At 28.0% G+C, this 57,671-nt stretch carries 50 protein-coding genes, 1 riboswitch and 2 other annotated features (1 of these 53 running past the window's edge); of the genes, 45 read left to right on the top strand and 5 right to left on the bottom strand.

The window, feature by feature from the left end; all coding sequences use genetic code 11:
- The 8 genes from ABCP60_RS09850 to ABCP60_RS09815 form a co-directional block, all read left to right on the top strand.
- A protein-coding gene (locus tag ABCP60_RS09850; RefSeq protein ID WP_092923418.1) for a hypothetical protein crosses the window boundary here: on the top strand, nucleotides 1-286 show its 3' portion. Its footprint begins 515 nt before the window's first position; the window shows 286 of its 801 coding nt (coding positions 516-801); its start codon lies off the left edge, out of view; it ends in the stop codon at nucleotides 284-286.
- Between the two features lie 31 nt (nucleotides 287-317).
- Entirely contained in the window at nucleotides 318-851 is a 534-nt protein-coding gene (gene lepB / locus ABCP60_RS09845) for a signal peptidase I (protein ID WP_092923421.1), read from the top strand.
- 9 nt (nucleotides 852-860) lie between these two features.
- Nucleotides 861-1,622, top strand: coding sequence for a TIM barrel protein (locus ABCP60_RS09840; protein ID WP_092923424.1), 762 nt, complete (start codon nucleotides 861-863; stop codon nucleotides 1,620-1,622).
- Between the two features lie 36 nt (nucleotides 1,623-1,658).
- Nucleotides 1,659-3,326, top strand: a complete 1,668-nt coding sequence (locus ABCP60_RS09835) for a nucleoside kinase (RefSeq protein WP_092923426.1) — start codon at nucleotides 1,659-1,661, stop codon at nucleotides 3,324-3,326.
- A 95-nt stretch (nucleotides 3,327-3,421) separates the two neighbouring features.
- Nucleotides 3,422-4,339, top strand: a complete 918-nt coding sequence (glsA, locus tag ABCP60_RS09830) for a glutaminase A (RefSeq protein WP_092923429.1) — start codon at nucleotides 3,422-3,424, stop codon at nucleotides 4,337-4,339.
- A gap of 82 nt (nucleotides 4,340-4,421) precedes the next feature.
- Nucleotides 4,422-4,973, top strand: coding sequence for a transcriptional regulator (locus tag ABCP60_RS09825; RefSeq protein WP_092923432.1), 552 nt, complete (start codon nucleotides 4,422-4,424; stop codon nucleotides 4,971-4,973).
- 92 nt (nucleotides 4,974-5,065) lie between these two features.
- Entirely contained in the window at nucleotides 5,066-5,902 is an 837-nt protein-coding gene (locus tag ABCP60_RS09820; protein ID WP_343101678.1) for a deoxyribonuclease IV, read from the top strand.
- A gap of 25 nt (nucleotides 5,903-5,927) precedes the next feature.
- Nucleotides 5,928-6,923 (top strand): aldo/keto reductase, encoded by a 996-nt coding sequence (locus ABCP60_RS09815; protein WP_343101677.1) that lies wholly within the window; start codon nucleotides 5,928-5,930, stop codon nucleotides 6,921-6,923.
- A gap of 113 nt (nucleotides 6,924-7,036) precedes the next feature.
- Here the strand turns inward: ABCP60_RS09815 and ABCP60_RS09810 are convergent, their stop codons facing one another.
- On the bottom strand, nucleotides 7,037-7,441 hold the full coding sequence (locus tag ABCP60_RS09810; RefSeq protein WP_092923441.1) for a RusA family crossover junction endodeoxyribonuclease: 405 nt from the start codon (nucleotides 7,439-7,441) through the stop codon (nucleotides 7,037-7,039).
- 64 nt (nucleotides 7,442-7,505) lie between these two features.
- Here ABCP60_RS09810 and queG point away from each other — a divergent pair, with 64 nt between their 5' ends.
- From queG to thrS, 12 genes are all read left to right on the top strand, one after another.
- Nucleotides 7,506-8,405, top strand: a complete 900-nt coding sequence (queG, locus tag ABCP60_RS09805) for a tRNA epoxyqueuosine(34) reductase QueG (protein ID WP_166506028.1) — start codon at nucleotides 7,506-7,508, stop codon at nucleotides 8,403-8,405.
- Between the two features lie 94 nt (nucleotides 8,406-8,499).
- Nucleotides 8,500-10,734: an ATP-binding protein gene (locus ABCP60_RS09800; protein ID WP_166506027.1), complete on the top strand. Its 2,235-nt coding sequence runs from the start codon at nucleotides 8,500-8,502 to the stop codon at nucleotides 10,732-10,734.
- Between the two features lie 208 nt (nucleotides 10,735-10,942).
- Entirely contained in the window at nucleotides 10,943-11,569 is a 627-nt protein-coding gene (nth, locus tag ABCP60_RS09795; RefSeq protein ID WP_092923450.1) for an endonuclease III, read from the top strand.
- Nucleotides 11,570-11,768: 199 nt separating this feature from the next.
- Nucleotides 11,769-12,239 carry a tRNA (uridine(34)/cytosine(34)/5-carboxymethylaminomethyluridine(34)-2'-O)-methyltransferase TrmL gene (gene trmL / locus ABCP60_RS09790; RefSeq protein ID WP_092923453.1) on the top strand — a complete coding sequence of 157 codons (471 nt, stop codon included), beginning with the start codon at nucleotides 11,769-11,771 and terminating at the stop codon, nucleotides 12,237-12,239.
- A 38-nt stretch (nucleotides 12,240-12,277) separates the two neighbouring features.
- Nucleotides 12,278-13,126 (top strand): DegV family protein, encoded by an 849-nt coding sequence (locus tag ABCP60_RS09785; protein ID WP_343101676.1) that lies wholly within the window; start codon nucleotides 12,278-12,280, stop codon nucleotides 13,124-13,126.
- A gap of 319 nt (nucleotides 13,127-13,445) precedes the next feature.
- Nucleotides 13,446-14,495, top strand: a complete 1,050-nt coding sequence (locus ABCP60_RS09780; RefSeq protein ID WP_092923459.1) for a BMP family ABC transporter substrate-binding protein — start codon at nucleotides 13,446-13,448, stop codon at nucleotides 14,493-14,495.
- Between the two features lie 276 nt (nucleotides 14,496-14,771).
- A complete protein-coding gene (locus tag ABCP60_RS09775) occupies nucleotides 14,772-16,340 on the top strand; it encodes an ABC transporter ATP-binding protein (RefSeq protein WP_092923462.1) in 1,569 nt (522 codons plus the stop codon).
- Nucleotides 16,333-17,424 carry an ABC transporter permease gene (locus ABCP60_RS09770; protein ID WP_092923465.1) on the top strand — a complete coding sequence of 364 codons (1,092 nt, stop codon included), beginning with the start codon at nucleotides 16,333-16,335 and terminating at the stop codon, nucleotides 17,422-17,424. Before ABCP60_RS09775 ends, ABCP60_RS09770 begins: the two co-directional genes overlap by 8 nt.
- Nucleotides 17,424-18,359 (top strand): ABC transporter permease, encoded by a 936-nt coding sequence (locus tag ABCP60_RS09765; RefSeq protein ID WP_092923468.1) that lies wholly within the window; start codon nucleotides 17,424-17,426, stop codon nucleotides 18,357-18,359. The genes ABCP60_RS09770 and ABCP60_RS09765 overlap by 1 nt, the downstream gene beginning before the upstream one ends.
- A 169-nt stretch (nucleotides 18,360-18,528) precedes the next feature.
- Nucleotides 18,529-19,302 (top strand): putative sporulation protein YtxC, encoded by a 774-nt coding sequence (locus ABCP60_RS09760; protein ID WP_092923471.1) that lies wholly within the window; start codon nucleotides 18,529-18,531, stop codon nucleotides 19,300-19,302.
- Nucleotides 19,303-19,440: 138 nt separating this feature from the next.
- Entirely contained in the window at nucleotides 19,441-20,043 is a 603-nt protein-coding gene (locus ABCP60_RS09755) for a DUF445 family protein (RefSeq protein ID WP_092923474.1), read from the top strand.
- Between the two features lie 52 nt (nucleotides 20,044-20,095).
- Nucleotides 20,096-20,314, top strand: a binding site (T-box leader).
- A gap of 129 nt (nucleotides 20,315-20,443) precedes the next feature.
- The gene (gene thrS / locus ABCP60_RS09750; protein WP_092923477.1) at nucleotides 20,444-22,363 is read left to right on the top strand and encodes a threonine--tRNA ligase; all 1,920 of its coding nucleotides are present in this window, start codon (nucleotides 20,444-20,446) and stop codon (nucleotides 22,361-22,363) included.
- A 45-nt stretch (nucleotides 22,364-22,408) separates the two neighbouring features.
- Here the strand turns inward: thrS and ABCP60_RS09745 are convergent, their stop codons facing one another.
- Nucleotides 22,409-23,812 carry an AAA family ATPase gene (locus tag ABCP60_RS09745; protein WP_343101675.1) on the bottom strand — a complete coding sequence of 468 codons (1,404 nt, stop codon included), beginning with the start codon at nucleotides 23,810-23,812 and terminating at the stop codon, nucleotides 22,409-22,411.
- A gap of 416 nt (nucleotides 23,813-24,228) precedes the next feature.
- Here ABCP60_RS09745 and infC point away from each other — a divergent pair, with 416 nt between their 5' ends.
- The 12 genes from infC to ABCP60_RS09685 all read left to right on the top strand — a co-directional run bounded on the left by infC (nucleotide 24,229) and on the right by ABCP60_RS09685 (nucleotide 37,541).
- Nucleotides 24,229-24,738, top strand: a complete 510-nt coding sequence (gene infC / locus ABCP60_RS09740) for a translation initiation factor IF-3 (protein WP_092923484.1) — start codon at nucleotides 24,229-24,231, stop codon at nucleotides 24,736-24,738.
- A 27-nt stretch (nucleotides 24,739-24,765) separates the two neighbouring features.
- Nucleotides 24,766-24,960 carry a 50S ribosomal protein L35 gene (rpmI, locus tag ABCP60_RS09735; RefSeq protein WP_092923487.1) on the top strand — a complete coding sequence of 65 codons (195 nt, stop codon included), beginning with the start codon at nucleotides 24,766-24,768 and terminating at the stop codon, nucleotides 24,958-24,960.
- Nucleotides 24,961-25,018: 58 nt separating this feature from the next.
- On the top strand, nucleotides 25,019-25,375 hold the full coding sequence (gene rplT / locus ABCP60_RS09730) for a 50S ribosomal protein L20 (RefSeq protein ID WP_092923489.1): 357 nt from the start codon (nucleotides 25,019-25,021) through the stop codon (nucleotides 25,373-25,375).
- A gap of 297 nt (nucleotides 25,376-25,672) precedes the next feature.
- A complete protein-coding gene (locus tag ABCP60_RS09725; protein WP_242871291.1) occupies nucleotides 25,673-27,049 on the top strand; it encodes a TrkH family potassium uptake protein in 1,377 nt (458 codons plus the stop codon).
- A 53-nt stretch (nucleotides 27,050-27,102) separates the two neighbouring features.
- The gene (locus tag ABCP60_RS09720) at nucleotides 27,103-27,774 is read left to right on the top strand and encodes a TrkA family potassium uptake protein (protein WP_092923492.1); all 672 of its coding nucleotides are present in this window, start codon (nucleotides 27,103-27,105) and stop codon (nucleotides 27,772-27,774) included.
- Nucleotides 27,775-27,776: 2 nt separating this feature from the next.
- The gene (locus ABCP60_RS09715) at nucleotides 27,777-28,574 is read left to right on the top strand and encodes an RNA methyltransferase (protein WP_092923495.1); all 798 of its coding nucleotides are present in this window, start codon (nucleotides 27,777-27,779) and stop codon (nucleotides 28,572-28,574) included.
- Nucleotides 28,575-28,628: 54 nt separating this feature from the next.
- Nucleotides 28,629-28,860 (top strand) — a binding site (T-box leader).
- 54 nt (nucleotides 28,861-28,914) lie between these two features.
- Nucleotides 28,915-29,934: a phenylalanine--tRNA ligase subunit alpha gene (pheS, locus tag ABCP60_RS09710; RefSeq protein WP_092923498.1), complete on the top strand. Its 1,020-nt coding sequence runs from the start codon at nucleotides 28,915-28,917 to the stop codon at nucleotides 29,932-29,934.
- A gap of 15 nt (nucleotides 29,935-29,949) precedes the next feature.
- Nucleotides 29,950-32,340: a phenylalanine--tRNA ligase subunit beta gene (pheT, locus tag ABCP60_RS09705; protein ID WP_195238324.1), complete on the top strand. Its 2,391-nt coding sequence runs from the start codon at nucleotides 29,950-29,952 to the stop codon at nucleotides 32,338-32,340.
- An 18-nt stretch (nucleotides 32,341-32,358) separates the two neighbouring features.
- Complete coding sequence (gene zapA, locus ABCP60_RS09700) at nucleotides 32,359-32,958, top strand: cell division protein ZapA (protein ID WP_343101674.1); 600 nt, start codon at nucleotides 32,359-32,361, stop codon at nucleotides 32,956-32,958.
- A 107-nt stretch (nucleotides 32,959-33,065) separates the two neighbouring features.
- A complete protein-coding gene (locus tag ABCP60_RS09695; RefSeq protein WP_343101673.1) occupies nucleotides 33,066-35,477 on the top strand; it encodes a U32 family peptidase in 2,412 nt (803 codons plus the stop codon).
- A 100-nt stretch (nucleotides 35,478-35,577) separates the two neighbouring features.
- Nucleotides 35,578-36,147 (top strand): HD domain-containing protein, encoded by a 570-nt coding sequence (locus tag ABCP60_RS09690; RefSeq protein WP_092923509.1) that lies wholly within the window; start codon nucleotides 35,578-35,580, stop codon nucleotides 36,145-36,147.
- Nucleotides 36,148-36,413: 266 nt separating this feature from the next.
- On the top strand, nucleotides 36,414-37,541 hold the full coding sequence (locus tag ABCP60_RS09685) for an XRE family transcriptional regulator (protein ID WP_195238320.1): 1,128 nt from the start codon (nucleotides 36,414-36,416) through the stop codon (nucleotides 37,539-37,541).
- 112 nt (nucleotides 37,542-37,653) lie between these two features.
- Here the strand turns inward: ABCP60_RS09685 and ABCP60_RS09680 are convergent, their stop codons facing one another.
- Entirely contained in the window at nucleotides 37,654-38,469 is an 816-nt protein-coding gene (locus ABCP60_RS09680) for a MerR family transcriptional regulator (protein WP_343101672.1), read from the bottom strand.
- Nucleotides 38,470-38,587: 118 nt separating this feature from the next.
- Between ABCP60_RS09680 and ABCP60_RS09675 the strand changes: the two genes are divergently transcribed.
- From ABCP60_RS09675 to ABCP60_RS09645, 7 genes are all read left to right on the top strand, one after another.
- Nucleotides 38,588-39,907 (top strand): MATE family efflux transporter, encoded by a 1,320-nt coding sequence (locus ABCP60_RS09675; RefSeq protein WP_343101671.1) that lies wholly within the window; start codon nucleotides 38,588-38,590, stop codon nucleotides 39,905-39,907.
- A 378-nt stretch (nucleotides 39,908-40,285) separates the two neighbouring features.
- A complete protein-coding gene (locus tag ABCP60_RS09670) occupies nucleotides 40,286-41,719 on the top strand; it encodes a potassium/proton antiporter (protein ID WP_092923521.1) in 1,434 nt (477 codons plus the stop codon).
- A 330-nt stretch (nucleotides 41,720-42,049) separates the two neighbouring features.
- Complete coding sequence (locus tag ABCP60_RS09665) at nucleotides 42,050-42,442, top strand: DUF3887 domain-containing protein (protein ID WP_195238317.1); 393 nt, start codon at nucleotides 42,050-42,052, stop codon at nucleotides 42,440-42,442.
- Between the two features lie 73 nt (nucleotides 42,443-42,515).
- Entirely contained in the window at nucleotides 42,516-43,295 is a 780-nt protein-coding gene (locus tag ABCP60_RS09660) for a hypothetical protein (RefSeq protein WP_343101670.1), read from the top strand.
- Nucleotides 43,296-43,338: 43 nt separating this feature from the next.
- Nucleotides 43,339-44,217, top strand: coding sequence for a GNAT family N-acetyltransferase (locus ABCP60_RS09655; protein ID WP_176698641.1), 879 nt, complete (start codon nucleotides 43,339-43,341; stop codon nucleotides 44,215-44,217).
- Between the two features lie 177 nt (nucleotides 44,218-44,394).
- A complete protein-coding gene (locus tag ABCP60_RS09650; RefSeq protein ID WP_092923530.1) occupies nucleotides 44,395-44,916 on the top strand; it encodes a sigma-70 family RNA polymerase sigma factor in 522 nt (173 codons plus the stop codon).
- Nucleotides 44,917-44,927: 11 nt separating this feature from the next.
- Nucleotides 44,928-46,130 carry a DUF4179 domain-containing protein gene (locus tag ABCP60_RS09645; RefSeq protein WP_092923533.1) on the top strand — a complete coding sequence of 401 codons (1,203 nt, stop codon included), beginning with the start codon at nucleotides 44,928-44,930 and terminating at the stop codon, nucleotides 46,128-46,130.
- 57 nt (nucleotides 46,131-46,187) lie between these two features.
- Here the strand turns inward: ABCP60_RS09645 and ABCP60_RS09640 are convergent, their stop codons facing one another.
- Nucleotides 46,188-47,642: an aminoacyl-histidine dipeptidase gene (locus tag ABCP60_RS09640; RefSeq protein WP_092923536.1), complete on the bottom strand. Its 1,455-nt coding sequence runs from the start codon at nucleotides 47,640-47,642 to the stop codon at nucleotides 46,188-46,190.
- A 282-nt stretch (nucleotides 47,643-47,924) separates the two neighbouring features.
- Here ABCP60_RS09640 and ABCP60_RS09635 point away from each other — a divergent pair, with 282 nt between their 5' ends.
- The 4 genes from ABCP60_RS09635 to ABCP60_RS09620 all read left to right on the top strand — a co-directional run bounded on the left by ABCP60_RS09635 (nucleotide 47,925) and on the right by ABCP60_RS09620 (nucleotide 53,936).
- Nucleotides 47,925-50,303, top strand: a complete 2,379-nt coding sequence (locus ABCP60_RS09635) for an endonuclease MutS2 (protein WP_343101669.1) — start codon at nucleotides 47,925-47,927, stop codon at nucleotides 50,301-50,303.
- A 97-nt stretch (nucleotides 50,304-50,400) separates the two neighbouring features.
- Nucleotides 50,401-50,844 carry a DUF523 domain-containing protein gene (locus ABCP60_RS09630; protein WP_092923543.1) on the top strand — a complete coding sequence of 148 codons (444 nt, stop codon included), beginning with the start codon at nucleotides 50,401-50,403 and terminating at the stop codon, nucleotides 50,842-50,844.
- Between the two features lie 167 nt (nucleotides 50,845-51,011).
- Complete coding sequence (gene argS / locus ABCP60_RS09625) at nucleotides 51,012-52,712, top strand: arginine--tRNA ligase (RefSeq protein WP_092923546.1); 1,701 nt, start codon at nucleotides 51,012-51,014, stop codon at nucleotides 52,710-52,712.
- A gap of 267 nt (nucleotides 52,713-52,979) precedes the next feature.
- Nucleotides 52,980-53,936, top strand: coding sequence for a hypothetical protein (locus tag ABCP60_RS09620; RefSeq protein ID WP_240294285.1), 957 nt, complete (start codon nucleotides 52,980-52,982; stop codon nucleotides 53,934-53,936).
- On the opposite strand, the gene ABCP60_RS09615 is transcribed toward ABCP60_RS09620, so the two are convergent.
- The gene (locus ABCP60_RS09615; protein WP_092923549.1) at nucleotides 53,933-54,133 is read right to left on the bottom strand and encodes a hypothetical protein; all 201 of its coding nucleotides are present in this window, start codon (nucleotides 54,131-54,133) and stop codon (nucleotides 53,933-53,935) included. The two genes, ABCP60_RS09620 and ABCP60_RS09615, sit on opposite strands and share 4 nt — an antisense overlap.
- Nucleotides 54,134-54,296: 163 nt before the next feature.
- Here ABCP60_RS09615 and ABCP60_RS09610 point away from each other — a divergent pair, with 163 nt between their 5' ends.
- A complete protein-coding gene (locus ABCP60_RS09610) occupies nucleotides 54,297-56,054 on the top strand; it encodes a B12-binding domain-containing radical SAM protein (RefSeq protein WP_343101668.1) in 1,758 nt (585 codons plus the stop codon).
- A gap of 129 nt (nucleotides 56,055-56,183) precedes the next feature.
- On the top strand, nucleotides 56,184-57,326 hold the full coding sequence (locus ABCP60_RS09605; protein ID WP_092923555.1) for a tetratricopeptide repeat protein: 1,143 nt from the start codon (nucleotides 56,184-56,186) through the stop codon (nucleotides 57,324-57,326).
- Between the two features lie 97 nt (nucleotides 57,327-57,423).
- Nucleotides 57,424-57,506: riboswitch (cyclic di-GMP riboswitch) on the top strand.
- The last annotated feature ends 165 nt before the right edge of the window (nucleotides 57,507-57,671 follow it).

Genomic DNA, 57,671 nt, shown 5'->3' with positions numbered 1-57,671 from the left:
TATAAATAGGTATATTAAAAAAACAAAAAGAATGGAAAAGGTTGTTGATATATTAAATGGAGAAAGACTAGAAAATTTAATTAAGATTAGACATGAAAGCCCAGTTGGACATGGATTTAAAGGGGTTAGCAAAGAAGATATTGAAGAGTTATATGGCAATCCCATGGAAGTAGTTCAGGACTTAGTTAAAGCATGTGAATTACTAGACTTAGGTATAAAAATGGATAAATATGATAATATAAATGAGATGGCTATACAAATGATAGGAAGTTACACCAATTATTAACTAAATTAAAATTTAGGAGGAGATTATTAGGATGAGTGAAAAATTAAAAAAAGAAGCAATAGAGTGGATTAAGGTAATAGCTACTGCTCTTATTTTTGCATTTATAATAACTCAATTTATAAGACCTACTTTAGTTAAGGGAGAATCTATGTATCCTACTTTAAAGGAAAATGATTATTTAATAATTAATAGAATGGCTTATAAAATAGGAGAGCCAAAAAAGGGAGACATAATAGTATTCCATACGAATTTACTTCAAGACAATGGAAAACCTAAAGACTTAGTAAAGAGAGTTATAGCAACCGGAGGAGATCATATTAAGATAGAAAATTCCAAAGTATATGTAAATGGAAAGTTATTAGATGAACCATATATACATGATAATTATACAGATGGATATATAGATATGACAGTTCCAAAGGGTGAAGTATTTGCAATGGGAGATAATAGAGAGAAGAGTTTAGATAGTAGATATGAAGATGTCGGGTTAGTAAATGAAAAAAATATAATGGGTAAGGTAATGATAAGGTTATATCCATTTAATAAAATAGGAACTGTAAAATAGGTGAATTACATGAAAATTGGTATATCAGCATTATTATATAATCTTGATGAAGCAATAAATTTGTGCAAAGAGATAGATGAAATAAAACATATAGAACTTGGTATAGATAACTTATATGAGTGTGATGAGATATACAAATATATAGACAAGCTTAAAGAATTAAATGTATCTTTAAGTATTCATTTACCTATGGAGTTAAACTTGTGTGAGAATATAGAATTTATTAGACAATCTTGGGTAAGATTTGTAGAAGAAATGAACTATAAATTAAAACATTTAAATATTTGTTACTACAATCTTCACCTAGGGTATGTTATATCTGATAGATTAGATAAAAATAGAGAAAAATATTTAGATATATCATGTAGTATGTTAAATGATATTATAAATAAGACGAAAGCTAATATATCAATAGAAAATACTTATTCTAATAATGGTGATTTATCAAATGTAGGTAACAAACTATATGATTTTGAATATATATTTAATAAAGTAGAAAATGAAAAATTATGGTTTTGTTATGATACAGGCCATAATCTAATCAATAGGGATAATTATATAGACAAATTACATAACAAGATTAGAATAGTTCATTTAAGTGACAATGATGGAAAGAAAGATATACATATAGGGATAAATAAAGGTATATTAGATAAAAAAGAAGTTAAAACTATCATTGACTTAGAACCAGAGTTCTTAATATTAGAGATAAAATATCATGATATAAAGGAAAGTATAGAATATATAAAAGAGATTAAAAAAGAGGTTTAAATACCTCTTTTTAAGTATAAAAGAAAGGAGATTACTATGAAAAATATAACTATCAATGTAGAAGGAAATGAAAAAGTTTATAAAATAGAAAAAGATTCTCCAGGAGTAAAACTAGAAAGTATAGTAAAAGAAATAGATAAAGACTATAAAGGATACATAACATTAGGAGTTATAGACAACAAACTAAGAGAATTAAATTATAGTATAAACAAAGACTGTAAATTAAGTTTTTTAGATACAACTAGCGAAGATGGATTAAGAGTATACTTTAGAACTGTGTCATTTATATTTATAATGGCTTGTAACGAAGTATTTAAAGATTGTCGAGTAGTAATAGAACATTCTCTATCAAAGGGATTATATTGTGAAGTTCATAAAGATGGAGAATTGATAGAGAAAGATGTAGAAGCTATAAACAAAAAAATGAAAGATATAATAGAGTCTAATTATAAAATAGAAAGAATAGACACTAATAAAGAAGAAGCAATAAAAATATTTAAAGATAATAAAATGTATGAGAAAGCAGAGCTTCTTAAATACAAGGAACATGATGATGTAAAGATATATAAGTGTAACAATCATATAAATCATTTCTATGGATATATGTTACCATCTACGGGATATATAAAGACATTTGATTTAAAACCATATAAAAATGGAATAATAGTATTAGGTCCAAGTGAAGAAAATAAAAATATACCAACTAAATTTAAAGAACAGCCTAAGTTATCGAGTGTATATCATGAAGCGGAGAATTGGTCAAAGCTTATGGGAGTAAGTAAAGTAACTACACTTAATGAGGTAATAGAAAGAAAAGAGTATGGAGAAATTATAAGAACAGTAGAAGCTCTACATGAGAAAAAATTATCTCAAATAGCAGATATTATAAAAGAAAAAAATAAGAGAGTTATATTAATAGCAGCTCCTTCATCATCAGGTAAAACAAGTTTTGCTCATAGATTATCAATACATCTTAGAGTCAATAATCTAAATCCTGTATCAATATCTTTAGATGATTACTTTGTTAATAGAGAGCATACTCCACTAGATGAATTTGGAAATTATGATTTTGAGTCTATATATGCAATAGATTTAGAGAGATTTAATAAAGATTTAAAAGATTTACTAGAAGGTAAGGAAATAAGTTTACCTAAGTTTAATTTTAAATTAGGAATAAGAGAAGAAAAAGGAAAGAAGTTAAAAATAAAAGAAAATCAGCCAATAATATTAGAAGGAATACATGGATTAAATCCTATGCTAACATCATCAATACCAGATGAAGATAAATTTAAAATTTATATAAGTGCCCTAACTCAAATTAATTTAGATGACCATAATAGAATACCTACAACGGATTTAAGGTTAATAAGAAGAATGGTTAGAGATTATAATTTTAGAGGTTATAGCGCAGAAAAGACAATAATGCAGTGGGAATCAGTAAGACGTGGAGAGAAGAAAAATATATTCCCATATCAAGAGGAAGCGGATATAATATTTAACTCTGCATGTATTTATGAATTAGCAGTATTGAAAAAGTACGCAAAACCATTACTAGAGGAAATTGATAAGGAAAATAGTTCATATATAGAAGCTAATAGACTTTTAAAGTTTCTTCAATATTTTGTTGAGTTATCAGACATATCAGATATACCACCAACATCAATATTGAGAGAGTTTGTAGGTGGAAGTAAAATAGTTGATTAATACTATAAAACCCCTGATGTTGACAGAATATCAGGGGTTTCTGTATTATATATTTATTAGACATTTGGAAACGTAATTAAATTAGGAGGAGAAGTATGGAAAAGATTCTTGAAGAAGTATTAAATTCAAATAGGAAATATACAAATTATGGACAGGTAGCAGGATACATACCAGAATTAAAGAAAGCCAAAAGAGATGATCTAGGTATATGTGTAATAGATAAAGATAACAACATATATAAAGCTGGTAATTGGGATACTAAATTTACGATTCAAAGTGTATCTAAAATAGTTGTTCTTGCGATGGCGTTGATGGATAATGACTGGCAATATGTTTTTTCTAAAGTAGGTAAAGAACCTAGTGGTGATCCATTTAACTCAATAATGAAATTAGAAACAAATGATACTAAAAAGCCAAGTAATCCAATGATAAATGCAGGTGCTATAGTAACTACATCTTTAATAAAAGGTGCTAGTTTAGAAGAAAAAGAAGAAAGAATGTTAAAGTTCTTTAGAAAATTAGCTAAAAATGATAACTTGGGAATAAATTATGATGTGTATAAGTCAGAGAAAATGACCGGAGATAGAAATAGAGCTATGGCTTATCTTTTAAGAAATGACGGGTTTATACAAGGAGATGTAGAAGAATTATTAGATTTATACTTTAAACAATGTTCGATAGAAGTTGACACATTAGATTTAGCACGAATAGGAGTTAATCTTGCATCTTATGGTGTAGACATAGAAACTGGTGAAAGAATAATAGATGAAAAAGTATCAAGGATAGTTAAGACATTTATGGTTACATGTGGAATGTATGACGCATCAGGAGAGTTTGCTATAAAAGTTGGAATACCTGCAAAATCAGGAGTTGGTGGAGGAATACTAGCATCTGTTCCAAATACTATGGGTATTGGAGTATACGGACCAGCTCTAGATAAAAAGGGAAATAGTATAGCTGGTATAAAGATACTAGAAGAATTATCTCAAAGGTTAGAACTTAACATATTTTAAATTATAGAATTTTTTGACAACTACAAGTCCTTAATATATAATTATCTTATAAATAAAACAATTTTTTTATAGGGGTGGGGGAATGAAGGAAGTACTAGTGCTTAGGGACTTAGAATGTATAAAAGCAATTGCACATCCTAGAAGAATAGACATTTTAAAAACATTTGATAAATCACCACTATCAGCAAAGCAATTATCACAATTATTAGATGAGCCTCATGCAAAAATTAACTATCATATAAAAACTCTTTATAAGGTAGGAATTTTGGAGTTAGTAGAAGAAAAGATAAAATCTGGAATAGTAGAGAAGTACTATTACCCGAGTGCAAAAAATATAGTTATTGGGCAAAAAATTCTTAACTTCTCACTAACAGATGAAGAACAACTTAGTATATCTAAGTTTGAAAACATGAGCGAATTATTTTATAGTGCAGCAGAGGGAAATAGGTTGCTTGATGAAAGTATAGTTGAATATCAAAATATATCACTGACGGAAAGTGAACTTATAGAGTTAAATAATGCAATTAAGATAAAAATACAAGAAATCGTAGATTCTAGAAATACTGATGAAAATGAAATAGGATATAACATATCAGTATTGGCAATACCAGTAGAAGAAGCGATTAGCATATAATAAGTATCGACCTTTGTTGATACTTATTTTTTTGGGTATAATTAAAATATAAAATAAATCAAAATATGATAAAAGACATAAGGAGAGTAAATATGATTATAATAGGACCACATATATCGATAGCAAAAGGATATGCAAAAGCTGCAAAAACAGCAGTCGAAATAGGAGCTAACACATTTCAATTCTTTAGTAGAAATCCAAGAGGAGGAAATGCCAGAGAATTTGATACAAAAGATATAGCAAACTTTCAAGAAATAAGAAAAGAAAATAACTTTGGCCCATTATTGGCACATGCACCATATACTATGAACTTGGCAGCTGCTAAAGATGATGTATATGAATTTGGAAGAAAAGTCATAAAAGAAGATATAGAAAGAATGGATTCTTTAGGAATAGAGTATATATGTTTCCATCCAGGCAGCCATGTTGGTGTAGGGATTGATGCTGGAATAAATAAGATAATAGCAGCACTAAATGAAGCCTTAACAGGAAATGAAAATATAACAGTTCTTTTAGAAACTATGTCTGGAAAAGGTACTGAAATAGGATTTGAGTTTGAACAAATAAAAAGAATTATAGATGGTGTAGAACATAATGAAAAACTAGGGGTATGTTTAGACACTTGCCATATATTCTCAGCAGGATATGATATAGTAAATAACTTAGATGAAGTTTTAAATCAATTTGATGAAATCATAGGATTAGATAGATTGAAAACAATACATTTAAATGATAGTATGATGGGATTTGGTGAAAAGAAAGATAGACATTCAGTAATAGGAGAAGGTAAAATAGGATTAGATGCTATTATTAATTTTATGACACATCCAAAGATAAAGGATTTACCATTTTTCTTAGAAACACCTCTTGAAGATGAAGGTCATAAAAAAGAAATAAAAATGCTAAGGGATATAATAGAAACTAAATAGTAAAGTTTAAGTGGAGGGAAGTAGATTGAGAGAATTAGGTAAAACTAATATGAAGGTTAAAAGAGTAGGATTTGGGGGAATACCTATACAAAGAATTACCCAAGAAGAGACTAATAAAGTAATAAATGAACTTGAAGAACAAGGAATAAACTTTATAGATACAGCTAGAGGATATACAGTTAGTGAAGAGTATATAGGAAATGCAATTGAAGAAAAAAGAGAAAAATTTTTTATAGCCACAAAGAGTATGTCTAGAGACTATGAGGCTATGAAAAATGATATAGAAATAAGTCTTAAGAACTTAAAAACAGATTATATAGATTTATATCAACTACACAATGTAAAAAGTGAAGAATATGATGAAATATTTGCAGATAATAAAGCATATAAAGCTTTGTTAGAAGCTAAAAAAGAAGGAAAAATAAAACATATAGGAATAACTAGCCATAGTTTAGAAACTATAGAAAAGGTAGTTGAAAATGATAAATTTGAAACTATACAGTTTCCTTATAATATAGTTGAGAATCAAGCAGATGAAGTATTTAAAAAAGCTAATGAGAAGGGTATAGGAATAATAGTAATGAAACCTTTAGCAGGAGGAGCACTAGATGATGCAACTTTAGCTATTAAGTATATATTATCAAAAGATTATATTGATGTTGCTATACCAGGTATGGAAAGTATAGAGCAGGTAAAGCAAAATAGTGCGGTACTTAATAATCTAGAATTAAATGAAGATGACAATAAAAAAATAGAAGAAATAAAAAGTACATTAGGCAAAAGATTTTGTAGAAGATGTGAATATTGCTTACCATGTCCAGTAGGAGTAAATATCCCAGCCAATTTTTTACTAGAAGGATATTATACTAGATATAACCTTAAAAAATGGGCAAAAGAAAGATATGCATCTACAGTTGGTAAAGCTAATGAATGTGTAAATTGTGGGTTATGTGAAACTAAATGTCCATATAATTTACCAATAAGAGAAATGTTAAAAGAAGTATGCGCTAAACTTGGTTAATAAAAAGAGAACTTAATTTAGATTAAGTTCTCTTTTTAGATATAAAATCTTATAGCTTATATAGTTTTTAGAAAAAATAATCAAAGTAAAAATCAAAAAGTTTATGTTACTATTTATTTTTTAAGAATGCTATAAGAAACATCATATTCAGAAGCAGGATAAAGTTCTATTTCAACACGAGGATTTTCTTTATCTATAAAATCAAATAATAATACAGGTTTTAACTGTTTATCATTTTTTATTATTCCACTTTTTTCTATTCCATCACATATACTTTTAGGATAGTTATGTAAATCGCCCATACGTTTATTAGGGAAATATAATTTTAAAATAGTTATTAAATCTTCTTCTATAGTTTCTCCATCATATTGTTGGTTTATATAACCTGCTATCATGTTTTCATAGGCTAAATATTTAGAGTGTTTACCTTTTGATGGCATCCATGCTTGACCATGGACGTTGTGAAGTTTAAAATTAGACTTACTTATTGGTCTACCTGGGATTGTTAATTTAATCAATTTATCACCATCCTTACATCTTAAATATTATAAAGCTAATAAAAAATTAATGGAAGGGAATTTTATGAATAAAGAAAAATTAAAAGAGTACTTTAAATCATTGGGCTTAGATACAGTAGGCATAACAGGAGTTAATGTAAACTATGAATTAGAAAAAAAATTAAAAGAAAGAATAGAAAAAGAACATATTACTGGAATGGAAGAACCTATTTTAGAAAACAGAATTAATCCTAAAAATATAATGAAAGATGCTAAATCTATAATAGTATGTGCCTTTCCATACCATATAGATAATGAAAAAGAGTCAAATTTATCTAGATACTGTAGAGGTTTAGATTATCATATAGTAGCGAAAGAATTATTACAGAAAGTATGCGATTATTTAGATGAGAATATCGAAGGATTTGAATATAAAATATTTGTAGATAATGGTCCATTAGTAGATAGAGAATTAGCTTATTTGTCTGGAATAGGGTATTTTGGAATAAATAATAATATAATAACAGATAAATATGGTTCTTATGTATTTATTGGTTATATTATAAATAATTATGAATTTTCTTTAGATAAGCCATTGGATAAAGAATGTATGAAATGTGGAAAATGTGTAAAATATTGTCCGGGAAATGCTCTTTTAGGAAATTATGATATGAACCCTAGAAAGTGTTTATCATATATAACTCAGAAGAAAGAAGAATTATCTTTAGAAGAAGTTAAAGCAATTAAAAATAGTGGGAAAATTTTTGGATGTGATATATGCCAAGAAGTATGTCCTCACAATAAAAATATAAAAGAAACTCATATAGAAGAATTTATGAAAGATTTAATATTAAATTTAGATTTTGAAGAAATTGATGAAATATCAAACAAAGAGTTTAAAAGGAGATATGGAAATAGAGCTTTTAGTTGGAGAGGCAAAAAAATAATAAAAAGAAATATAGAAATAATATTAGAAAAGTCTTAGTCTTTTAGATTAAGACTTTTTTTATAGATATATCTACGAAACTTTTACAAGCTATACAACATAAAATGTATAAAAGAGTTGAGGAGGTATACATATGTTAGTGTATAAAAACACATCAGAAATAGAACCTCTAGAAAGTATATTGGGGCAAGAAAGAGCTATTGAAGCTATGGAGATAGGTCTTAAAATAAACAACCCTGCGTATAATATATATTTAGCTGGAGAACCAGGAACAGGAAAAACTACTTATGCAATGAAAGCTCTTAAAAAATATTCATTAGAAAAAGATACACATAAGGATTGGTGTTATGTGTATAATTTTGAGCATCCAAGAGAGCCAATAGCTATAGGATTAAGAAAGGGATCTGGGAAAATATTTAAAAAAGATATAGAGAAATTAATTGAGACTTTATTAGATGAATTGATAGAAGCTTTTGAAAGTGAAGATTTTGAATTAAGCAAAAATCAACTTGTAGAAGAGTATGAAATAGAAAAAGATGCTTTGCTTAAGCAGATAAAGAAATATGGAGAAGAAAAAGGATTTAAGCTAAAAACTAGTAAAGTTGGAATGGTATTTATGCCAATAGAGGAAAATGGAGAAGAAGTAGATGATGATGAATTCTATAAATTAAAAAGAGAGTTAGAAAATATGGCAATACAAGTTGCATATAAAATAAGGGATTTAGAAGATGCAGCAAAAGATGCATTGCTTGACCTAGAAGAGGAAACTGCAAAGTATATTATTGATCCACATATAGATAACCTTAAAGAAAAGTATAAAGAGTATGAAAAGGTAAATTTATATCTAGATAATATGAGGAAAGATATATTAGAGTATGTTTATTTATTTTATATGAGTGAAGAAGAATTAAAAGATAAATATGATAAAGAACATTTTATAAAATATAAAGTAAATTTATTTGTAGACAATGGTGGAGATAAAGAAAACGAATCAGCACCAATAATCACAGAAATAAATCCTAGTGTATCTAATTTATTTGGAAAAGCAGAATATGATTATAATAATGGAAGTATAAAAACTGATTTTACAAAACTTATACCAGGGGCCATACATAAAGCTAATGGAGGATATCTAGTATTATACACAGATCAACTGCTTAGATATGGGTTATCTTGGGATATTCTAAAGAAAACGATTCAAACTAGAAAAATAAGTATAGATACGCAAACATCTATAACTCCAGAAAGCATACCTATAGATGTAAAGGTAATTCTTATAGGTGATAATTATATGTATAATCTTTTATATCATTATGATAAAGATTTTAGTAAGTATTTTAAGATATTAGTGGATTTTGATAATGAAATGGATGAAAGTGAAATTAATAGAGATGGAATAGCTAGATTTATAGCATTACAATGTGAAAAAAATAAATTAAAACATTTTACCTATGAAGCAGTAGAAGAAGTTATAAAGTTTTCTATAAGACTATCAGGTGATAGTTTTAAAATATCTACTCAGTTTAACAAAATACTAGAGATTATAATTGAAGGTGATGCTTATGCCACAATTAGAAATGCAGAGTTTGTAGATAAAGATGATGTAAAAAAAGCAATAAATGAAAGAAGGAAAAGACTTAGCAGGATAGAAAGTAAAATGGATGAATCCTTAGAAAATGGATTTACTTTAATAGAAACAGAGGGGTGTAGAGTAGGAGTTATAAATGGGCTCTCTGTACTAAATATGGGTGAATATTCATTTGGTAGACCATCTAGAATAACAGTAACTACTAGCCCTGGAAATAAAGGCATAGTAAATATAGAGAGAGAAGTAAACATGAGTGGTCCAATTCATAATAAAGGCGTATTAATATTAGGTGGATATCTATCTGAAAACTTTGCAACGGACTTTTTATTATCTCTAAATGCATATATATGCTTTGAACAAAACTATGGTGGAATAGATGGTGACAGTGCTACAGGAGCAGAATTATATGCACTTATATCTTCTATAAGTAAAATTCCTTTAAAGCAAAATATTGCAGTTACTGGTTCTATGAACCAAAAAGGGGAAATACAAGTTGTAGGAGGAATAACTGAAAAAGTAGAGGGATTTTATTATACTTGTAAGAAAAAAGGATTAAGTGGAGAACAAGGAGTTATAATACCTAAGAATAATAGAAGAAATTTAGTTTTATGTGATGAAGTTAGTGATGCTATAAGAGACAATAAATTTAAAATATATGAAGTAGAAAATGTAAAAGAAGCTATAGAGATTTTAACGGATATGAGTTTTGAAGATGTTAAGAAAAAAACAATAGAAAGGCTTAAAGAATTTAGCAATATAAATAAGAAGTTAAAAGACTAGTTTTATTATAAATTTCATGGGTAAGATATAAAAGGAAGTAAAATTATTTAAAATTTTACTTCCTTTTATAGAATATCAAAATACTACAGTATATAAAATTAACATATAGATTTAAATTTTATATAGAGATTAATAATTAAAATTTTACACATATATATAAAAATAATATAAATAATAAATAATATACAAGATAATGAGGGAGTCTAAGATGAAAAATATAAATAAGATATTAGATATATTAGAAGAAACTTATCCTGATGCTAAATGTGAATTAAATTATACTACGCCATTTGAACTTTTGATTGCTACAATACTATCAGCTCAATGTACAGATGTTAGAGTAAATAAGGTAACAGAAGAGATGTTTAAAAAATATAATACTCCAGAAGCTTTTGCTAAATTAAGCATAGAAGAAATTAGTGAAGAAATAAAAAGTTGTGGATTATACAAAAGCAAAGCTCAAAAAATAAAAGAAACATCAATTAAAATTTGTGAACTTTATAATGGACAAGTTCCAGATAGCCTAGATGAATTAATTAAGTTGCCTGGAGTGGGAAGAAAAACAGCTAATGTTGTACTTAGTAATGCTTTTGGACAAGATGCTTTAGCTATAGATACTCATGTATTTAGAGTTGCTAATAGAATAGGTATGGTAAATACGACAACTCCAGAAAAAACAGAATTTCCATTAATGAAAGTTATACCTAAGAAAAGATGGTCTCATTCTCATCATTTATTAATTTTTCATGGAAGAAGAATATGCAAGGCAAGAAAGCCAGAGTGTGAAATATGTCCTATACAAAAGTATTGTAAGTACTATAAAGAAAATAAATAGGACCTCTTGTTTTAAATACAAGAGGTTTTTATGTTTTTATGAAGAATTAAATTAGAAGACTGCATTATTGTTATAAACGTAATTTCTGTTATAATATAATTTAGAATATTAGAGTTTTAAGTGATAAGGCATAATAAAATTGAACGTACTTTAATATAGGTAAGTATAGTTGTTATTTAAATAAGTAAGGAGGGAAAATATGTCATTAAATATAGTTTTAGTAGAGCCAGAGATACCTCAAAATACTGGAAACATAATAAGAACATGTGCAGCAACAGGCACAAACTTACACTTAGTTAAACCTTTAGGATTTTCTCTAGAAGATAAGTATTTAAAAAGAAGCGGACTTGACTATTGGGATATAGCCAATATAAAGTATTATGATAGCTTTGAAGAAGTTGTAGAAAAAAACCCTGAAGGTAAGTTTTTCTTCGCAACTACTAAAGTCAATCAAGCTCACTCAGATGTTGATTATGTAGATAATTCATTTATAGTTTTTGGAAAAGAAACAAAAGGATTACCAAAAGAATTAATAGAAGCTAACTTAGAAACATGTATAAGAATACCAATGTTAGACATTGAGAAAGCAAGGTCGTTAAATTTATCTAACTCAGTTGCTATAGTTGTTTATGAAGCATTAAGACAATTAGATTATCCAAAAATGAGATAATAAACTAACCTTACTATAAAGTAATAAGGGGGAAGTACATGAAAGATATAAAAATAATATGTGATAGTTTATCAGATATACCTAATGAATTAATAGAAAAATATGATATAGAAGTAGTACCATTAACTGTAATCTTAAATGAAAAAGAATATAAAGATGGTGTAGATATATCAAATGATGAATTTTATAAAACTCTTAGGGAAGAGAATGTATATCCAAAAACATCTCAAGCTACATATGCTCAATTTAAAGAAGTATTTGAAAAATACGTTAATCAAGGAAAAAGAGTACTATATATAGCAGGTTCATCAGTTGCAACAGGAACTTATCAAAGTGCTGTTATGGCTAAAAATGATACAGATGGAGAAATATATACATATGATTCTCAAGCATTTTCTTATGTTATAGGAATATTAGTAGTTGAAGCTGCAAGAATGGCATCAGAAGGATATGATATAGATGAGATAATGAAAGCCATAGAAGAGTTAAGAGATAAGACTTATGTTTTATTCTCAGTAGATACGTTAGAATATCTACAAAAAGGTGGAAGAATATCTTCAACTAAAGCGGCTATAGGAAGTATATTAAATATTAAGCCGATATTAGATATAAAAAATGGTTTAGTTGCTCCAGTTTGCCAAGTTAGAGGCAAAAAGAATGTCATATCTAAGATGATAGAATTAGTAAAAGATAATTGTGGAGAAAATCTACAAGAACAAACAATATGTATTGGATACAGTGATGATTTTAAAGAAAGAGAAAGATTAACTGAAGCTGTTAAAGCTGAATTTAATCCAAAAGATATACTATATTTCCAAATAGGATCTTGTGTTGGTTCTCATGCAGGTCCAGGATTAACTGGAATAGTATGCATTAAAAATAAATAGTGTAACATAAAAAAGAGTCTTAAGCTTAAGACTCTTTTTTTATTTTTCTACTTATAATGACTTAATAAAATAAAATGGCTTAAAACTAATAGTTTGAAATTAAATAATAATATTTTCTGTAAAGTGATATATAAATTATATTTTACATATATATTTAATTAATAAATGAATTATTATGTTTAAAATAAGTCTTAAACACAAATTTTTAAGAAAAATAATATAATTTGCCATAAAAATAAATTTTTATGTAGAAAAAGTTTTTAAAATAGTGTACAATATAAATAAATAGTACACTATATTTAAAATTGGGAGGAAATACATGAAACTTAAAAAGTTATTAACTTTAGGGTTAACTGTAGTTATGAGCGCTAGTATGTTAGTTGGATGCTCATCTAGCGAGAATGCAGACTCTTCAGAGGCTGCTGAGGGGAATGAAAAAGTAATTAGAGTAGGTATGGTTACTGATGTTGGTGGAGTAAATGATGAATCATTCAACCAATCTGCATGGGCAGGTCTTGAGAAAGCTAAGAAAGAGTACGGGGACAAAATAGAAGTTAAGTACTTAGAATCTAAACAAGATGCTGACTATGTTCCAAATATAGAAACATTTGTAGATCAAGATATGGATTTAATAATAGGAGTAGGATTTAAATTAGCAGATGCTATAGAAGAAGCAGCTAAAAATTATCCAGAAAATCAATTTGCTCTTATAGATGCTGCTTATGAAAAGCAACCAAAAAACGTTACATCTTTATTATTTGAAGATAACGTATCAGCTTATTTAACAGGATTAATAGCTGGTAAAATGACTGAAACTAATAAAGTTGGTTTCATAGGTGGTGTAGAAGGAGAAGTTATAGATAGATTTGATTACGGATATAGAGCAGGTGTTAAAGCTGCTAATCCAGATGCGAAGGTAGTGGTTCAATATGCAAACAGCTTTACTGATTCAGCATTAGGAAAGTCTATAGCTAATCAAATGCACAAAGATAATGTAGATATCATATTCTCTGCTGCAGGTGCTGCAGGTATAGGAGCTATAGAAGCAGCTAAAGAAAATAATAAAAAAGCTATAGGTGTTGACCAAGACCAAAACAAGTTAGCTCCAAACAATGTAATAACTTCAGCTATGAAGAATATAGATGTTGCAGTATTTAACTTAGTTAAGTCTATGATGGATGGAACTTATAAAGGTGGACAAGTTATAGTAAACACACTAGACATGGATGGAGTTGGAATAGCTCCAACTAGTGATAAGAATGTTCCACCAGATGTTTTAGAATATGTTCAAAAAGAAGCAGAAAAAATAAAATCTGGTGAAATAAAAGTTCCACAAAATGAAAAAGAATATAAAGAATTAAATAAATAACATCAAAGGCTATCCTGTAAGAATAGGATAGCCTTTAATATTTAAAAATAAATTATATATAAATTGGAAAGAATAAAACTATGTAATAAATCGTATTTTCCATACAATTAGATAAATATGATGTATAAATAAGTTTTAATTTATATATAATGTACAACAAAAAGCGATAAAAAATGACTTTTTTATCAAAAATGGTTAAAATAGTTTGTTATATATACGATATTTTAGTATAATAAAAATACTAGAAATTTAAATTAAGGAGGGTAAGAAAGAGCGATGAATAATAGTAATGTTAACTACAGTCAAAAAGTTGTAGAAATGAAAAATGTAACAAAAAAATTCGGAAACTTTGTCGCAAATGATAATATAAATTTGACTGTACATAAAGGGGAAGTACATGCTCTTTTAGGTGAAAATGGAGCGGGTAAATCTACTTTAATGAACATATTATATGGATTATACCAACCAACATCAGGAGAAATATACATAAATGGTAAATTAGTTGAAATGGATAATCCAAATGTTGCTATCGCAAATGGTATAGGGATGGTTCATCAACATTTCATGTTAGTACAACCATTTACAGTAGCTCAGAACATAATATTAGGTACTGAGCCTACAAAAGGACTTGGAGCTGTAGATATAAACAAGGCTATTGATGATGTAAAAGCTATATCTGAAAAATATGGCCTATATGTTGATCCAAATGCAAAGATAGAAGATATATCAGTTGGTATGCAACAAAGAGTAGAAATACTAAAAGCATTATATAGAGGTGCAGAAATATTAATACTAGATGAACCAACAGCAGTTTTAACGCCACAAGAAATACAAGAACTTATACAAATAATAAGAAACTTAACAAAAGAAGGTAAGTCAGTAATAATAATAACTCATAAATTAAAAGAGATAAAAGCAGCTGCAGACCACTGTACAATAATTAGAAGAGGTAAATATATAGATACAGTAAAAGTATCAGATGTTACAGAAGATGATTTAGCAGCTATGATGGTTGGTAGAGAAGTTAACTTTAAAGTAGATAAAAAGGAAGCTAAGCCAAGTAATGTTGTTTTAGAGATAAATAACTTAACTGTTAAAGACAATAGAAAAATATCAGTAGTAGATGAATTATCGTTAGAAGTAAAAGCTGGTGAAATATTAGGGATAGCTGGTATAGATGGAAATGGGCAATCAGAATTAGTTGAGGCTTTAACAGGCCTTAGAAAAGCTGAATCTGGAAGTATAAAAATAAATGGAAAAGAATTATTAAATAAAAATCCAAAAGAAATGTTTAACAATGGTATTAAAAATATACCAGAAGATAGACATAAGAGAGGATTAATACTAGACTTCACAGTAGCAGAAAATACAGTTTTACAAAACTATAAAGATAAGAGATTCTCTAAAAATGGAATATTAAATAAAGCTGCAATAGAAAAATATGCAGATGAAATAATAGAAAGATTTGACGTAAGACCTACAGATCATACTGTTAAATCAAGAGCTTTATCTGGAGGTAACCAACAAAAGGTTATAATAGGTAGAGAGGTTGACAATATAGAGGTAGCAAGAGCCACTACTAAAGAGGCACAATTATTAATAGCAACTCAACCAACAAGAGGATTAGATGTTGGAGCTATAGAGTTCGTTCATCAAGCATTAGTTAAACAAAGAGATGAAGGAAATGCAGTACTATTAGTATCATTAGAACTAGATGAAGTTATGAATGTATCAGACAGAATAGCTGTAATATATGAAGGAAAAATAGTTGGAATCGTCGATGCAAAAGATGCAGATGAAAATACATTAGGATTAATGATGGCTGGAGGTGAAGATAATGAGTAGTAAGGTAAATAAGAAAAAACTATCTTTAGCTGATAATACTATTTTATTTTCTATTATCTCGATAGTTCTAGGACTATTAGTAGGAGCAATAGCATTAATAATAGCAGGGTTTAATCCAATAGAAGCTTATTCAGCTATGATAGATGGTGTATTTGGAAAACCAAAGTTTATAGCTTGGGCTATAATAAGATCAACGCCACTTATATTAACAGGTCTATCTATTGCATTTGCATTTAGAACAGGACTATTCAACATAGGAGCTGAAGGGCAATTTATAGTAGGTTCTTTAGTAGCAACTATCGTAGGAGCTGGGGTACAATTACCAGCAATAATACACGTACCACTTACTCTTTTAGCAGCAGCATTGGCTGGAGCTGTTTGGGGGGGATTTGCTGGTTGGTTAAAATCTAAGTTTGGAATAAATGAAGTTATATCAACTATAATGCTTAACTGGATAGCATTTTACTTAAGTAACTATATGATAAAAAATACTTGGTTAGCTAGACCAAACAGTGAAGCATCAATTAGTATACATGACTCGGCTAGCATAGGTATAAGTTGGTTAAATGGATTAGTAGGACCAGCTACTAAAGTTAACTGGGGTATAGTTATATCAATAATACTTGTTTTAATAATAGCATTCATATTATTTAAAACTACTTTAGGTTTTGAATTAAGAGGAGTTGGATACAACAAATTTGGTGCTGAATATGCAGGTATAAATGTTAACTCAGCAATATTAAAATCAATGGCAATAGCAGGTTTACTTGCTGGTATAGCTGGAGCTATACAAGTTATGGGTGTATCAAATAACATAACAATATTAGCAGCTCAAGAAGGTTATGGATTTGATGGTATAGCAGTTGCTTTAATTGCAAATAGTAATCCAATTGGAGTTATATTCTCAGGATTATTATTCGGAGGGCTTAAGTATGGATCAACTAAGATGCAAGCTATAGGGGCTCCTTCAGAAGTAGTAAATATAGTTATAGGATCTATAGTATTCTTTATAGCATTAAGTAGTGTATTAAGAAACTTATATATAAAAATGAGAGATAAAAAAAATAAAGGGGGAATTGCATAATGGAAGATTTAGCTTTAATCATTAGTACCACTTTAATGTACTCTACGCCCCTTATATTTGCAGCATTAGGTGGAGTATTTTCAGAGAATTCAGGTATAGTTAATATAGGACTAGAAGGAATGATGACAATAGGAGCATTCTCAGCAGCAGCAGCAGGTGTTCTTATAGGAAATCCTTGGATAGCATTTTTAATTGGTGGATTAGCAGGTGGACTATTTGCTTTAATACATGCATTTGCAACAATAACTTGTAATGCAGACCACACAATATCAGGGGTTGCAATAAACTTATTAGCTCCTGGGGTAGCATTATTTACATCTAAGATAATGTTTGATGGTGCAACAATGACACCAACAATACCAATGGAAAATAAAATACCAAGACCTTTACATGGTTTATTTGAAACAGGAAGTATATTAGATACAATATTTAATTCATATGCAACAGTATTTTTAGCATTTATATTAGTTGCAGTAGTTTATTATGTACTATATAAAACTAAATTTGGTTTAAGAGTTAGAGCAGTTGGAGAACATCCAGGTGCAGCAGATACATTAGGTATAAGTGTTGCTAAAACAAGATATGCAGCAGTTATAATATCTGGTATATTAGCAGGTTTAGGGGGAGCATCAATGAGTTTAGCTGTTGTTTCTTCATTCAGACCTACATTAATATCAGGTCAAGGATATATAGCATTAGCAGCAGTTATATTTGGTAAGTGGAGACCTCAATGGGCAATGGTAGCTTGTCTATTATTTGGATTCTCTACAGCATTATCAGTATTCTTTGGTAATCCGTCATTACCATTTAGCATAAATGAAAACTTATTATCTATGATACCATATGTTGTAACATTAATAGTTTTAGTTATCTTCGTTAAGAGTTCTAAAGCACCAGCTGCACTTGGTAACCCTTATAAAAAAGGTGAAAGATAATCAAAAAAATGATAGCTTAAAGCTATCATTTTTTTTTAAAATTAATATAATATGAATTAAAAATATAAAAACACATATAATAAAATCTATAAGATATATTGATATAAACAACTATCTTGAAATAATTATCTAGGTTCCTCTTAAATCAAGAAAGGATCACAAGTTAGGTATGAAGACAATAAAAGTGAGTTTATTATCAGAAGAAAAACTTTATGCTAAAAATATTTTTTCTAAAAGCAAGAATATATCAGAGGATAATGAAATTGTAGAAATTGAACTTGATATTAATGAGAATAACAAATCTACTATAAATGGGATATCTAGTATAGTAATGAAAATTATAAGAGATAAAATATTAAAAGACCATATAGATAAGGAATATAGTAATATTTATCCAGATGAAAAAGATGAAATATATATATATTCTTTAGAAATATTAAAAAATAAGGAACCATTTATAGAAGAATCCATACGGCAAAAGCTGCTAGATTATATAAGGACAAATGACTACATAAATTTAGATGGATTTGTTAATTTTAGGATGAAAAATTTTAAAAAATACATATTAGCTGTAACAGATAGGGCAGTAGAAGAATACATAATTAAAAAGGACCAAGATGAATTTATAAAGGTTCTTAAATATTTTATAGAAATTCAAGATGATAAAATTGACTTAGTGAAAGTGCATATAAAAGACGAAGATACTTTTCTTATATATGATAAAAATGGCAATAGAATAAATGAAATGAATAATGAAGATATTGTAAATATGGTTATAGAAGAAAACTTAAATTCAGAAGATTTTTTAATAAGCACTTTACTAAGTTTATGCCCTAAGAAAATAGAAATACTAGATACATTAAAAAATAATATATCTAAAGAAATGATAAATACCATAAAATCTATATTTGGAGATAAGGTTAGTATAGTATATCAAAATTAAAGAATATAGATAATTCTTCTTAACTAATGTAAGTTATGTTAATATTATACAATAATTAAATAGCTTTATTTATTAAATAAAAAAGCTTATAATTATGTAAGATATGGACAGAATTAATATTAGTAAGGAGATTGCAAAATGGATAATTTATTAAAAGTTTTAATACTTGCGATTATAGGGGGCGTAATAGGATATATTACTAATATAATAGCAATAAAGTTAATATTTAGGCCTATTAATCCAATAAAAATACCTATAATTAATACAGAAATAATCGGTATAATACCAAAAAGAAGAAGTGAAATAGCAACTAATATAGGTGAGATTATACAAGATGAATTTCTATCTATTGATGAAATACTTAATCAAGTTATTACAGATGAAGATAAGGATAAAATAGCAGAGTATATACAAATTAAAATAAAAAGTATATTAAATGAAAAAATGTCATTTGCACCAAGTTCAATAAAAAATCTTATACAATCTTATGTATCAGATATGATAGAAGAAGAAATAAAAAATAGTATAGATGATTTAAGTAGTGAAATGATAAATAAGGCTAGTAAAAGAATAAATATCCAGCAAATGATAGAAGATAAGATTAATGAACTTGACTTATATGAATTAGAAGAAATAATTCTTAAAGTTGCTAAAAATGAATTAAAGCATATAGAGATCTTAGGATTTGTATTAGGTTTTGCAATAGGAATAGTGCAAGGAATAATAATAGTAATTCTATAATATTATGGTTGATAGAACTATTACTATCTGATATAATGATACTAACTTAATAGAAATTGCGATGAAAAGGACAAGTAAAATAGAAACAATTTCCAGAGAAGATGAGTCACCGGCTGAAAGCTCGTCTAAATATGTCTATTTGAAAACTACCTTGGAGCAGAATTTAGTAGCATATGTGAAAGTATTCGGTTGACTACCTTATAGTCGTCTTAAGAGGGTGTATTATATACATCAACTTGGGTGGAACCGCGAATTTATACTCGTCCCAAATATATATATTTGGGTCGAGTTTTTTTAATTTCATGAAATAATAAAAATGATTTAGGTAATTATATTTAGATATCAGTATATCTAAATAAATAGGAAATAAATTAAAAAAATAATAGAGGAGGTAACAAAAATGGTTAAAGTAACTTTAAAAGATGGTTCAGTAAAAGAATTTGAACAAGGTATCTCTATCATGGATGTAGCAAAATCTATAAGTGAAGGCTTAGCTAGAGCTATAGTAGCAGCATCTGTAAATGGAGAAGTAGTAGGTTTAGACTATAAAATAAATGAAGATTGTGAATTAAACTTATTTAAATTTGATGATGTAGAAGGAAAAGATGTATTTAGACATACATCAGCTCATATGTTAGCTCAAGCTATAAAGAGATTATATCCAGAAGCTAAGCTTGCAATAGGACCAAGTATAGAAAATGGATTCTACTATGATATAGACTTAGAGCACAGATTATCAGCCGAAGATTTAGAAAAAATAGAGAAAGAAATGAAGAAGATAGCTAAAGAAGATTTAGCTATAGAAAGATTTGAATTACCAAGAGAAGAAGCTTTAGCTTGGGCTAAAGAAAATGGTGAAGATTATAAAGTAGAGCTTATATCAGAGTTACCAGAAGGGGAAGTAATATCTTTCTATAAGCAAGGGGACTTTACTGATTTATGTAGAGGGCCACATTTACCATCAACTAAGAAGGTAAAATCAGTTAAGTTATTAAATGTAACAGGAGCTTACTGGCGTGGAGATGAAAAGAACAAAATGCTTCAAAGAGTATACGGAATATCTTTCGAAAAGAATAAAGATTTAGAAGAATACCTACACATGTTAGAAGAAGCTAAAAAGAGAGACCATAGAAAATTAGGTAAAGAATTAGAATTATTCTTCATACCAGAAGAAGGTCCAGGATTCCCATTATTCCTACCAAAAGGTATGGAACTTAAAAATGCATTATTAAACTTCTGGAGAGAAGTTCATAGAAAAGATAACTATGTAGAAATAGAAACTCCAATAATATTAAACAGACAATTATGGGAAACTTCAGGTCACTGGTTCCACTACAAAGAAAATATGTATACTGTGGGTATAGATGAGCAAGATTTCGCTATAAAACCAATGAACTGTCCGGGAGGAATGTTATTCTACAACTTCAAGCCACATTCATACAGAGATTTCCCTATGAGAGTTGCTGAATTAGGTAGAGTTCATAGACATGAATTATCTGGAGCATTACATGGACTTATGAGAGTTAGAGCATTTACTCAAGATGATGCACATATATTCATGTTACCAGAACAAATAAAAGATGAAATAAAAGGTGTAGTTTCATTAATAGATAGTGTTTATAAGGTATTTGGATTCGAATATCATATGGAGTTATCTACTAGACCAGAATCTTCTATAGGAACTGATGAAGAGTGGGAAGTAGCTGAAAATGGATTAAGAGAAGCTTTAGAAGAGTTAAATTTACCATATAAGTTAAATCCAGGAGATGGAGCATTCTACGGACCTAAGATAGACTTCCACTTAAGAGATTGTTTAGGAAGAACTTGGCAATGTGGAACAATACAATTAGATATGCAATTACCTCAAAGATTTGATATAACTTATATAGGTCAAGATGGTGAAAAGCATAGACCAGTAATGATACACAGAGTTGCATTCGGAAGTATAGAAAGATTTATAGGTATATTAATAGAGCACTATGCTGGTAAATTCCCAGTTTGGTTAGCTCCAACTCAAGTTAAGATATTACCTATATCAGATAAATACAATGATTATGCTAAGGAAGTTAAAAAAGCTTTATTTGACAAAGGTATAAGAGTTGAAATAGATGATAGAGCAGAAAAAACAGGATTCAAGATAAGAGAAGCTCAGCTTCAAAAAGTACCTTACATGTTAATAGTAGGAGAAAAAGAAGAAGCTGATAAGAAAGTATCTGTTAGATCAAGAGATAATGGAGAAATAGGAAGCTTAGACTTAAATGAATTCTTAGAAACTATATTAAAAGAAATAGAAGAAAGAACTAATATAGAGTTAGCTTAATAAAGAAAAAGGGTATTAATAAAATTTTATTAATACCCTTTTTGATTAATTTATAAATTGTTTAGTTATCAAAGACTTTAATTCTTCATGAGTCATAGTTTCATTATCAAATAAATGTTTAGAAACTACATGTAGATCATTTATGTTATCCTTTAAAAGATTTAAAGTTTCATTGTAACAATTTTGAACAATATTATTGGCTTCTTTTTGAACTTGTTCAGACATAAATGTTTTTACATTTCCATCTATAGTCATAAACCCTAAGTTACTCATACCATACTCACAAACCATTTGATTTGCTATATCTGTTACCTTTTTTAAGTCATCTTTTGCACCTGTTGATTTATGATTAAAAATTATCTCTTCAGATGCTTTACCTGCTAATAAGATTTTCATTTTACCAATTAATTCTTCTTTTGTGTATATATATCTATCTTCATCAGGTAATTGGAGAACATACCCTAATGCTTGCCCTCTAGGTATTATTGATATTTTTTGTATAGGGCAAATTCCAAGTATATTGCTAACAATAGCATGTCCTGCTTCATGATAAGATACTATTTGTTTTTCCTTTTCTATTAACTTAGAGTTTTTAGACTCAAGTCCTGCAATAACTCTCTCAAGTGCTTTATCAAAGTGATCAGTTGTTATAACATCACTTTTATCTCTAACAGCAAATATAGCAGCTTCATTAGCTATATTTGAGAGATGAGCACCATTAAATCCGTGAGTTTTTTTAGCAAGCAATTCTAAATCTACAGATGGATCAAGAGGTTTATTGTTTGTATGAACTTTTAATATTTCATATCTAGTATGATAGTTAGGAGCCCCTATGTGTATATGTCTGTCAAATCTTCCAGGTCTAAGAAGAGCTTCATCTAAAAGATCAAGTCTATTAGTCGCTCCTATTATTATGACATTTGAGTCTTTAGTGAATCCATCCATTTCAACCAATAATTGATTTAGTGTTTGATCTTTTTCGTTATTACTTTCAAGATGTCTTTTTGCTCCAATAGCATCTATTTCATCTATAAAAATGATGCTAGGAGATTCTTTTCTAGCTTTTTCAAAAAGTGTTCTTACACGTTTAGCACCTACACCAACGTATTTTTCAACAAACTCAGAACCAGTAACATTGAAAAAAGATGAATTTGTCTCACCAGCTACAGCAGATGCAAGTAATGTTTTACCTGTACCAGGAGGTCCATAAAATAATACTCCTTTTGGTATTTTAGCACCCATTTTTTTGTATTTATCGGGAGACTTCATAAAATCTACTATTTCAAACAACTCTTCTTTTACTTCATCTAAACCAGCTACATCACAAAATGTAGTTTTAGGCTTAGTTGAAGCAGAGTCTTCCTTAGGAGATTCTTTTTCAAGTTTAGTTTGAGCAAATACAGGTACTGGTTTGTTAATCTTTTTAAAGAAATTGTCTAACATTTTCATAGTCATACACCTCAGATAAAAAATTATTTATTGGTTTTATAATTTCTAACAAACCAAAAATCATCGAAAAATCATTTATTTATATTTAAGTATAACCAAAACTTTGTTTAATCATTACTAAGAATATAAATTTTAGGTTAGTTATACATATTATGAGAATCAAAAATTAAAAAAATAATAAAAAAATAGTTGCAAATAATATTTAAAAGTGATATATTATATAGAGTAATTAATAACAAAAGCAAGTAGAAGTCCGCTTCTCACCTTTCGACTTAGGTTGTCTGGTAAATATAAGTTCAAAACTTTAAATATATTATTTTTATATATTTAAGTTTATATAAATTTGTTGACTTATATGGCGGGTGATTATATCATTCGCCTTTTATTTTATATAAAAAATTTGGAGGTGTCCTACCATTAGCAAGGAATTAGCAATCAACGAACAAATAAGAGAGAAAGAAATAAGAGTTCTTTCACATGATGGAGAACAATTAGGAATAATGTCAGCTAGAGAAGCTCAATTAATAGCTAACGAAAGAAACTTAGACTTAGTTATGATATCACCTAATGCACAACCACCGGTATGCAGAATAATGGATTATGGTAAGTATAAGTACGAACAAGCTAGAAAAGAAAAGGAGTCTAAGAAAAAACAGAAAGTTGTAACTGTTAAAGAAGTAAGACTTAGACCAGGTATAGAATCAAATGATTTAAATACTAAGGCTAACAACGCTATAAAGTTCCTTAAAAAAGGAGATAAAGTTAAGGTTGAGCTAAGATTTAGAGGTAGAGAATTAGGACATAAAGATCTTGGAAAAGAAGTAATGCTTAAGTTTATAGATATAGTAAAAGAGTTTGGAGAACCAGCAAAGCCACCAAAATTTGAGGGCAATAACATGGTTGTAATCATAGATCCAAAAAAATAGATGATAAACTGAGAGGAGGAAATAAAAATGCCTAAAATGAAAACTCATAGAGGAGCTGCTAAAAGATTCAAAAAAACTGGAAGTGGAAAATTAAAGAGAGCTAAAGCTTTCAGAAGACATATATTAACTAAGAAAGCTGCTAAAACTAAGATGCAATTAAGAAAAGCAGGAATAGTTAGTGAAGGTGATGCTAGAAGAATAGCACAATTATTACCATACTAAAAATCGGATTAAATTAAAATAGAAATTTTAAAAGAGAAAAACAAAGGAGGTCACAGAGATGGCAAGAGTTAAAAAAGCAATGAACGCTCGTAAAAAGCATAAGAAAATATTAAAGCTTGCAAAAGGATTCAGAGGATCTAGAAGCAAGTTATACAGACCAGCTAATACATTCGTAATGAAGGCGTTAAAGAACGCATATATAGGAAGAAAGTTAAAGAAGAGAGACTTCAGAAAACTTTGGATACAAAGAATAAATGCTGGAACTAGAGCTCATGGATTATCATACTCAAGATTCATGAACGGATTAAAATTAGCAGGTGTTGAAGTTAACAGAAAGATGTTATCTGAAATGGCTATAAACGATCCTCAAGGATTCGCTAAATTAGTAGAAGTTGCTAAGTCAAAATTAGCTTAATTAAATAGTTAAGTTTATAAAAAGCCTTTGAATAAAATTCAAAGGCTTTTTTTATATCCATAAAATTATAGATTTTATACTCTATAAAAAATAAAAAATTATATAATCTGAATACGTTTTGTTAAAAATATGTAAAGGAAGCCTATAAATTGTGAATATTTTAAATAGGCTAATTTACATATCCTTTATTGTTTTTATATAGGTTTTGGAATATAATATAGTAATAATTGAAAAGAAGCATGTGTCTAATGAGAAAAAACTTATTAGCTATAAAGTGAGAAGGAGGCATAAATATAGATGAACACCATATTTAAGCGATTTTTTGCTCTTATAAATAAAATGCAGCCAACTCAAGTAATGGTATTAGGGTTTGCTAGTGTTATATTAATTGGAGCGCTTCTACTAAATCTGCCTATAGCAACACAAAGCGGAGAAAGCATCGGATTTATAGATGCCTTATTTACTTCAACATCAGCTGTATGTGTAACAGGTTTAATAATGGCAGATACAGCAACTTATTGGAATGGGTTTGGACACGTAGTAATAATACTACTTATTCAAATTGGTGGTTTAGGATTTATGACAATAACCACGCTATTTGCACTTATAACCAAAAAAAGAATAAATCTAAAAGAAAGACTATTAATTCAAGAGTCTTTGAATCAATTTGATTTATCAGGATTAGTTAAGTTAACAAGGTATGTATTATTAATGACATTTACCATAGAAGGTATAGGAGCATTAATTTTATCAACAGTATTTATACCTCAATTTGGAATATTAAAAGGAACTTGGTATAGTATATTCCATGCTATCTCAGCTTTTTGTAATGCAGGATTTGATTTAATGGGGCCAGTTTCAGGTAAATTTACATCATTAACATACTATGTAAATAACTTTACAGTAAGTGTTACAATTTCATTACTTATAATATTTGGGGGATTAGGATTCCCTGTAATTTTAGATATAATAAAAAATAGAAAATTATCTAAACTAAATTTACATTCTAAAATAGTATTAATTACAACAGTGGCATTAATATTAGTAGGTACGTCACTTATTTTAGTATTAGAATACAACAATCCTAAAACAATAGGAAAGTTAGGATTTGGTGGAAAAGTGCTTGCATCGTTCTTCCAATCGGTAACAACTAGAACAGCAGGATTCAACACAGTCAATTTAACAGCAATGCATGAGAATAGTTTATTTATAATGATAATACTAATGTTTATTGGTGCAGCTCCTGCATCTACAGGTGGTGGTGTAAAGGTTACGACTATAGCTACTTTAGTTCTAACTGTTAAATCATTTATACTTGGAAAAGAAGACATAGAAGTAGGGGAAAGAAGAATTGGAACATCAATAGTTAGAAAATCATTAGGAATATTTCTTATAGGTATAATCGTTGTTTTATCTGGAACTATAATTATAACTATAACTGACCCAAGCTTTAGCTTAATAGAAGCAGGTTTTGAAGTAGTATCAGCATTTGCTACAGTTGGATTAAGTCTAGGTGGAAGTCCTAATTTAAGTACATTAGGAAAGATATTTATAATGCTATTTATGTTTATGGGAAGAGTTGGATCTCTTACAATATTTATGGCGATAATGTCTAGAAAAACAAAGAAAAATCCTCCTATAAGATATCCTGAAGGGAAGATAATAGTTGGATAATATAACCTTTACTTATAGTAAAGAAAAATTTAAGTGTGGAGAGGACGAAGGAAATGAAGCAATATATAGTTATAGGTTGTGGAAGATTTGGAGCATCAGTTGCTACAACTATGCATCTTTTAGGTCATCAAGTAATGGCTATAGATAAAAGTGAAGAAATTATACAAAATATAGCAGATAAAGTAACTCATGCTGCTATAGTAGATGTAACAGATGAGCAATCATTAAGATCTTTAGGGCTAGGTAACTTTGATGTTGCAATAGTTGCCATCGGTTCGGATATAAGAGCATCTATAATGGCTACACTTATAGCAAAAGAAATGGGTGTACCTCATATAGTATGTAAGGCAAAAGATGAGCTACAAGCTAAAGTTCAATATAAAATAGGAGCAGATAGAGTAGTATTCCCAGAAAGAGATATGGGTGTTAGAGTTGCACATAACTTAGTTTCTGATAATATACTAGATCATATAGAATTAGATCCAGATTACTCAATAGTAGAGATAGTAACACCAAATAGTTGGGTAGGAAAGACTTTGGTTGAATTAAACTTAAGAGCTAGGTTTGAGATAACTGTATTAGCTATAAAAACAGGTAAGAGCATAAATGTTACTCCAGCTCCAGATGAAGAATTAAAAGCAGGTAGTATTTTAGTTGTAATAGGTCAAAATAGCCATATAAGTAATATAGCATCAGAAAATGAAGAATTTATTAGGAGAAAGTAATAATGCCTACAATAATAACAGCTAAAGACAATAATAAAGTAAAATATACGAAATCACTACTTAAAACTAAAAATAGAAATAAAGAATCTAAATTTATAATAGAGGGATATAGAATATTAACTCTTGCAATAGAATGTAAGGCTAGTCTAGATTATGTATTTATAAATGAAGATTTTGAAAATAAAGAAGAACATCTTAAATTTTTAGATACTCTAAAAACTAATAATATAAAAATTTATAAAACTACTAACAAAATATTCAATGAATTAATAGATACGGAAAACACTCAAGGAATTTTAGGAGTAGTAAACTTTAAACAAAGAAATATAGAAGATTATTTAAAAGATGAGCATAAATTTGTATTAATATTAGATAGAATACAGGATCCAGGTAATATGGGGACAATAATAAGAACAGCAGATGCTGCAGGCGTAGATGCAATAATTGCATTAAAAGGATGTGTAGATATATACAATCCAAAGGTTATAAGATCTACTATGGGTTCTATATTTGATATGAATATAATACATGCTACTCAAGAAGAAGCTCTAAGAATTTTAAAATTAAAGAATTTTGATATAGTATCAAGCTATTTAAATACAAACAATTACTACAACACAGTTGAATATAATTACAAGACAGCTTTAGTAATAGGGAATGAGGCCAATGGAATAAATGATGAACTAGTATCAAAATCTGATATGTTGGTCAAAATACCTATATATGGTAATGCAGAATCATTAAATGCAGCTATAAGCTCTGCAATATTAATGTACGAAATAAAGAAATACTTAGTGTAACACCTTGTAAACATTATACATAGTATGATATAATTAAACGCAAAAACAATATTATCAAATACTATGAAAGAGAAAAGTATTTTGAATTAACTTAGTACAGAGATAAGTACCGTAGGCTGTGAGTACTTTCTAAGTATTCAAAAGAAGTTCCCTCTGGAGTATTAAAGCTGAAATTACAGTAGGCTTTAACGTTAAAACGCGTTAAGTTTATTAGAGGTGGTTTAATAATTTATTAATTATTAAGCTACTAGGGTGGTACCGCGAATAATAGTCTTTCGTCCCTAGATAGGGATGAAGGACTTTTTTTATACAAAAAACTGCGAAAGGGTGAATTAATATAATGCAAGAAAAATTACTTAATTTACAAGAAGCTGCATTAAATGAAATTAAAGATACTTCTAGTATAGAAGCTGTTGAAAGTTTAAGAGTAAAGTACATGGGTAAAAAAGGTGAGATAACATCAATCCTAAAAGAAATGGGTAAATTATCAGCAGAAGAAAGACCTGTAATAGGTAAAGTTGCTAATGAAGTTAGAGCGGCTATAGAAGGTGCTATATCTTCAAAGAAAGAAGAGTTAAAGTTAGCAGAAAAACAAAGAAAATTAGCAGAAGAAGTTATAGATGTAACTATGCCATCAAGACCAGTTAAAGTTGGTAAAAAGCATCCAATATCTCAAATAATAGATGAAGTAAATGAAATATTTATAGGAATGGGATTCTCTATAGCAGAAGGTCCAGAAGTTGAAACTATAGAAAATAACTTTGATGCATTAAATGCACCAAAAGATCATCCATCTAGAGATATGAGTGATACTTTCTATATAAATGAAGAGTTATTACTTAGAACTCAAACTTCACCAGTTCAAGTTAGAACAATGAAGAGTCAAGAGTTACCAATAAAAATAATATCTCCAGGAAGATGTTTCAGATTTGATGCTCCAGATGCTACACATTCACCAATGTTCCATCAAGTTGAAGGGCTTGTAGTTGGTAAAGATGTAACAATGGCACAATTAAAAGGAACTTTAGATATGTTCGTTAAGAAGTTATTTGGTGAGCATACAAAAACTAAGTTTAGACCACACAACTTCCCATTCACAGAGCCGAGTGCAGAAGTAGACGTTACTTGCTTTAAATGTGAAGGAGCAGGATGTCCAATGTGTAAAGGTGAAGGTTGGATAGAAATACTAGGAGCAGGTATGGTTCATCCAAATGTACTTAGAAACTGTGGAATAGATCCAGAAATTTATAGTGGATTTGCGTTTGGTATGGGACTTGATAGAATAACAATGCTTAAGTATGAAATAGATGATATAAGACTATTATTTGAAAATGATATGAGATTTTTAAATCAATTTTAATTAGGAGGATTTAAGATGTTAGTACCTTTAAAATGGTTAAGAGATTACGTTGATATAGATTTAGATACACAAGAATTCGCTGATATGATGACTATGACAGGATCAAAAGTTGAGAAAGTAGAGTTCTTTGGAAAAGAAACAAATGGAGTTGAAGTATGTAAAATACTTGAAATAGAACAACATCCAGATGCAGATAGATTAAAAGTAACAAAAGTTGAAGTAGCTGATGGACAAATACTTCAAATAGTAACTAATGCAACTAACATAAAAGTAGGAGACTATGTACCAGTTGCTAGAATAGGTGCAGTATTACCTGGAGATTTCAAAATAAAGAAAGGTAAGTTAAGAGGAGTATTATCAGAAGGGATGTTCTGTGGTGCAGAGGAATTAACTATACCTTCTCAATACGTTGAAGAACATAAAAAAGATGGGATATATATATTAGACCATGAAGAATCTTTTGAATTAGGAAAAGATGTTAGAGAAGTTTTAGGAATAAACGATGCATTAATAGAATTTGAAATAACTTCTAATAGACCAGATTGTAGATCTATAATAGGGCTTGCAAGAGAGGCTGCTGTTACCGTAGGAAAAGAATTAAAATTCCCAGAAATAAAAGTAAATGGTTCTGATGAAGAAATGCAATTTGAAATAGATATTCAAACAGATTTATGTAAGAGATATTGTGGAAAAGTTGTAAAAGACGTTAAAGTTGGGCCATCTCCATACTGGATGCAAAGAAGACTTATAGAAGCTGGAATGAGACCAATAAACAACATAGTAGATATAACTAACTATGTTATGTTAGAGCTAGGTCAACCACTTCACGCATTTGACTTAGAAGATATAAAATACAATAAAATGACAGTTAAATTAGCTGAGCAAGGTGAAAAGTTTACTACATTAGATGGTGTTGAAAGAGAATTAACATCAGATATGTTAGTTATAGGAAATGAAGAAAAAACTTTAGACTTAGCGGGAATAATGGGTGGAGAAAATTCTGAGGTTAAAGATACAACTACATCAATATTCCTTGAAGGTGCAAGCTTTGCAAAAGAAAGTATAAGAGCTACATCTAAAAAATTAGGACTTAGAACAGAAGCTTCATCAAGATTCGAAAAAGGTATAGATGTTAATTTAGCAGAGACTGCTGTAAATAGAGCTTGTCAATTAATAGAAGAATTAGGATGTGGTAGAGTTCTTAACGGAATGCTTGACTACTATCCAGTAAAAGAAGAAGTTCAAAAGATAACTGTTAACCCTGTGAGAATAAACAAATTATTAGGTGTTAACGTACCAATGGACCAATTCATAAGCATATTAGAAAGATTAGAGTTTAAATGTAACCTAATATCTTCTGAAAAATTAGAATTAGAAGTTCCAAGCTTTAGACTAGATATAGCTGAAGATGCAGATATATTAGAAGAAATAGCTAGAATATACGGATATGAAAATATACCAACAGCTACTTTAGAAGGAAATGCTACAGCAGGTGTAAAAACTGATAAACAAAAGTTCACAGATAAGATAGTATCTAGTTCAATAGCAGCAGGCTTAAATGAAATATTAACATATTCATTTGTAAGCCCAAGAGGTGTTGATAGAATAAATTTATCATCTGAAGACTCTAGAAGAAACTTTGTAAAACTAATGAATCCATTAGGTGAGGAAACTTCAGTTATGAGAACTACACTAATACCTAATATGTTAGAAGTATTATCTACAAATGTAGCTCATAAAGTTGAAGAAGTATCAGCATTTGAATGTGGAAATACATTTACACCACAAGAAGGATTACCAGTAGAAACGAAGAAATATTGTATAGGAATGTATGGAAAAGATGTAGATTTCTTCTCTATAAAAGGTGTTGTAGAAAGTGTACTAAATAATGTAGGGTTCAAAGGATATGAAATAGAACCAGAAAAAACTAACCCAACATTCCATCCAGGAAGATGTGCTAAAGTTATGTTTAATGGAGAATGCATAGGTACATTTGGAGAATTACATCCAGACGTAATAGAAAATTATAACTTAGGACAAAGAGTTTATGTTTGTGAAATGAATGTAGAATCTGTATTTGAAAATACATCAACAGAAAAAACTTATACTCCATTACCTAAGTATCCATCTACATCAAGAGATATAGCTTTATTAGTTAAGGATGAAGTATATGTTAAAGAAATAGAAGATATAATAAAAGCTAATGCAGGTGGATTAGTTGAAAGCTACAAATTATTTGACGTATATAAAGGTGCTCAAATAGAAGAAGGATACAAGTCTATAGCATACTCTATAACATATAGAAGTATAGAGAAAACTTTAACTGATGAAGATGTGGCAAAAGTACACGATAAAATATTAAATGAGTTAAGTGAAAAATTAGGTGCAACACTAAGATCTAACTAATACAAGGGGGATATTAGTATGAACAAAGTTACCGTTAAGATACATGGTGCAGAGTATCCTATGGTTGGAGAAAAATCTGAAAAACATATGATAAGTGTAGCAGCATTTGTAGATACAGAAATGAATAAAATAGGTGAGGCTAATAAAAGATTAAGCTCATCTCAAGTAGCTATATTAGCAGCTATAAATATAACAGATGAATTGTTTGATTGTGCAGATGCACTAGAAAAAGTAGAAAAAGAAAATGAAGAATTAAAGAAAAAAGTTGGAAATAGTGGGGAAGAATATAAGCTTGAAATAAAAGAGCTTGAATACCACTTAGAAAACAAAGATAAAGAAAATAAGAACCATATATCTAAGATAGAAGAACTTAATAAGTTAATAGAGGAACAAAAGAAAGAAATAGAGCAACTAAAAAATGGCACTAATTTATCTAAACAAGAAGTTGAAGATTTAAAAAATGAAATAAAAGAGCTTAAATCATCTGTTGAAATGGCAGAAGAAAAAGCTAATGTTGCAGAACAACTTTCTTCTAAATTCCAAAATGATGCATATAAATTACAATTAGAAAAAATTGAAATAGAAAATGAATTAAAATATCTTAGAGCAATGAAATAAGTTTACTTATATTTAAAATTAAACCTTCAGGGGGACCTGAAGGTTTTAATTTTAAAACTTAGGGACATTATAAATATAGAAAAAATATTACGTATAGGAGGAGAAGTATGAAAGACATAGAATTATTAGCACCCGTTGGTTCCTTTGAAGCGTTAAAAGCAGCTGTTCAAAATGGTGCAAATGCAGTTTATCTAGGAGGAAAAGAATTTAGTGCTAGAGCATCAGCAAATAATTTTGATAGAGAAGAATTAAGAGAAGCAGTAAAATATGCTCACATAAGAGGAGTACAAGTTTTTGTAACGGCTAATACATTAATAAAACAAAATGAAATAGAAGATTTTTTAAAGTACGCTAAATATCTATACGACATAGATGTAGATGCAGTTATACTTCAAGATATAGGTATAGCTAGAATTATTAAAAAGGAGTTACCTGATTTTGAAATACATGCAAGTACACAAATGGTAGCACATTCTTTAGAAGATGTTAGATATCTAGAAAAAGCTGGATTTGATAGAGTAGTACTAGCAAGAGAAGTTAAAGTAGATGAAATAAAATATATATGTGATAACTGTAAAGCAGATATAGAAGTATTTGTTCATGGAGCACTGTGTGTATGCTATTCTGGACAATGTTTAATGAGTTCTATGATAGGTAACAGATCAGGAAATAGAGGAAGATGTGCCCAACCATGTAGACAAAGATATGAACTTTTAGATGTTTATACTGGAGAAGTAGTAAATAGCAATGGAGACTATTTATTAAGTCCAAGAGATTTAAGCACAATAGAAGAAATAGATAAAATAATAGATGCAGGAGTTCATTCTCTTAAGATAGAAGGTCGTATGAAAAGACCTGAGTATGTAGCTACTGTTATAGAGAGTTATAGAAAAACTATAGATGAATACTTACAAACTAAAAAAGTGAATGTTTCAGATGAAACAATAAGTGATTTATACACTATATTTAATAGAAAATTTACAAAAGGACTTATTTTAGGAGAAGTTGGCGCAGATGTAATGAATTCACAACTTCCAAACAATCAAGGATTATATGTAGGTAAGGTATTAGATTACAATAAAAAAGCTAAAAGATTAAAGATAAGACTTGAAAATACACTTAAAAAAGGCGATGGAATAAATCTTGGTGGTGGAACTATAGGAAGAATTATCAAAAATGGTGAGATAGATACTATAGGATATAAAGGAGAGATAATAGAACTCGATTTTATAGGTGAAGCTAAAAGAAACCAAATAGTATTTAAAACATCAGATAGCGAACTTATGGATAGAGTACAAGCTACATTTACTCAAGATAAAGAATTTGTTAAAAACATGATAGATTCATATATAAGTGTTAAGCTAGATAAAAAACCAATACTTACATTAGCTGATAAAAAAGGAAATACTGCCACAATAGAAGGAGATAAAGTAGTTGAAAAGGCTATGAAAGTAGCTTTAAGTGAGGAAAAAATAGAAACTCAGCTTAGGAAATTAGGTAATACTCCTTATGAAATGGATAGTGTAAATATAGAATTAGATGATAACGTAAGTTTACCAATAAGTATACTAAATCAGATGAGAAGAGATTGTATAGAACTTTTAGACAAAGAAAGGGTTAAGATAAAAAATAGAGATTTTAAAAATAGAAGATTATCATATAATCCAATTAAATTTAATCGAGATACGGTAAGTAATTTATCTGTTAAAGTTAAAAATTTAGAACAATTACAAAGTGCACTTGAGTGCGGTATAGATAAAATATATTATGAAGATACTAAAACATTAGAAGAAGCTATAAAAGCTGGACTAAAATATAATATAAATGTTATATATTCAGCTCCTAGAATAATAAGAGGCAAGGAATACAAGCAATTAGAAAAAGCTAAAAATATAGGAGTAAATTCTATACAAGTAGGTATATGGGGAGCTATAGATTATTTTAAAGGTAAAGAGCTAAATATAGATTACTACTTAAATGCATTCAATAGTGAAACTATAAATTACTTTAAAGAAATAGGTGCAACTAATCTTTGTATATCTCAGGAATTAAACATAAATGAAATAAGAGAAACAATAAAATATACAGATATTAATATAGAATCTGTGGTTTATGGATATACTACACTTATGATAACAGAATACTGTCCAATGGGAGTAGTAGTTCGAGATTGCAAAAAAGATAAAAGAGTTGCTAAATGTAGCCAAAGCACATATGCACTAAGAAACTCTAAAGGGGAAGAGTTTAGATTATCACAAGATCTATTCTGTAGAACAACTATATATAATACAAATGTTACTTGTATGTTAGATAACTTATACGAACTAAATGAAATAGGTATAAATACATTTAGATTAGATTTTACATTAGAAGATAGTCAAACTGTTAAGAAGGTAATAGAGGCATATCAAGAAGTATTAAGTAACAACTACAAATTAGGAAGTAAAGCTACAAAACTTTATAATGAATTAGATGCTAAAGGTGTAAGTGCAGGTCATTATTACAAGGGAGTAGAATAAATTAAATTTGTATAGTAAGTATATGTATTATCAACAATATCAAATATATTTACTTAAAAAATTATAATAGATTTAATATTTATATAGGAGGTATTGGGAAATGAGAGAACAAGCAGTAGGATTAGTAAATAAATATTTAAAATCTGAACATCTAATAAAGCACTCATATGCAGTAGAAGCTGTAATGAAAGCTTTAGGAAATAAACTAGAACCAGAAAAATCTGATGACTGGGCATTAGCAGGATTACTACATGATTTAGATTCAGATATGTTAGATTATAAAAATAATCCAGAAGAATCTAAATTGCATGGGATCAAAACTATCGAATTACTTAAAAATGAAGGTTTTGGAAATGATTACATATATCAAGCAATAAAAGCTCATAATGAAGATAATGGAACAAAAAGAATAAGCACAATTGATAAAGCTATATATGCAGCAGATCCAATAACTGGATTTATAACAGCCATAGCTTTAGTTTATCCAGATAAGAAATTATCTAGTGTAAAAGTAAAGTCTATAACTAAGCGTATGAAAGAACTTAAATTTGCAGCAGGAGCAAACAGGGATGCAATGAGAAGCATAGAAGAATTAGGCATTCCATTTGCTGAATTTGCACAACTATCACTAGAGGCAATGCAAGGAATAAGTGATGAGCTAGGACTATAGAGATATAATATACATAAATTGACTATAATTAATAAATATGATAATATTATCAACAGTATAAAAGTTGAATAATGCTCTGGGTATTAGTATCCAGAGCATTTTTAAATATATATAATATAAAGTTTAGTATAAATTAAATTTAGTAAATTCGTATAACTTAGCCAATATAAAATATTTTTATTATGTATGGCTAATATAGATTTGCATAAAATTTATTAATTTAACTTTTGTATATATAAAATAAACTTGAAAGAGAGACGGATATTATGAGCAGAAAAAAAGTTTTTAATGGTAAAAGATTAAAAATAGCTAGAATGTATAGAGGAAAAACTATAGATATGCTAGCTAAAGAAATAAATATAAATAAAAAAGATATAATTGCTTTTGAAGAGGAAAAGTACAAGCCAACTCCAGAAAATGAAATGAAATTAGCAAATGCTTTAAGGTTTCCAAAAGAATACTTCTTCCAAATGGATAACATTAAAGTTGTAGTTGATAGTACTCATATAAAGCCAGAATCGAGAATACCTAGAGTAGAAGAAATTTCATACAAAGAAAAGTTAGTAATGGCACATAAAATATTATCTTTTATAGAAGGATATATACAATTCCCAGAAATGAACATACCAACTAACTTAAATAGAAACGATGATATAGAGACATTAGCAACAAAAGTAAGAAGACATTTTGAATTAGGTGATGGACCTATAGGAAATGTGTTAAGCGTGTTAGAGTATAATGGGATAATAGTAACAGACACTAATGTAAATACAAAAGGAGCACTAGCGTTTACGCAAAAACAAACAACTGATAAAAATACTAGATATATAGTATCTTTAGGAAATGATAAAAAATCAGCGACTACAAGAAACTATGACTTAGCTTATGAATTAGCATACATGGTTAGTGTTGAAGCGGGGATACAAGCTAAAAAATTCTCAAAAGATGAATTTGCGTGTGCATTTTTATTGCCAGAAGAAACATTCTTACCAGATTTAAAAGATGTTAATGAGATAGAGGATTTTGTAGAATTAAAAGCAAAATGGATAGTTCCAATATGGGCTATGATATTAAGAGGATACCAGCTAGGCGTTATTAATTATAAGAAATATATGTACTTAATGAACCAAATGGATAAGCAAGGTTGGAGCAAGAAGGAACCATTAGATGCTAATATAAAAGCAACAAGTCCAGTTTTACTTAGAAAATCTGTGGATATGATACTTGAAAGTGGTATTATGAGTGGTGCTACTTTAGTGGATAACTTAGCAAGTTGTGGATTAAGTCTTTATCCTGATGAAATAGAGTCATTATTAGGATTAAAAGAAGGAAAATTAGCACCTAAAGTTAAGAGGGATAATGTAACAAAGGTTAATTTTAAAAATAAAAAATAATACAAAAAGAGTAACAAAGGCTAAGTTATAATAAGCATTTGTTACTCTTTTAAATTGTAATAATTTATTAAATAATATCTAATAGCATATTAGTTACATAACTAAATGAAATTTAAAGGCGTCTTACAGGAATTGTAATTTTAGTTATATAATCTTTTGAAGTATAAGAAGTTAAACTATCTAATATACAATACTCAAAGGATGGACCTATTATTTCGTAATTATTTTTAACTATAGTATCTATTAAATTATCATATGTTTTTCCAATCTCACAATATTCACCTTTGTGCAAGGTTACAGCATAAATACTTTTAGTTTTTTCAATAACATCTTTACTTTTAAAGTGTTTATAAAGAGGCAAAAAAACGTAAGAAGCCGATGTGTATTGTTTTGAAAATAAATTTTCGCGTGAAATAATAGTACCTAACTGATAGTTGTAGGGATAATTTTTTTCATTGGCAGTTTTAAGCAATTTCTTAAGAGCTATGTCTGTTTGTAAAAGTTGAAAAGGAAAATCAACTTTTTCAATAACAAGATATTCTAAATCCATTTCACTAAATAAGATTTCATTTTCTTGGAGGTCTAAATTTTCTATTATATCTATTTTATTTTCTAACCTTTTTATAGTTTTTTGTATACTTTTCAATTGTTGATTTAATTTAAGTTTCTGATTTTTTAAAAGGGCTAAAGCTTTATTATCATCTCTTTTGATTAAAAAATTCTTTATATCTTTTATAGAGATTCCAATTTCTCTTAAAAGCAATATACTATCTAATACTTCTAATTGGTCAGAAGTATAGTATCTATGTCCATTATTTTTATCTACAATATTAGGCTTGAATAAATCAATATTATCATAATAAATCAATGTTTGTTTACTTATACCATGTAGTTTAGCGAGCTCTCCAACTGTAAACTTCATATTCATAATATCACCCCAAATATTTATATTTTTATTGGAATTTTTGTATTGACAATATAGTTACTATATCCTTCACAATTATTAATGTCAAGAAATATAAATAGTAAAAAAGAAAGGAAATTAAATGGAAGCTGTATTTTCAAAAAAGCAAAGTTATAAAGAATTTTTAAGGTATTTATTGCCTTCAATTACAACAATGATATTTTTATCATTTTATACAACTATAGATGGATTTTTTGTATCTAGATTTGTAAATTCAGATGCATTAGCATCAATAAATATTGTTATACCAATAACATGTATTGTATTTGGTATAGCAGTAATGTTAGCAACGGGTTCAGGAGCCTTAGTTGGTATAAAAATGGGGGAAAAAGATGAAGAAGGAGCAAATCAACTATTTTCTTTTATAACATTAGTATTATTAGTTATAGGAATAGTATTTACTATATTAAGTACAATATTTCTAGAACCAATTTTAATGTTTTTAGGGACAACAGAAAGATTACTACCTTATGCAAAAACTTATGGATTAGTAACTGTATTAATGACTATTCCTATGATGTTTAAGCTATATTTTGAATATTATGCTCGGGTAGATGGTAGCCCCAAAGTAGCACTTATTATGTCTAGTTTAGGTTTAATTCTTAATATAGTTTTTGATTTTTTATTTATAGTTATATTTAATATGGGAATCTTAGGAGCTGGGCTAGGAACATACATATCAATAACTATATCAGGAATAATAGGATTAATATACTTTGTTGGAAGTAAATCTAATTTAACGTTTATAAAACCTAAGGCTAACTTTATAGCCTTATTTAATTCTTGTTATAATGGAAGCTCTGAGATGTTTACAGAATTATCAACAGGTATAACTACATTTTTATTTAATAAAAGTATATTAGTATTTAGTGGAGAAAATGGTATAGCAGCAATGTCTATTATAATCTACATGTATTACTTCTTTATAGCGGTGTACTTTGGAATCGCAGTTGGAATATCTCCAATGATTAGTTATAATTTTGGAGCTAAAAATAAAGAAAAAGTAAAAGAAAGTTTAAAACATAGCTTTGTAACTATCGGATGGAGTTCGATTGTTATATTTATAATATCAATGTTTTTAGGAAAAGACATAATAGGATTATTTACAAAAGATATAGAAGTATACAATATAGCAACTGAGGGTATAAAGCTATTTTCATATGGATTTTTATTAATTGGAATTAATATATTTATGTCGGGTTATTTTACTGCTATAGGAAATGGTCATATATCTGCAATAATATCTGGATTTAGGTCGCTTATATTTGTTGTAGCAACAATAGTTATATTACCTAAAATTATAGGTGTAAATGGTATATGGTTAGCTATACCGATAGCAGAATTTTTAACTATATTTTTCTCTATTACATTTTACAAGAAAAAAGGAATTGATATTTTTTAGTTATAAAGTGTAAATTATATTGATTTAAACAATTTAATAAATTATAAAAAAGATAGTAATCAATTACTATCTTTTTTGTTAAATAAAATATCTTAAAATAATAGTAGAAAATTAGAATATTTTTTTAACAAATATTTAACACAAAAAACATATACAAAGTATAGAATTTTATGTTATTTTAAACTTAAGGATAAGAAATCTAACCTAACATAAAAGAATAAATTTAACATAAAATAATTATATAACAACAGTAAGATAAAAAATAAAGTTTTTAAATATAATTCCAGTATTATTTAAAATCCTGCCTATAAAAATTCTAAAACCTTAAATTAAAATTCACTAAACTTAATTAATTATAATAAAGGAGGTAATAATTATTTGATAAACTTAATGATTATGTGTTCATTAGTTCTATTAATATGTATAACATCAAGTAAAATTTTATATAAATTTGGAGTCCCAATTCTTCTAATTTTTATAGGATTAGGAATGTTGACTGGATCTGATGGTATTGTTGGAATATATTTTGATAACTATGAATTAACAAGACAGATATGTTCTATAGGATTAGTTTTTATAATGTTCTATGGAGGATTTGGTACTAGTTGGGATATGGCAAAACCAGTTGCTGTTCCATCAATACTTCTATCAACAGTAGGTGTTGTTATAACTGCTGGTTTAACAGGAATATTTTGCTTTAAGGTATTTGATACTTCTTTATTAGAAGGATTACTTATAGGATCGATAGTTGCATCTACAGATGCGGCATCAGTTTTCGCAATATTACGTTCTCAAAAGTTAAACTTAAAGGGATCTATTGCTTCAATATTAGAGATTGAAAGTGGAAGCAATGACCCTTTAGCATATATGTTGACTATAATTATTTTAGGATTAATGGCAGATAAAGGATATGATACCATAATACCAATGCTTTTAAATCAAGTTGTAGTTGGAATTTTATCGGCTGTTTTATTAGGTAAGCTTACAATTTATTTATTAAGAAATACCAAGTTTGAAATAGATGGATTTTATCCTATATTTGTTATGGGAATAGCAGTACTATCTTATGCTTTAAGTGAGCATTTTGGTGGAAATGGATATTTATCTGTATATATGACTGGTATTATGATAGGTAACAGTAAGATACCACATAAAAAAAGTATGTTCCAATTTTTTGATGGAATTTCATGGATTATGCAAATAATGTTATTTTTCATATTAGGACTGCTATCATTCCCATCGCAAATACCTTCTGTAATGATAAAAGGTATTTCTATATCTATATTTATGATTTGTATAGCAAGACCAATAGCAATTTTTAGCATACTAAGTTGGTTTAAAATTCCTTTAAAGCAACAAGCTTTTGTATCTTGGGTAGGTCTTAGAGGTGCTGCTTCAATAGTTTTTGCAATATATGCAGTAACTTATGGAGTTCCTGTTGAAAGTGATATTTTCCATATAGTATTTTTTGTTGCTTTGTTCTCTGTTGCGATACAAGGTACACTTTTACCTACAGTAGCTAAAAAGCTCGACTTAATTGATGATAAGTCTCCAGTATTAAAGACATTCAATGATTACAGGGAAGAGATAGGTACAAATTTATTAGAAATAACGGTTCAAAATAATAGTGGCATTGCAAATAAAGCTATAATGGATTCAAATATACCAGAGGATATACTTATCGTAATGATAAAGCGTAACAAGGAAGTATTGATTCCAAATGGATCTACTCAAATTCTTCCTCAAGATGTGTTAGTTATAGCTGGAAATGATTTTGAGGTATTGAATGACTTATTATGTAAAAGCAATTAATATTTATGTATATAAGTAAATTTATGCTACAGGATATATTTAAATATCGTTCGAAAAATAGTTTTTTGTTAATATAGGGAAAGAATTTTAGGATTATATTTAAATTCTTTATTAAATAATAAATAATTTGATAGGGGTATATGCCCCTATTTTTTTGCTCGTAATAAATTTTTATTAATAGAAAAAGAGATTTAAAATGTAATATAAGTATAATCTATTGTATCCTATGTATATTTATTTGATTATCAAATGTATTAGGAATTATAATAAAATTAAATAAACTACCAAACGAAAAATATTGCAATACTAATAAAATAAGGGGGATGTGTTATGAAAAAAATAAAAATGCTATTATTAGTATTTTTAACAGGAGTTGTACTAGGGGGATGTACTACTTCAAAGTTAAGTGATGTTTATGATGAAGAAGTTTTAAAAAAAGATGTTCAAGGAATAGTTAATATGCTTTGCGATGAAGAATATGATAAAGTTGTAGATAAAATGAGCGATAATTTGAAAGCTAAAATAAGTGCAGAGCAATTAAAAGAATCATTACAACCTATGATAGATAAACTAGGTAAATTTAAATCTATTAACAAAGAAGAATTAATAGGTAATGAAGATTTAGTTACTGTAGTAGAAGTTGTGGAATTTGATAATGGGAAAGCACAGTTTACAATCACTTATAATGAAGATATGAAGCTAGAGGGGTTATATATGAAGTAATGTATATAAAAGATATATAAGTTGGCTTTAACATGTTAACTTATATATCTTTACTTATATAAGGGGGTATATTATGTTTTCTAATAAATATGAAAAGATAGTCTTTGGGATAATGATAGTTGTAATTATAGGTTTAATTATATTTTTTAATATAGACTATAGTCCTCATAAAATGCATTTTGAAGAAGATAAAATAAGGATAAAAATAGATAACATATATATAAAGGATATTAAAGCAGTAGAGCTATTAGATGACATTCCTATAGGAAATAAAATAAAAGGCACTAGCACAGAAACATATTTAAGGGGAACTTTCCAAATAGACGGAGATGAAAAGGGGAAGCTATATGTGTATCGTAATAGCAAACCATATATAAAAATCACAACAAGTAATAAAACCTTAATATACAATGATAAAGATAGTAATAAAACAATAGAAACATATAATCAATTAATAAAAAAGTATAATTTAAAAAGTAGCACAAATTCGGTTAAATGCAACAATTTTAAGTCTAGCCAAACAAGCTATACTCAAAAAGATGATATAGTAATAGCTATATCAATAATGCCTGCAGTTTTAATTTTTGTAGGAATAGGAATATATTCATTTAAAAGAAAAACTCCTATGCACTTTTGGGCAGGGACTACAGTTAAATCAGAAGAAATAAGTAATATAAAAGCATATAATAGGGCAAATGGAATTATGTGGATTTCATATGGATTATCATTTTTATTGATACCATTACTTGGCTCTATGGTAGGAAGTATAGTTATTGCTATACTATCTCCATTTATGATAGTAGGAATGGTACTTTGTTATAGATGTATTTATAATAAATATAAGGTTAAATAGATTAAAAACGAAAGATGAGGAATTGAAACAAAAGGGGAAATTTATGGGATATATAAAATCATATACTAATTTGAGTAATATAGAAAAGAATGAAGTTTATAAATTCATAAAAGTTAAGGAAAATTCAGTTAATTTATTAGAAGAATTGGATGATAAATTTAATATAAAAATATATGAATATGGTGAAGGTGCATTATTTTATTTTGAGGAAAATAAAGTAGTGGCGAGTATATGCGTAGTTTTAGAAGTAGCAAAAATATTAAAAAGTGCATATATTCACCAAATAAAATGTGCTAAGGATATAACAGATAAAGTTGAAATAATAAGAAAACTAGTAGAAGAATCTGTTAACATATCTAAAGCAAAAGGAGCGACGGATATAAGATTAGGAATAAATAAACAAGAAATATCTAATGAAGAGATAAATAAACTAAACTTTAAAATAGAATACAATTCTTTTGAAATGGTATTAAAGGATAGGTGTAAGAGGAATAAATTATTGAAGCTAAAAAGTTTAAATGAAGAAAATAAGTTAAGGTATATAGATATTTATAATGATTCATTTAGTGATATGCCACATGGTACAGTAACAAATATTGACACTGTAAACAAAAATATAGAAAAAAGTAAAAATGATAATAATAGATATTTTATAGTATTAGATGAAGAAGATAATGAAATCGGATTTATAGAAATTATTATTGAAAGTGACAAGGGATTATTTGATATTGGATTATGTAAAAAATATAGAGGCAAGGGGTATGGAAAGAGAATAATAGAAACAGCAATACAGTTTTTAGCAGAGAGACAAGTTAAAGAAATTGCGCTTATAGTCATAGAACAAAATAAAATAGCCTATGAAATGTACAAAAAAAGAGGATTTGAAGTAAGTCAGATAATGGGCGGATGGGTTATATTGTAATTAATTTTATTAATAAATTTATAAAATTTTTATAAAGCAGAGTTTTGTTAATGTGAAACTCTGCTTTAATTTCGTGTAAATAATAAAAAATTTTGAACTAAGTTGATAGGATTTTTATATAGATTACGTATTAGTTAGTATAAAAGCTTTTATAAAAGAGGGTAAGGAGGAATTATTTTGCAAGATGAATTGATTATTAAGTATATAAGGAAAAGGAAAGAAGAAGGAATGGAGATGTTAATAGATAGTTATAGGGGTCTAATAACATCAGTAATTAGAAGACATTTAGGTGTACTTATAAATTATGAGGAAGAGTGTGTAAGTGATGTACTTTTATCTATATGGGATAGTATAAAAAGTTTTGATAAAAGCAAGAATGATTTTAAAAACTGGGTATGTGCAATATCAAAATATAAAGCGATAGATTATAAAAGAAAGTATATATCAAAAATTGAAACTACTGATATAAGTCAAGAATTATATTACATAGATACTGATTTAATGAAAGCTGAAATTGAGGAAGAAATAAAAGAGATACTAAGTCATTTAAATGATAAAGATAGGGAACTTTTTATAAAACACTATTTAGAAGGTGAAAGTTTGGAGAGTATAGCAGTGAAAAATAACGCAAAGGTGTCTAATTTATATAATCGTTTATCCAGAGGGCGAAAAAGAATTAGGGAAAGTATATCTAAATAGGGAGGTTAAGTATGAAGGACGATTTTGAAATATTAAATGATGTAAAAATGAATGTAGATGATTATGAAGAAGTAAAGTTTGATAATAATGATGAGCTTAAAAATAAAATGAAAATAAAAATTAGAAATAGAAATAAGAATAAAAGATTTAAAAGAGGTATAGTAGCAGCTTCATTATTAGCAATTTTAAGTAGTGGTATTATTCTAGATAATAATATATGGGCAGACATAGAAAGATTTTGGTATTCATTAGGTGATATTGTAAATATGAAAAAAGAAGAACTTGAAGATTATAAGTACAATATAAATAAGGTAGCGATAGATAAAAATGTAAAGATTTCACTTAAAGATGTAATTTTAGATAATGGAAGCTTGATACTAAACTTAAATGTTGATTACAGCAAATTTAATCCATTCAAAGATTTCACAGAGAAGCAACAGAAAGAGTGGTCATTTGATAAATGGGGAAGAGAGGAAACACTATTAACGGTAGGAGAAATAAACAATATATATATAGATGGAGTTAAGTATGAAGGTCAATCTTGGGCAATAGGAGATCATTATCAAAAAAAAGAAAAATCAGTAGATGTTGTTATGGAACAAGGAATAGATATGACTATTAAAGAAGGCAACGACATTAATTCTGAACGAGTTAAAAAAGATGAATTTCCTTATGTTATAAACAAAGATAAAATATATAATTTCAAAATTCAAATTAAAAAACTTCATCTTGAACAAGATTGGGAATCTCAATATAAATCTTATGATGAGGTTAAAAAAGCTGGTGGTCCACATTCTGGGATTATAAGAGGAAACTGGGAGTTTAATATAGACATAAAGGGAGAGGATTTAATAGATAAATCTAAATCATATTCAATAGATGAAGTTATAGAATTTTCATTAAATAATAAAGTAGCTAGCATAGAATTTAGTGAAGTAATAGCTTCGCCTCTATCTGTAGAAATAAAGTATAAGTTTCTAGGAATAAATAATGTTGATTTTGATCGTATAAGATTAAAAGTAAAAGATGAAAATAATAAGGAAATAATTCCAGATGGGATGAATGTAAATAATGGAACGCATGAAGTAGTTGAGAAATATAAAAATACATCTAATAATTATAGCGAATTAAAAATCGTACCAACTATTGTAGATGATAAATATAATGTTAAGGAAGTTCTTGAAGATAAAGCTATAAAGGTAAAATTAGATTAAACATAAAATAAGTAGGGCAAATTCCCTACTTATTTTATGTTTAACAAGAAACTAATCTTAGTTATGTTCATTCATTGATTTTAATATAGCAACTAAGTATTCCCAAGTACGAGTAGTTGAAGATATACTTAAATGCTCATTTGGTGTATGAACTTCAAACATGTTAGGTCCAAAAGATATAGCTTGTGCATGAGGCATTTTGTCTAATAATAATCCACATTCAAGACCAGCATGTAAAGCTTTTATAATAGGCTTTTTACCATTTAATTTTTCATAAGTATGGACACATATATCTTCTAATTTAGAACCTTTAGCATATTCCCATGCTGGGTAATCACTTTCTAAAGTAAATTCTCCACCTAAAGTTTGAGATAATAAGTTCATTTTATTAGTTATATTTTCTTTTAAAGAAGTAACTGAACTTCTAACAGCACATTCAAAAGTTACTTCATTTTCAAGAGTTCTAACAACACCTAAGTTAGTAGAACTTTCAACAAGTCCTTCTATATCCATACTCATAGTTTGGATTCCATTAGGTATTAAGTTTAAAGTTCTTATTACATTATTTTTACAATCATTAGTAAGAACCTTTTCAACAGTAGTTTCTTTACATTCTACAACTATGTCAGGATCAGAAGAAGCAAATTCATGTCTGAAAGTGTTTTCCATTTCTTTTATACATGCCATAGCTTTTTCTACATCATTCTTATCAACTACTATAACAGCTTCGCACTCACGAGGTATAGCATTGTTTTTAGAACCACCTTCAACTTTTGCTAAGTCAAAGTCAACACATAATGAGTTTAAAAGTCTTCCCATTAATATATTAGAGTTAGCTCTTTGTTTTATTATATCCATTCCTGAGTGTCCACCAAGAAGTCCTTTTATATCAACTAGTAGAGCTTGTTTGTTAGCATCTACATTGGTAAACTCAGCATTTAATTTAGAGTGAGCAGTAACCCCACCAGCACAACTTACAAGTAAGAAACCTTCTTCTTCTGAATCAAGGTTTATTATGTATTGTCCTTTAAGATTAGAACCGTCAAGAGCCATAGCTCCACTCATTCCAGCCTCTTCATCTGAAGTTATTAAAACTTCTATTTGAGGATGTGCTAAATCATTAGATGCAAGTACAGCCATACCCATAGCAACAGCTATACCGTTATCAGCACCAAGAGTAGTTCCTGTAGCATATATCATGTCATCTTCTATTCTTAATTTTATTGGGTCTTTAGTAAAGTCATGTTCTGTGTTTTTATTTTTTTCACAAACCATATCCATATGACCTTGAAGTATAACACCTGGACAGTTTTCATATCCTTTTGTAGCAGGTTTTCTTATTATGATATTTAACGCATCATCTTGGATAGTTTCTAAGCCTAAGTCTTCACCAAATTTTTTTAGATAATCACTTATAGCTTTTTCATTTCCAGAACCACGAGGTATCTGAGATATCTCTTCAAAATAATTAAAAACAAGCTCTGGATTTAAACCTTTTAATACGTTTTCCATAAGTATTCACTCCTTTTAGATGAAATTAAATATTTAAGTATATGCTAAGTAAAAAGCATGAAACTTAAATAATATAATTATATTATAACACTAAATCTAATATATTCCAAAATAAATAGTTAGTTTTGAAACTAATAAGTTTATATATATAGCAAAATACAGTTTTTATCCTATTATAAACAACTATATTTATGTATAATATTAGTTAGCTATACAAATAGTATAATACAAATATACATAAAATAAACGTAATTATATAGATATAGATTCAAGGAGGAAATAATGAATTCAAAAGCACTAAAGGTTTTAGAATTTGATAAAATAATAGACCTATTGAAAAGCAAAGCATCATCTTCATTAGGTATGAGATACATAGAAAAACTAACACCAAGTTCTGACTTTAATGAAGTTAAGTCAAGATTAGAGGAAACAAGTGAGGCACAAGCCATACTTATAAAAAGAGGTTTTGTTGGATTACAGGGAATATACGATATAGAAGATAAGGTAAAGAGAGCAAGTGTAGGGGCAGCATTAGACCCAGGTAGCTTACTAATGATAGGAAATACTTTAAGAGTAGCTAGAATGCTTAGTAATAATTTAGCATCTAGTGAAGAAGAAGATTTTAACTACCCAATAATACAATCCCTATCAAATTCTTTATACACATATAGAGATTTAGAAGAAGAAATTTTCAATGCAATAATAAGTGAGGTAGAAATATCTGATAATGCATCTAGTGAGCTTAGAAATATAAGAAGAAGAATAGTACAAAAGAATCAATCTATAAGATCTAAGTTAAACTCAATAATATCTTCAACTACATATCAAAAGTACTTACAAGATGCAATTATATCTGTAAGAGGAGATAGATTTGTTGTGCCAGTAAAAGCTGAATATAGATCACAAGTAGCTGGTATTGTCCATGATCAATCATCATCTGGAGCAACATTATTTATAGAGCCTATGAGTATAGTTGATATGAATAATGAATTAAGGCAATTAAGACTTCAAGAAAAAGAAGAGATAGAAAAAATATTAGCAGAATTATCTTCTAAGGTAGGAGAAATAAGTAATGAACTATTAGCTAACCAAGAGATATTAGGAAGATTAGACTTTGCTTTTGCTAAGGGAAAATTATCTATACAAATGAGAGGTATAGAACCTACTTTAAATGAAGATAAATTTATAAATATAAAAAAGGGAAGACATCCATTACTAGATAAAGATACTGTTGTTCCAAACTCAATTTATTTAGGGAGAGAATTCCATACATTACTTATAACAGGACCTAATACAGGTGGTAAAACTGTAACTATCAAAACTGTTGGTTTATTTGCACTTATGAATCAAAGTGGACTTCACATACCTGCTGATTTTGGAAGTAGTATGTGTGTATATGATAATGTATTTGCAGATATTGGTGATGAGCAAAGTATAGAGCAAAGCTTATCTACATTTTCATCTCATATGACAAATATAGTATCTATATTAAAAGAAGTAACAGAAGACTCTTTAGTAATATTTGACGAGCTTGGAGCTGGAACTGACCCAATAGAAGGAGCGGCTCTTGCAATAGCTATACTTGAAGATGTAAAAAGCATTGGAGCTAAATGTATAGCTACAACACACTATAGTGAATTAAAGAACTATGCACTTACTAAAGAAGGTGTTGAAAATGCAGCTGTTGATTTTGACTTAGAAACTTTAAGTCCTACGTATAGATTACTTATAGGTGTTCCAGGGAAATCAAATGCCTTTGAGATTTCTAGAAAGTTAGGGCTAAGTGATTATGTAATAAGTAGAGCTAGAGAGTTTATAGATAGTGATAATATAGCAATAGAAGATGTGCTTCAAAATGTAGAGAAAAATAGAATTAAAGCTGAAGAAGATAGAGAAGAAGCCGAAAAATTAAAGTCAGAAATAGAAAAACTAAAGGCTGAGTACGATGAAAAGCTTGCGAAAATGAGTGAACAAAAAGAAAAGATAATGGAAAGATCAAGACAAGAAGCCTTTAGAATAACAAGACAAGCAAAAGAAGAAGTAGATTTAATAGTAAAAGAACTTAGAGAACTAGAAAAAGAAAGAGCATCTAAAGAAAAGAATCAAAGGATAGAGGCGCTTAGAAAAGAAATATCTAGTTCAATGGGAAGTCTTCAACCAACTGTTAAGAGCATGATTGTTCCTAAAGTATCAAGTAAAGAAGTAAAAGACTTAAAAGTTGGGGAAGAAGTAAAAGTTATAACTTTAAATCAACAAGGTAGCGTTGTTTCAGTTGATAACAATAAAAAAGAAGCTGTTGTTCAAATAGGAATAATGAAGATGAATCTACCGTTTAAGTCTCTTCAAAAAGTTAAAAAAGACCATAAAACAACAATCACTAAATCAACAAGAAGTATAATAAAAGCTAAATCAGGAAGAGTAAAAAGCGAAGTAGATTTAAGAGGTATGAATTTAGAAGAGGCTATAATGGAAGTTGAAAAATATTTAGATGATGCTTATGTAGCTGGCCTTGAAATGGTAACTGTTATACATGGCGTAGGAACTGGAGTATTAAAATCTGGACTACAAGATGTCTTAAAGAGAAATAGACATGTTAAGTCTCAAAGAGCTGGACAATATGGAGAAGGTGGAGCTGGAGTTACTATCGTAAATCTAAAATAAAAAATGATTTGTTCACTATATCGTTAGATGTTTAAAATATATAATTTTGCGATATAGCAAATTTTTTATAAAAGTAATATATATAAGGTGGTACAATATGATTTTAGTATCAGCATGCTTACTTGGAATAAATTGTAAGTACAATGGAGAAAATAATAAAAATGAAAATGTAAAAAAGTTCTTAGAAGGTAAAGAGTTTATAATAGTATGTCCAGAACAATTAGGAGGAATGAGTACACCAAGAGAACCTTCAGAAATAGTTAAATTAGATGGATATGATGTTATAAAAGGAAAAGCAAGTGTAATTAATAAGCAAAGATTGGATGTAACTAAAAAGTTTAGAAATGGAGCAGATGAAGCTTTAAAAATAGCTAAATTATATAACTGCAAAGAGGCTATATTAAAAGATGGAAGTCCATCTTGTGGTTCAAGTTATATATATGATGGAAGTTTTGCAGGTAAAAAGAAGGATGGATTAGGAGTTACTGCTGCCTTATTAATAGAAAATGGAATAAAAGTAATAAGTGAAAAAGAACTATAAGTAAAGTAAATTTTTATTTTAAATTTAAATGGAATAATTAACTTATACAAAATTGTATTATAAATAAGAATATTGCTAAAATATAGTTAATAAATAAACCAAATAACTTGAAAAAACTCATAAATTGATTTACCATAAAATAATAAGAATATGAGAGGAGAAATATAATGCAAGATTTTAAGATAGAAATAGCAAACTGCTTAAAAGAAAACATAGAAGATTTAACATTAGAAGAAATAGTTGGTCTTATAGAAGTACCACCAAACAAAGAAATGGGAGATTATGCATTTCCTTGCTTTAAATTAGCAAAAGTATTTAGAAAAGCTCCAAATATGATAGCGGCAGAATTAGCAGAAAAAATAGAAGCTAAAGGAGCAATATCTAAGGTATTACCTTTAGGAGGATATGTTAACTTCTTCGTTGACAAATCTCAATTAGCTAAAAATGTTATAAATGATGTTTTAACTCAAAAAGAAAAGTACGGACACAGTGATTTAGGAAAGGATAAGACAGTTGTAATAGACTTCTCATCTCCAAATATCGCTAAGCCATTCCATATAGGGCATATAAGAACTACTGTTATAGGAAATTCTTTATACAAAATATATGATTCTCAAGGATACAATACAGTAAGAATAAATCACTTAGGAGACTACGGAACTCAATTTGGTAAGTTAATAGTAGCTTTCAAATTATGGGGTAGTAAAGAAGCTGTAGAAGCCAACCCAATACCAGAATTATTAAAATTATACATACAATTCCATGATGAAGCTGAAAAGCACCCAGAGATGGAAGATGAGGCAAGAGCTTGGTTCACTAAATTAGAAAATGGAGATGCTGAAGCTAAAGCATTATGGCAATGGTTCAGAGATGAAAGTTTAAAAGAATTTGCTAGAGTTTATGACTTATTAGATATAGAGTTTGATTCATATAATGGAGAAAGTTTCTACTCTGACAAAATGGACTCAGTAATAGAAACTATAAAAGAAAAAGGATTATTAAAAGAATCTCAAGGAACAAATGTTGTTGAGTTAGAAGAATTCAATATGCCACCAGCTCTTATAACTAAAAATGATGGTTCAACATTATACATGACTAGAGACTTAGCAGCTGCAGTTTATAGAAAGAATAATTATGATTTCGACAAGTGTATATATGTAGTTGGTTCTCAACAAAGCTTACATTTCCAACAATTATTCAAAGTTCTAGAATTAGTTGGATTTGAATGGGCTAAAGATATGGTACATGTACCATTTGGTATGGTTGCTTTAGAAAATGGAACAATGTCTACAAGAAAAGGTAGAGTAGTATTCTTAGAAGACGTATTAAAGCAAGCTATAGAAAAAACAAAAGAAACAATGTTAGCTAAAAATCCTAATGCATTAAATGTTGATGAAATAGCTAAGCAAGTAGGTGTTGGAGCTGTTGTGTTCCAAGAGCTATCTAACAGCAGAATAAAAGATTATACATTCTCATGGGAAAGAACTTTAAGCTTTGATGGAGAAACTGGACCATACGTTCAATATACTCATGCAAGATGTTGTGCAGTTTTAAGAAAAGCTAATGAAGAAATAACTACAGATATAAATTATGAATTATTAAATGATGAAGATAGTTCAGAAGTATTAAAGGTTATAGCATCTTTCAACAAGTCTATACTTAATGCTTTAAGAAAGAATGAACCACACATAATAACTAGATTTGTATTAGATTTAGCACAAGCATTCAATAAATTCTACCATGACAATGCCATATTAGTTGAAGATGTTGAATTAAGAAAAGCAAGACTTGCTTTAGTTGCTGCTACTAGACAAACAATAGAGAATGCTCTTAAGTTATTAGGTATGCATGCACCAGAAAGAATGTAATTATAATATTGATTAAAAATTAATATTATAATTTAGATATAATATACAGTGGTAGCTAAAACTATTGGTTCTAGTTACCACTATAATATTTTCTAATATATTTATTTTAAATTTATGTAAAAATATAATTAGTAATAATTTATATAGTTTATTAAATATAATTAAGTTTTAAAATGGCAGTGAAAAACTGTCTCTTTTTTTTGGTTAGTCAAAGCAAAGTATATTAAGTATAATAGATGATAACAATAAAGTAATATAGAGTTTCATATGAGAAAGGTTAAGAGTATGATAGCTAATACTACAATAGAAAATAATATAAAAAATGCATATATATCAGCATTTGAAATGAATGACAAATCATTAAAAGATTTAATAATAATAAATACAAAATGTCTTATTGATGATAAAATACAGAGATATGTATATATAGATAGCAATAGACTAAGAGATGAATTAATATACTATAAATTTTATGGAGAGAAGTTAAGTAGTAAAAATATAATAAATATATTACTTCCAGTAATACTTTCAAACACAAACGCAGATAAAAGTGAAGAAGTTGTTATTGATTTAGTGAGTAAGTATATAAGGTTTCTTAAAATAGAAGAAAATACATATGAGTATATATTAAGTGCTATTTGCTATAATATTATAATCCATAAATTAATAGAAAATAAAAATGTAGAATATGAAGAATTATTGCAAAGTGCAAAAGAAAAAATTATAGGATTTACAATGGAATTAGATAAATCTCAAGTAGTTAAGTTTCAAATGGAACGAATTAAAGCAATACAAATAATAGACAAGTATATAGATTTAAAAGTATATGAATACGAAGAAGATAAAGTATTAATAAATATGTTAAATGTATTGTATGATATATATATTGAAGATAGGGAAATAAGTGATAATGGAATATTAAGTATAAAAAAATCTATACTATCTATACTAAACTTCGAAGAGAATTTAAATATAAACAATATAGACTTCACCTTATCAATGGCTGAATATGTAATTAAACTAAGAAAATATATAATTAACAAAAAGATTTATAATAATCGTGTAGATCCAAGATCCCTAATTAAATTAGAAGTAGGGGAAATTACTATAGATCCGATATTTAATCAAATTGAAATTATAAAAAAAGATTTTAAAAATGATATTCTTGAGATAGGAGTCAAAGCTAAATCAGGAATATATAATCTTAAATTTAAAAAATCTTAGTTAGTATTTTCTAGGTAATTAACAAAATCTTCTTCGCTAGTATCAGTTAAAAAGCATAGTTCTTTTATTATACTGTTTCTTAAATCTATAAATTCATTAAGTCCAGTATTTTCATTTGTATACTCTAAGGCTTTTATAATAAGCAATAAGTCCCTTTTTGATAAGGCATTGATAGATACTTGATCGATTAATTCCATAAAAAACTTCCTTTCTAAATTAGATATAATTATGATACTATTATTCTACAAAAAGGTTTAAAAAACCTTCTATTAAAGAAAAAAATGATAATATACTACATATAGTATTTTAACCTAAAATGTACAGAAAATCATAGCATAAATGAAAAAAGAGGTGAAATAATTGAAAATTTTATTAACAACGTTAAATTCAAAATTTATACATACAAATTTAGCAATAAGATATTTAAAAGAGTTTGTAAAAGACTTAGTAGAAGTAGATTTAAAAGAATATACAATAAATAATGATTTAGATTATATATTAAAAGATATACACAAACATGATTATGATGTAATACTATTTTCAACTTATATATGGAACGTAAACGATATAGTTAGATTATGCCATAATATAAAGAAAGTAAAGCCAAGTATAAAGATAGCTCTAGGTGGGCCAGAGGTAACTTATGATAGCGAAAGCTTTATGGAAAAGCACTCATTTGTAGACTATATACTTTATGGAGAGGGAGAATTAGTTTTTAGAGATTTGGTAATGTATCTAAAAGGACAAAAATCTTTAGAAGATGTAGAAGGTATAGTTTATAGAAATAACGATGAGATAGTTGTAACTAAACCTAAGGAATTATTACAAAATCTAGATGAAATACCTAGTCCTTATGATCATTTAAATCCAGCAGAATATGAAAATAGAATTGTTTACTATGAAACATCTAGAGGGTGTCCTTTTAATTGCCAATACTGCTTATCTTCAACACTTGAAGGATTAAGATATTTTAGTATAGATAGAGTAAAAAAAGATTTAAAGGCATTAATAGATGCAAGGGTATCTCAAATAAAGTTTATAGACAGAACTTTCAATGCTAACAAGAAGTTTGCACAAGAAATAATGAATTTCCTTATGGAAAATGACAATGGTTATACAACATATCATTTTGAAGTCACAGCACACTTATTAGATGAGGAAACACTAAACTTCTTAAAAGATTGCAAAGAAGGGTTATTCCAATTTGAAATAGGAGTACAAAGCACAAATCAGAAAACTCTTGATGCAGTTGGAAGAAGAGATGATTTTGAAAAATTATCTTATGCAGTTAAAAAAGTAGCATCGTATAGAAATATACATCAACATTTAGATTTAATAGCGGGACTTCCATATGAAGATTATGCAAGCTTTGAAAATTCATTTAATGATGTATTTAATTTAGGTATAGAGCATATACAATTAGGGTTCTTAAAGATGATAAAAGGAACTGGTATAAGAAATACTGCAAAAGAACATGGATATAGATACAAAGATTATACACCATATGAAGTATTATATAATGATTATATAAGTTATAGCGAAATGATAAAGTTAAAAGATATAGAAGAAATACTAGAAAGATACTATAACTCTAAAAACTTTGTATTGTCAATGAGATACATAATACATAATTATTATGAGCAAAGTCCATTTAAATTCTTTGAAGAATTTGCAACTTACTTTGATGAAAATGGGTATTTTGATGTAGCACAAGGTAAGAATCAATTATATAAAATATTATTAGATTTCTACAACGATAAGATAAATGATAAAAATGAATTATTTAATGATATATTAAAGTATGATTATATATCATTAGGTAAAACTTCAAATTTACTTCAAATATTCAATAAAGAAGATGTAGAAGATTTTAAAAATAGATGTCATATGTTCTTACAAAATGAAGATAACATATTAAAATATATACCACAGTTTGAAAATAAACCAGCTAAGCATATAATAAAATATGTTCATTTTGAACCATTTAGATTCGATATATTAAAGTTAAAAGAAGATATACATGCTAATATAAAAGAGACCAAAAATATAGTTTTATTTGTCTATGATGATGATAACAAAGTTTTTGAAAAGTCAAAGTCATATAGTGTTAACATATAATATATTATATTAAATGCTAATTAATACATATTGGTATTATATATTATGAAAACATATCAAATAAATTTTTAATGGGTATAAACATTAATAGATTAAAAATTATTATGTGAAGTTACAAAGGAGGAAAAAATGAAGTTTAAAATAGAGAAGTATTTATTAAAGAAAACAGAAGAATTATCTTTTATAACTATAAAACATGGTGGAGAATTTAACTTAGAAGGTTACACTATACCTAAGGGTGGATTAGATGTACCTATAAAAAATGAGGTATTAGTTAAAGGAATAAAAGAAAAGACAGCACAAGATAAGATAAATACAATGTCTATAGCCGATGCTATGATATATATAATGGGTATTGATAGCCAATTTAAGTATAATGAAGAATACAGAAAGTTTCTAGATGCCTTTAGCAAAAAAGTAAATATAAATATAAAAGAATATATGGGCTATATGTCTAAAAAATACTTTGATATTGGTGAGATAACTGACTCATTAATATATTTAAAAGCCATGATAAGTATGTATCCAAATGACATAGATGGATTATATCATTATTCAATAGTTTGCCAAGAATTAGCAAAGCAGTATCAAAAAGATATGGATAAGGAAGCTATGAATAAGTTTTTATTAGAAGCTTTAGAAAAGTTAGAAATGGTTATACAATTAGATGAAAATTTTGCTTTAGCTTACTATCATTTAGGATATCATTACTACAATCAAGGTCAATATTTAAAAGCTAGAGTTATATGGGAAGAAGCACAAAAATTAGGGTTAGATGCAGACTTAATGGCAGAGGTTCAAGAAAATATAGGAAAGATGGACTTTAAAGTTCAATATGAAGAAGGTTATAATTTAGTATTCCAAGGAAAATGTGAAGAAGGACTAGAAAAATTATTACCTCTTGAACAAGATCATCCTGATTGGTGGAACTTATTATTTATGATAGGATTAGCTTATAAAAATATGGGTGAATTTGAAGAAGCTAAGAAATATTTTGAAAAAATACTTATAACTAAACCACATCAAGTAGATACAATGGTTGAACTAGGCCTTTGTGAAGCTAGTATGTTCAATATAGATAAAGCTATAGAACACTTTGAACAAGCAGCTAAAATAAAAGAAGATCCAGAAATATTATGCAATTTAGGGATGGCATATCTAAACAAAGGTGATATAGATGATGCTATATATTATATAGAAAGAGCTTATGAATTAGATCCACAAGATGAAATTACAGTGGCATGTTTAAGAGAACTTGATAAATATAGATAAAAAATAAGTTAAAATTTACTATAAAAAAATCTAAAATTGACTTTAACTAAATTAAAGGGTATAATAAGTCACTGAGATTATATAATTATATTCAAAAGTTAAAATTAGGAGCGAAGAAGTATACCTTGTATATGGGCACTTGAGGTATATGGAGTTAATAGTGCAACCGACTATTCAGATAATATTTAAATATTATTCGAATAGTCTTTTTTATTTTAAGATACAAGTTTATTGATAAAACATTAATGAAAATCAAATGAAAGTTAACAATTTTATATAGCATAAATGCGCACAAATTAAAATAATTAAAAGGACATAAATACATATAAGCTAAAAATAGGAATG

The organism is Romboutsia sp. MSSM.1001216sp_RTP31141st1_G3_RTP31141_220114, from assembly GCF_039031195.1.
GTDB lineage: Bacteria > Bacillota > Clostridia > Peptostreptococcales > Peptostreptococcaceae > Romboutsia_C > Romboutsia_C hominis.
Note: the sequence above shows the minus strand (reverse complement) of the source record. Positions and strands in the feature narration are given on the sequence as shown.

Coding starts and splice junctions, on each gene's coding strand:
- lepB (WP_092923421.1), top strand. CDS start 318: ATGAGTGAAAAATTAAAAAAAGAAGCAATAGAGTGGATTAAGGTAATA.
- ABCP60_RS09840 (WP_092923424.1), top strand. CDS start 861: ATGAAAATTGGTATATCAGCATTATTATATAATCTTGATGAAGCAATA.
- ABCP60_RS09835 (WP_092923426.1), top strand. CDS start 1,659: ATGAAAAATATAACTATCAATGTAGAAGGAAATGAAAAAGTTTATAAA.
- glsA (WP_092923429.1), top strand. CDS start 3,422: ATGGAAAAGATTCTTGAAGAAGTATTAAATTCAAATAGGAAATATACA.
- ABCP60_RS09825 (WP_092923432.1), top strand. CDS start 4,422: ATGAAGGAAGTACTAGTGCTTAGGGACTTAGAATGTATAAAAGCAATT.
- ABCP60_RS09820 (WP_343101678.1), top strand. CDS start 5,066: ATGATTATAATAGGACCACATATATCGATAGCAAAAGGATATGCAAAA.
- queG (WP_166506028.1), top strand. CDS start 7,506: ATGAATAAAGAAAAATTAAAAGAGTACTTTAAATCATTGGGCTTAGAT.
- ABCP60_RS09800 (WP_166506027.1), top strand. CDS start 8,500: ATGTTAGTGTATAAAAACACATCAGAAATAGAACCTCTAGAAAGTATA.
- nth (WP_092923450.1), top strand. CDS start 10,943: ATGAAAAATATAAATAAGATATTAGATATATTAGAAGAAACTTATCCT.
- trmL (WP_092923453.1), top strand. CDS start 11,769: ATGTCATTAAATATAGTTTTAGTAGAGCCAGAGATACCTCAAAATACT.
- ABCP60_RS09785 (WP_343101676.1), top strand. CDS start 12,278: ATGAAAGATATAAAAATAATATGTGATAGTTTATCAGATATACCTAAT.
- ABCP60_RS09780 (WP_092923459.1), top strand. CDS start 13,446: ATGAAACTTAAAAAGTTATTAACTTTAGGGTTAACTGTAGTTATGAGC.
- ABCP60_RS09775 (WP_092923462.1), top strand. CDS start 14,772: ATGAATAATAGTAATGTTAACTACAGTCAAAAAGTTGTAGAAATGAAA.
- ABCP60_RS09770 (WP_092923465.1), top strand. CDS start 16,333: ATGAGTAGTAAGGTAAATAAGAAAAAACTATCTTTAGCTGATAATACT.
- ABCP60_RS09765 (WP_092923468.1), top strand. CDS start 17,424: ATGGAAGATTTAGCTTTAATCATTAGTACCACTTTAATGTACTCTACG.
- ABCP60_RS09760 (WP_092923471.1), top strand. CDS start 18,529: ATGAAGACAATAAAAGTGAGTTTATTATCAGAAGAAAAACTTTATGCT.
- ABCP60_RS09755 (WP_092923474.1), top strand. CDS start 19,441: ATGGATAATTTATTAAAAGTTTTAATACTTGCGATTATAGGGGGCGTA.
- thrS (WP_092923477.1), top strand. CDS start 20,444: ATGGTTAAAGTAACTTTAAAAGATGGTTCAGTAAAAGAATTTGAACAA.
- ABCP60_RS09745 (WP_343101675.1), bottom strand. CDS start 23,812: ATGAAAATGTTAGACAATTTCTTTAAAAAGATTAACAAACCAGTACCT.
- rpmI (WP_092923487.1), top strand. CDS start 24,766: ATGCCTAAAATGAAAACTCATAGAGGAGCTGCTAAAAGATTCAAAAAA.
- rplT (WP_092923489.1), top strand. CDS start 25,019: ATGGCAAGAGTTAAAAAAGCAATGAACGCTCGTAAAAAGCATAAGAAA.
- ABCP60_RS09725 (WP_242871291.1), top strand. CDS start 25,673: ATGAACACCATATTTAAGCGATTTTTTGCTCTTATAAATAAAATGCAG.
- ABCP60_RS09720 (WP_092923492.1), top strand. CDS start 27,103: ATGAAGCAATATATAGTTATAGGTTGTGGAAGATTTGGAGCATCAGTT.
- ABCP60_RS09715 (WP_092923495.1), top strand. CDS start 27,777: ATGCCTACAATAATAACAGCTAAAGACAATAATAAAGTAAAATATACG.
- pheS (WP_092923498.1), top strand. CDS start 28,915: ATGCAAGAAAAATTACTTAATTTACAAGAAGCTGCATTAAATGAAATT.
- pheT (WP_195238324.1), top strand. CDS start 29,950: ATGTTAGTACCTTTAAAATGGTTAAGAGATTACGTTGATATAGATTTA.
- zapA (WP_343101674.1), top strand. CDS start 32,359: ATGAACAAAGTTACCGTTAAGATACATGGTGCAGAGTATCCTATGGTT.
- ABCP60_RS09695 (WP_343101673.1), top strand. CDS start 33,066: ATGAAAGACATAGAATTATTAGCACCCGTTGGTTCCTTTGAAGCGTTA.
- ABCP60_RS09690 (WP_092923509.1), top strand. CDS start 35,578: ATGAGAGAACAAGCAGTAGGATTAGTAAATAAATATTTAAAATCTGAA.
- ABCP60_RS09685 (WP_195238320.1), top strand. CDS start 36,414: ATGAGCAGAAAAAAAGTTTTTAATGGTAAAAGATTAAAAATAGCTAGA.
- ABCP60_RS09680 (WP_343101672.1), bottom strand. CDS start 38,469: ATGAATATGAAGTTTACAGTTGGAGAGCTCGCTAAACTACATGGTATA.
- ABCP60_RS09675 (WP_343101671.1), top strand. CDS start 38,588: ATGGAAGCTGTATTTTCAAAAAAGCAAAGTTATAAAGAATTTTTAAGG.
- ABCP60_RS09665 (WP_195238317.1), top strand. CDS start 42,050: ATGAAAAAAATAAAAATGCTATTATTAGTATTTTTAACAGGAGTTGTA.
- ABCP60_RS09660 (WP_343101670.1), top strand. CDS start 42,516: ATGTTTTCTAATAAATATGAAAAGATAGTCTTTGGGATAATGATAGTT.
- ABCP60_RS09655 (WP_176698641.1), top strand. CDS start 43,339: ATGGGATATATAAAATCATATACTAATTTGAGTAATATAGAAAAGAAT.
- ABCP60_RS09645 (WP_092923533.1), top strand. CDS start 44,928: ATGAAGGACGATTTTGAAATATTAAATGATGTAAAAATGAATGTAGAT.
- ABCP60_RS09640 (WP_092923536.1), bottom strand. CDS start 47,642: ATGGAAAACGTATTAAAAGGTTTAAATCCAGAGCTTGTTTTTAATTAT.
- ABCP60_RS09635 (WP_343101669.1), top strand. CDS start 47,925: ATGAATTCAAAAGCACTAAAGGTTTTAGAATTTGATAAAATAATAGAC.
- ABCP60_RS09630 (WP_092923543.1), top strand. CDS start 50,401: ATGATTTTAGTATCAGCATGCTTACTTGGAATAAATTGTAAGTACAAT.
- argS (WP_092923546.1), top strand. CDS start 51,012: ATGCAAGATTTTAAGATAGAAATAGCAAACTGCTTAAAAGAAAACATA.
- ABCP60_RS09620 (WP_240294285.1), top strand. CDS start 52,980: ATGAGAAAGGTTAAGAGTATGATAGCTAATACTACAATAGAAAATAAT.
- ABCP60_RS09615 (WP_092923549.1), bottom strand. CDS start 54,133: ATGGAATTAATCGATCAAGTATCTATCAATGCCTTATCAAAAAGGGAC.
- ABCP60_RS09605 (WP_092923555.1), top strand. CDS start 56,184: ATGAAGTTTAAAATAGAGAAGTATTTATTAAAGAAAACAGAAGAATTA.